The organism is Aureibaculum marinum, from assembly GCF_003813905.1.
Taxonomy (GTDB): domain Bacteria; phylum Bacteroidota; class Bacteroidia; order Flavobacteriales; family Flavobacteriaceae; genus Aureibaculum; species Aureibaculum marinum.
In genome coordinates this window covers 115,343-173,013 of the sequence record NZ_RPFJ01000002.1, presented here as the reverse complement: position 1 = coordinate 173,013, position 57,671 = coordinate 115,343, and the positions used below count along the sequence as shown (strand labels likewise).

Sequence of the window (57,671 nt, the reverse complement as noted above, 5' to 3'; positions counted from 1 at the left end):
AAAACCAACCTTGTAAAACCCATACAGCTTCTGGATCTGCTTTAGCCATAGATTCATAAACGTTGTGGCTTACTTGAGCTAAAAATTCAGGGTCTGTTGATGGCGGATTTACTTCTATAAAACAATCGGCATCATAAAGATGGTCTGTGCCATAAAGTTCTGTTTGTTTTTTGATAAAAGCTGTTCCTATAGTTTGAAATAGAGGATCTGTAGGGTCTAAAAAATAGGTACCTTCAACACCAGCCCATTCATCAATTTGAAAAATATTAGCGTTTGGGTATAATTCTTTCAAGGCTTTAGGTACGTGCCCAGTAAACGATTGCAATACAGGTTTCATACCTAAAGCTCTCATTCGATTAAGTATTTTAACTTGTAATTCTTTTCTTTTTTTGATCCAACTATCTGGTAATGGACCTCCCATACCATCAATATTTCCCATCCAGCCCCAAGGTAAATGAGCAGGCCCCACAAAGAATGAACTAATTTGTTCATCGGTCATTCCTAACTCTTTAAACACTTCTACCCATACCGCTTCTTGTCCAATAATTGCTAGTGGCATGTTAACACCTTTAAGAGCCATATAATCAATCATTTGTTCCCATCGTGACCAATCCCACCAAGGCATTGTATAACCGTAAGTACAGTAGTTAAAAAAATAGCGATAATCAAAAGGTGTTTCTATTCTTGTTTTTTCAACAGGTGGTAGTGGATTGGGTAAGTTAATTTGATTGGAATTAAGTGAAATATCTGATTGGCAATAGTTTTTTAAATACCAATCTAGTCCTGAACTTAAGGCTATACCATTATTTCCAGTTATTTTAATTTTATTTCCTAAGCTTTCTATCTCGAAATAATCTTTATTTGAAGAAGAGCTATCAATAGTAAATTCGAAAGAAGTGTAGTTGTTAGGTAAAAGACGTTCAGTTAAAGCAAGTGCTGCTTTAATTGGTTCTGATTTAGAAACATTTTTTTCGCAATTGGTAAGTGAGAATATTATTATAAAAACTATGTAAAGAAATTTATGTTTTGACATTTTCTGTTTTTATTTTAAATATGAATTATATTTTTTGATATTGAACTAAGAGATAAATTTAGATTAAAAACTTTCCATACTAAATTTGATTTTTCTACAAAAATTTTTCATTCAATTAAATTATGAATGGAAAGTCTAAAGCCTAATTCAAATAATTAGTTGCAAACATAACTTGTAGGTAGATTAATAAATGATAATTGTGTATCAAGTTATGGGAAAATAGTATCATTATGTAGCTTTTGACTCAATAAGGAAAGGGTTTTGGTGTTTTACACACTTCTTTAGATTAGAAAAGATATAAGTAATATGTTAAATTAAATATCAAATTTATATCATCTAAATGTCAGTTTTTGTTTTGTGGTTAATTTATATGTTTTTGATACTATTTTATAGGCGTTGCCTTTTGTGAATATGTAATTTTGATAGTAATATTAATAAGGTTTTTATAGATGAAAAATTACTAAAATTCATCTAGACTAAACTAAAAATTGTATAGGTGAAAAATAAGAATTAGATAGTTTTTTATTTTCTCTCTTTATTAAAAAGGTGTTTTTTTTATAGGCCTTGTTATTTGTAAAAATAAAAGATATAGTCTTTAAATTTAAGTTTTGGAAGTCTGAAAGCGATATTCTAAAATAAAATCTACTTATGAGATTAAAATTTATAGTAATTACGATTTTTATAGTTTCGACAACCTCCATTTTTGCTCAGCAAGAGTGGAAGCATGTATTATCTATTAATGATTTATATGAGCATTACCCAGAAGTTATTGAGAAAATGTTCTTTAATTTTAATTTAGATTATCCAGGCCTCGAAAAGGTAAAAGTTGAGTATGAAAAGAATAATGTGGTTGCCGCTTGTCAAAATTTATTAGAGTATTATAAAAATGGAAATACGGCAAGTTACTTAAGAATTAAGCAGCCTATAACAACGAACCAAAGAGAATCACTGGCGGATAGTATTTTACAGAATATTTTTATAATTCAAGGAGTAAAGGGGCAAGTACCAGTTAAAGAAAATGGACATAGAAATTGGAACTATAGAGGTTCTAATAACGACGTAGAATGGGCATGGCTTTCCAATAGGCATCCTCAAATTGATAGCTTATTTTTAGCTTATAAAAGAACAGGAAACCCTGATTATGCTCAATATATTGATTTGTTTCTTCGCGATTTTATCATTGCAAGTATGCCTTATCCAGCAAAAGCGAGTTCAACTGAAATTTGGCGAGGCTTAGAGGTTTCTTTTAGAGCTAAAGTTTGGCCTAAGATTTTTTATGGATTAATAAATAGTAACTATTTATCACCAGCAACTCAATTGTTAATCCTCTCAAGTTTGCCAGATCATGCTCATTACAATAAAAATTTTCATAAGAAAACAGGAAACTGGCTAAGTATGGAGATTTCTGGCTTAGCAACAGTTGCAGCGACTTTCCCAGAATTTAAGAAATCTAAGGAGTGGTTAGCATATTCCATTACTACAATGGTAAATAGTATGAAAGCACAGGTATATCCAGATGGTGTACAAAAAGAACTCACTTCTCATTATCATAACGTGACGCTTGAAAGTTTTGAAGAATTAAAAAATATATGTGAAAGGTCAGAAATGCCTTTGCCTGAATATTATAATAAAACCTTAGAACAAATGTATGGGTATTCAGCTCATACTATGAGACCTGATGGCTCAGGTCCGTTAAATAACGATTCAGATAGAAATAATATAAGAGGCTTAATCTTAAAAGGTGCAAAAACATTTAATCGAGATGATTGGAAGTTTATTGCAACAAATGGTTTTTCAGGTATGAAGCCAAAAGAACAGCCTTCCTATTTTTATCCTTGGGCAGGTCATTTTGTGTCAAGAAGTGGTTTTGAATCAAGTGCTCATTGGTCTTTTTTTGATATGGGGCCATGGGGAATTGGACACGAACATAGCGATAAATTACATTTATCAATATCGGCTTATGGCCGTGATTTATTGGTGGATGCAGGCAGGTTTGCTTATTCAGGTAAATTGTATAAAAAATTTAGAAACTACGCTATTGGTAGTGCTGGACATAACTTACTATTAATTGATGATAAGGGGCAAAAGCCCGGACCTGCTTCAGTTAAATTTCCAATAGATAATAACAAAGTTAGAATAGAAGAAAAATTTGATTATGCTACAAGTAACTTCAATAGTTTTAATGTAGAAGGAACTGTTGATCATAACCGAACGTTGCTTTATGTAAGAGGAGAATTCTGGATTGTAGTTGATCGAATTAATACTAGCAAGCCAAGGAAAATTAGTGCTTTATGGCATTGGCATCCCAGTTGTATTATTTCTGCTGACGCAGTAATAACAAAAACGAATAATAAACAAGGAAACTTGTTAATTAAGCCCATTACAAATCAATCTTTTCAGTTGAATCTTGTAAAAGGTCAAGAAAATCCAGTACAAGGTTGGTATAGCTCAGAATACAATAAAGTGGAAGCCAGTACTACAAGTATTTATTCAACATATATTAATCAGGACGATACAATTGCATGGATACTTGTTCCAGGGAAACAAACAATTCCTAATCTAAAAGCTAAAGTTTTATCAAAAAATAAAGAAAATATAAAGATTAAAGTTACATCATCAAATAAAACATGGATTTTAAATATTCCATTTTACGATAGTTCAGGTGTAAAAGTAATAGTAAAATAAGAGAGTTAAAATTAATACTAAGATAATAATAAAAAGGAAATTCAGTATGCTAAAAATTAACATAATCATATTAACTATTACATTTTTATGTCTTAATATAACTCTAATGGCTCAAAATGGAATTGGACAAATGAGGGTTAATAAAACAACAGGACAAAACAGTGAATCGTTTAAATCCTTTGCATTTAATGGTATGTGGACATCAAATGTCAATTCTAAAGCTGTTTATTTTGAAGGTAAATTTAAAAGAACATACTCATGTTGGGTTGATAACTATGGAAACATAACCGTTGGTTCTTTTGATCATGAGACAAAAAAAATAGACACACATATTCTAGATAAAAATTTAGAAGATAAAAATCTTATTAATCCTTCTATATTAATTGATAACGATGGAAGATTACTGTTTTTTTACAATAAACGAGAACCTAAGACGTCTTCTGTTAATCCAACAACATGTTTAATTCGTTCGATAAACCCTGAAAATATAAGTCAATGGGGAAAAGTACAATATCTTAATTTAAATGATAAAACCAAAAATGATTTAAAAGTTACTAAAAGTTCTTTTAATTATGTATATCCTATTAAATTGAAGGCTGAAAATGATAAACTTTATCTATTTTGGAATGGACTGAACGGGAAATTAAATTTTTCTACAAGTGTTGATAATGGCTTAACATGGTCTGAAGAAGTTTTTGTGTATGAGCTGAATGCTAATAATAAATTTAGCCAAACACAAATTCAAATCTATTCAAATGGTGGTAGTAAAATTCATTTTGTAATTTCTGATGCCTCCTCAACTAAAATAGGAAATAAAAGTATTTATTATACTTATTATGAAAATGGGGCTTTTTTTAAAGCAAATGATATAAAAATAAAAGACATTGCTGACTTGCCTATAAAAACAAATGAATTAGGAATAATATATCAGTCAACTCTTAGTGATTTAAAGCCGACCATTTGGGATGTAGCTGAAGATAACAATGGAAATCCGGTAATTGCATATTCAAAACATGCTAAAGACGATAAATTTTATTACAACTATGCGAAATGGTCTAATAACAATTGGATCAATAAAGTATTAGTATCTACCGGAAATAGGTTTTCATTACAACAAGTAGATACCAAAGTAGGTGTTCCAAATTACTATGGAGGCATGAGTATTGATCATGAAAATACCAATGAGTTGTATCTCTCTGTAAATCGTGATTCTGTTTTTGAAATTGAAAAATGGACTACCAAAAATAACGGTAAATCTTGGAAAGTTAATCTAATAACAAAGGGGTCCGAAAAAGATAATATACGTCCGTTTGCAGTAAGGAAAGCAGAAAAAGATAATCCTTTACAACTTTTATGGATGCAGAGTTCTAATAAAATTGTTTCTACTAGGTCGTTTTCATCAAATACTTCATGGGCAGAACGTTTTCATAGTTCTATCAAAATGGGTGTGCAGTCCCCTAAAATAACAAATCCGTTAGCTCCAAAACAAATACTTGACATTATGCGTCAAACAACAGATTGGCAATTTGCAAATCCTTATGATCTTAATAGATTAATTGATTGGCATTGGGGAACGTTCTATGTTGGACTTGAAGACTTTTATGAACTGACAAAAGAAGACCGGTACAAACAAGAAATGATTAATATTGGTGAGCATGTAAACTACAAAGTAGATGATAAATTCTTTTATGCAGATATGCTCACAGTAATATCAAACTGGGTATGGTTATACGAATTGGATAGGAAACCAGAAATGATTGATCATAGTAAATGGGTGTTAGATGCTCATTTAGCTACACGTCGTCCATACAAGGCAGATGTGCGTTTTGCAAACAATCCTTATTTTGATGAATGGTGGACTTGGTGTGATGCTTTATTCGTAGCCCCACCCGTTTTTGGTAAAATGTGGCAGGTAACTGGCGAAAAAAAGTATTTAGATTATATGGATAAAATGTTCTGGATTACCACAGACTACTTGTACTCAATAGAAGATTCATTGATGTATAGAGATGACCGTTATTTTGATAAACGTTCAGAAAACGGGAAAAAAATATTTTGGGGTAGAGGTAATGGTTGGGTCATTGCAGGTCTGGCTCGTATATTAGATATTTTACCACAAGATTATCCAAGTAGACCCAAATATGAACAGATGTATAAAGAAATGGCAGCTAAGTTATTAGGGCTTCAAGGGAAAGATCATATGTGGCGTATTAGTCTTTTGGATCCTGAGTATCAGGATAAGGGAGAAACTAGTGGAAGTGCATTTTATGTGTATGCTCTCGCGTGGGGTTTAAATAATGGCCTTTTAGATGTTAAACATAGAGTTGCTGTAGAAAATGGTTGGAAAGCGTTAACTACCAAGGTGAATAAAAATGGTAAGTTAGGTAGCGTTCAGGCCGAAGGTATTGATCCAAGAAAGTTCACAGAAGATGATTGGCAGGTTTACGGTACTGGTGCTTTTTTAATGGCTGGTAAAGAAATGTACATGCTTGAGGTAAAAAAATAAGTGCATTTTTATAGATAATAATTTAAAGACTATCAATATAATAATAGAAGCAAATTAGTATAATTAAATCAATTTTCAATGAAGTATTTTAAAGTTATAATTACAATTACAATTCTCATTTTTAATATATCCTGTGGACAAAAACAAACGCAAGAAAATGAGGTGATTAGAGGTGCAAGTGGAGAAGAAGATAGAGCATATAGTATTCAGCTTATGCAAAAAATTGTAGATCCCATTTTAAAACCGTTAAGTGAACAAAAATTGCATGAAAAGTTGCCTTTAAAAGACTGGGAAATAAATAATGAGAGGTGTGATTATAGAACAACTTATATTCAAGCTGCAGGGCGTACACTTTCAGGTTTGTCTCCATGGTTATCTTTAGGGGCTGATGATTCTGAAGAGGGTAAGCTACGAGGCAAGTATATAGATTTAGCATTGAAAGGGTTAATTAATATTACAAATCCTGATTCTAAGGATTATCAATTTAGTAAAGAAACTGATACTTACGAGCGTATAGTTCATAATGCATATATCGCTTATCCATTATTGATTGCTACAGATCAATTATGGACTCCACTTACCGTAAAGCAAAAGGAAGATGTTATTACCGCTTTAAAAACACATAGAAAGTATAAACCTTTTAATAATAATTGGTTGTTATTTGCTTCTGTTATTGAAGCTGCAATATGGAAACTTACGGATTCTTGTGAAATTGAGAAAATAGAAAATGGAGTTAACAAGCATATGGAATGGTATTTGGGTGATGGTATGTATGGTGATGGGCCTCAGTTTCACTGGGATTACTACAATAGTTTTGTAATTCAGCCTTTATTACTTGAGGTTCTTAAAGTTTGCGAAGAGAAAGACCATAACTTAAAAGAATTATTACCAAAAGTTATTGGTAGAGCCAAGCGGTATGCAGAAATACAAGAACATCTTATTTCACCGGAAGGCACCTATCCTGTAATTGGAAGATCATCAGTCTACAGAATTGCCACTTTTCAGCATTTAGGATATATGGCTTTTAGAAATAGTTTGCCAAATTCAATAGAACCAGGAGCAACAAGGGCAGCTCTAATGGCCATTACAAAAAGATTAATGGAACCTTCTGGTACTTTTGACGAAAATGGATATTTAAATCCAGGAGTTGTAGGAAAACAACTTGAAGCAAGAGATGTTTATACTTTAACAGGAGCTTTATATATGAGTACTTTAGGGTTAACCCATTTAGGATTACCAGCTGATGCTCCATTTTGGACAGAACCAGCAGGTAAGTGGTTTCAACAAAAAGTATGGGATGGTGATGTTATTGGCAAGCAACATGAATATTATGGGCAATAAGTTGTGTTTTTAAAATTGAATAATGTGATTGAATATCACGGTTAATTTAGTTGTAACTAAAACTTTTTTATAAATAAAAGTGAATACAATAATCTTACCCGTTATTATTAGTACATGCTTAAAATAAAAAAATCATTCCTTTTAATTATGAAATTTAAATACTTGTTAATTGCCTTGTGTTTTTTAGATCAATATTGTAATGCACAACAAAAAGATATTTTACTTGATAATTATTACAATAATGAAGTGAATTTACAGACAGGAAAGCCATACCATTATCTTTGGGAGGATGAAAATCCAAGTGGATTTTCAGAATTTGGGAAATTATTTAGAAAGGAAGGATATACACTTTCTTTATTAAAATCGAAACCAACAAATCAAAATTTAAGAGATGCTAAAGTTTATATCATTGTAGATCCTGATACTGAAAATGAGGTTAAACGGCCGAATTTTATGGATGAGAAAACAGCATCTGTTATTGCAAGTTGGGTTAAAAAAGGAGGTAGACTTTTAATATTAGCCAATGATGCAAACAATTGTGATTTAGATAGTTTAAACCTTTTGGCAGGTAAATTTGATTTAAAGTTTAATAAAAATACTTTATATACGGAAAGCCCAAAACCAGGAGAATACCGAAATTTTGAGAGTTGTAGTTTTGTTAACCTTCCCAATCATGATTTGTTTAAGCAAGTAGATAAAATTTTTATAAAGGGATTGAGCTCTATTTCTTGTAAAAACAACTCAAAACCCATCTTAACAGATAAAAATCATACCATTATTGCTGAAGTTACATATGGTAAGGGAAAAGTTATTGCTGTTGGAGACCCTTGGTTATACAATGAATATATTAATCATTATAGTCTTCCAATTGACTTTAATAACCTACAAGCAGCAAAGAATTTAGTAAAAATATTAACACAATAAATACAATTTTAAAACGAGGTAAGATGAGATATATAAAAAGTAAACTCCATAGTTCAGCAGTAGTCTTTACAACAAGTATAATGTTTATTATGCTTTTTCAATCATGTAAAGCTCAAAACAATATTGTGACAGCAGATATTTATAATCCGAACCATATTTTACATTCAATGGAAAAAGTTGCAGATTGGCAACTGTTAAACCCAACTGAAAGAGCTTGGAATTGGTGGAACTATGGCCCTTTTTATGCAGGTGTCATGTCACTTTATCGTAACGGAGGAAATGAAAAATACCTAAAGGCAGTGATGGCTATGGGTGAGAAGGTAAATTGGAAAACCAGACCGCAACCCTACAATGCGAATGTTTTGTGCATAGCTCAATCTTTTTTAGAATTATATGAAATAAAAAAACAAGATTATATCATTGAAAACACTTTATTTACAATTGATGCCACTCTAAACAGAAATTATGTGAAACCAGATGTCACTTTTATTGATAATGATTATTGGTTGGAGTGGTGGTCTTGGTGTGATGCTTTGTTTATGGCTCCGCCAGCATATGCTCATTTGGCATCAATAACGAAGGAGTCTAAATATTTAGATTATATGACTAAGCATTGGAAAATGAGTTCTGAATATCTATATAGCAAACAAGACAGCCTTTTTTTTCGTGATGATCGTTTCTTTACTCAAAAATCAAAAAATGGAGAAAAAATATTTTGGTCAAGAGGTAACGGTTGGGTAGTAGCTGGATTAGCACGAGTGTTAATTCATATGCCTAAGGATTATTCAGAAAGAAAATTCTTCGAACAACAGTTTATTGAAATGAATACACGATTGATTTCTTTGCAAATGGATAATGGTTTTTGGAGTCAAAGTTTATTGGATGCTGAAAATTATCCTCAAAAAGAATCAAGCGGTACGGGTTTTTTCGTTTACAGTATGGCTTGGGGTGTTAATAATGGACTGTTAGATAGAGAAACGTTCTTACCTGTTATAAAAAAAGGATGGAAAGCATTGAGCGAGTCTGTGCATGCTAATGGGAAATTGGGTTACGTTCAAGAAATTGGAGACTCACCAACGGATGTAACTTTTGATGATACTGAATTGTATGGAAGTGGTGCTTATATTTTAGCCGGAAATGAAGTTTATCAATTAATGGGGGGAACTGTCAATAAAAAATAACGCAATTAGTTAAATTTTAGTGTATTGAAATTAAATATTAAGGTTTTTTTTAGTATTATTTGTTTCCAATCTATTTGCGAATGGGAGTTAAGCAAATAGATTGGAAACAAATAATAAACAGGTAAACTTCTTAATTAAATCCTTTACAAATTAGTATTTTCAGTTAGATCATGTGAAAGATCAAGAAAATACTGATAGCTCAAAATACAATAAAGTAGTAGCCGATACAACAAGTATTTATTCAACATTTATCAATCGAGATGATACAATTATATGGATACTTGTTCCAGAAAAACAAGTAATTCCTAATTTAAAAGCTAAAGTTACCTCACTAAATAAAATATGGGTTCTAAATATTCTATATTACGATAGTTCGGATGTAAAATCACTCGAAATAGAATTAAATCGCTAAGGTCAATTAAATAACTAGTTAGGGTGGTAAGTTAATTAAGTTGTTGCGATTTAATGTTTTGTAGAGTTAAAAAATCACTTCTAAAGCTGTTTGTTCTGAATCTGAAATAAACATACTCAAATTGGGTTGAAACTAAGTAAATGTTACCGTTGGTTATCATAATCATGAAATTATGAAAATTACTACACATATTTCGTGTATAACTTTTGAAGTAAACAGAGTAAAGTAAATATATCTGAATATTATATTCTTATTATAAAAAGTAACTGAAAAACAATAAAAATAAGGCTTTAGCCAGGGGATGATACAATTTTACATGTATTTGACACTTAATTGTAATTAAAATGATTGTTCTGAAGGTAGATTTGTTCGAAAGTTATTTAAATACTAAAAGCTTTCAAATTTTTAATATCCAATTGTAATAGAAATAAAGAATTATAAACCTTAATCCCCAATCATATGATAGAATAAAAAATAAAATTTAACTAATGTAAAAACAATGCGAAGAGCATTATAAATAAAATAAGTGATTAACAAAATGCAAATTTTATGAAAAATCAAATAATATATATCCTTTGTTTCTTTTTATACAGTGCAAGTACTTTTGCTCAGCAAAATATTACTGTAAAAGGAAAAGTTATTGACTCAGAAACAGGTTTAACAATTCCAGGTGCAAACATTATTGAAAAAGGGACTAAAAATGGCGTAATGTCCGATTTCGATGGTAATTTTACTATCCAGACAAAAAGTGATGCAACTTTAGTATTCAGTTTTATTGGGTATGCAACTTATGAAGTTCAAGTAAATGGACAAACAAATATTGATGTAACTCTACAAGTAGAAAGCTCGTTATTAGACGAGGTTGTGGTTGTAGGCTACGGTACAGTAAAAAAATCTGACTTAACAGGGTCTGTAACCAGAGCAAATATTGAAAATTTTGCTAATCAGCCAAATACAAGTATTACACAATCTTTGCAAGGAGCTGTTACAGGTTTAAATGTAGGGGCTGTTACGGGAGCAGGAGGGCAGCCTTCTATTTCTATTCGTGGTCGTAATTCATTGTCAGGCAGTACAAGTCCTTTAATTGTATTAGACGGAATTATTTACCGTGGTAGTTTAATAGATATTAATCCTTCCGATGTAGCCTCCGTAGATGTTTTAAGAGATGCTAGTTCTAAAGCTATTTACGGATCTCAAGCAGCAAATGGAGTGGTTATTATTACTACAAAAAATGGGAAAAGAGAAAAAAAACCAAGTTTTAATTTTTCTACATACTACGCTTCTTCATCACCTGCAAAACGTTTACATCCTTTAGATAGAGAAGGGTATATTCAAAAAGCAAAAGATATGTTTTGGGAACAGGCTTATAATGGACCTGATTATACAACACCAAATACTGCTTTTGACCCAACAACTACTTGGGGTGGTGTAGATGGTATTTTAGAAGGTTATAATGATGGAACTGATACCGATTGGATGGATTTAGTTACACAAGATCCTTTTATTTATAATGCTAACATTAGCATGAGTGGCAGTACAGAAAAAACGGCATACTTTTTATCTGGAGGTTTTACTCAAGAAGATGGTTGGGCTAAAAATGATACTTATGATAGGATAAATTTACGTGCCAACTTTGACACTCAAGTTACAGATTGGTTAAGCATAGGCATGCAAACTTTTATGTCTAGCGGAGACTATTCTGGTGCCGCAGCCAATATTAGAAATGCTATAATTTTGTCTCCATTGGTAAAACCTTATAATGAAGATGGTAGCATAAATTACTATCCAGTAGGTAATGACCCTAACCCATTAGCATCTTTAGAAGTTGATAATTTTGACAAACGTTTAAATCTTTTTGGAAATTTCTCAGCAACTGTTGCAATTCCTTATGTTGAGGGGTTAACTTATAAGTTAAGTTATTCAACAAATTACAGAACCCAACGATATGCTAGCTTCAATCCAAATGGACAAAACTTTACAGGATCAGCATCAAAATATAATTCTATGACTCAAGATGAAACTCTTGATAATGTTTTAACATATGTGAAAACTATAAATGATAAACATGATATAAATGTAACGTTACTGTATGGATATGAAGGAAGAGAAGGTGAAGATACAAATGCCTCATCATCAGAATTTTTAAATCAAGCACTAGGTTATAATAGTTTAGAAGCAGGTAATATAGAAAACCAACGTGTAAGTTCAGGAGCATGGGATGAAACCAGTCTTTACCAAATGGGAAGATTATCATATAAGTTTGATGATAAGTATTTAGCAACTTTCACTGTAAGAAGAGATGGCTTTTCTGGATTTGGTACTAATAAAAAGTTTGGAATCTTTCCTTCACTTGCTTTAGGGTGGGTTTTAAGTAAAGAAAAATTTGTGTCTGATATTATTCCAGCTGCTAATTTGTTAAAATTAAGAGCATCTTATGGTGCTAGTGGTAACAGAACTTTGGGAAGGTACGGCACTCTAGCTAGTGTTAGTGGAAGTTACCAATATGTATTTGGTGATGGAGGTTCTGCAGAATATGGTCAGTCAATATCTTCTTTAGCAAATAATGATTTAGGTTGGGAAACAACAACTGGATTAAATTTAGGGATAGACTTTGGATTCTTTAATAATCGAATAAACGGATATATAGAGTATTATTCAAGTAAAACTGAAGATTTATTATTTAATATTAATATACCTAATATTACAGGTTTTGGTTCTATAAGAAGTAATATAGGTGAAGTTGCTAATCATGGACTTGAGATTTCATTAAATACAGTAAATGTTAAAAATGACAACTTTGAATGGAATACTTCATTTGTTTATTCAAGAAATAAAAATGAAGTAGTTACTATTCTAGGTAGAGATGATGATGGAGATGGTATAGAAGATGATCTAATTTCAAATGGAATCTTTATTGGAGAGTCAATAGGAACTATTTATGATTATGTTGTAGATGGTAAGTATCAAATTGGAGATACAGATATTCCTAGTGGATATTATCCTGGTAATTATAGACTTAAAGATTTAGATGGTGAAGAAGGTATTAGTGGAGATGATAGAAAAATTATTGGACATACAGAACCTGCTTACCGTTTTAGTGTTTTTAATGAATTTAAATATAAAAATTGGAGTTTAAGTGCTTTTATTAATTCTGTGCAGGGAGGTAAAGATGGATATTTAGGTAACAATAATGCTAAAAAATCTGAATATGGATGGCAAGCTCATACTATGGCTACTTTTAATACTGTTAAAGAGTTTGATTATTGGACTCCTTCAAATCCAAATGGGGAATATTCAGGATTAAATTATCTAGACCCTATTGATCCTAATATTTATAAAGACAGAAGTTTTGTTCGATTACAAGATGTAAGTCTGTCTTATAATGTTCCTGAAAATATACTAGATAAAATGTCTATTGACAATTTGAAAATATTTGTTTCAGGTAAAAATTTACATACATGGACTAAGTGGAAAGGTATTGATCCTGAAACAGGTGCAGGATTTTCACCTGGATCTTATCCAGTAATGAAGAGTTATACTATAGGATTAAATTTAACCTTTTAAAAGTAAAATGATGAAAATATTAAAATATATATCAATAATTTGTTTGATTTTTGCAATAGGTTCTTGTGATGAAGATCTATTAGATGAGACACCAAAAGACTTTTTAAGTCCTAATAATTCTTTTACGAAACCTCAAGATATTGAATCTGCATTAAATCATCAATATAATAGAATTAGAAGTTATAATGGTGGTAAATACTGGGATTATTCTTATTTACATTATGGAACTGATTTAGCTCAATATTCAAGATCAAAAACTTCTTATTTAGGTGATTATAGTTCGACATTATTACCTACTTCTGGTATCGTTTCTAATTTTTGGAGCAAATATTACAGAATGATTTATAATTCTAATGTGATTTTAAGTAGAATTGAAGATATTGATTATCCTTCTCAAGAAGAGAAAGATATTCATATTGGTGAAGCTAAATTTTTTAGAGGCTATGCGTATCGTTGTTTAGTACATCTTTATGGAGGAGTACCTCTTGTTGATACTGAAACTACCTCTCCACGTAGAGATTTTGTTAGAGCAACAAAAGAAGCTACTCTAGAGTTTGCCATTAATGATTTGGAAGCAGCTGCCGCTGTATTACCTGGAGTTGAAGAAGTTTCTGCTGAAGGTAAGGCAAGTAATGCTGCAGCAAATCATCTATTAGCAGAACTTTATTTAGCTTTAGGAGACCCTGATAAAGCAATTGCTGCGGCTACCGCTGTAATTGACGATCCAAATATTGAACTTATGACAACCCGGTTTGGGTCTCGTATGAATGAAGACGGAGATCCATATTGGGATTTGCATCAAGTAAATAATCAAAATAGAAGTAGTGGAAATAAAGAAGGAATTTTTGTAATTCAAGTTGATAATTCAACTGCAGGAGGTGGAGCAGAAGATAATTATAATTACAATAATTCTAATGCTTTAAGTTTTGAACGTAATTATGGTCCAATTTATTGGCAAATAAAAACTCCTGAACCTGAAAGTGTAAATATTCAATTTGGTCCTTCAACACAAGAAGGTGGTAGACCAGTAGCATTTGTTACTCCAACAGGCCATTTAACTCAAACCATATGGGGAAATGGCAATTGGGATGTAGATCAAAGAAATAATGAAAGAAATATAAAAAGAGATTGGGTTGTAAATAATCCTAGTTCGTCTTGGTATGGAAAAAAAATTAGTGATTTTCCACAATCTTGGTGGGATGGGTTGAGTGAACAGGATACTATGATGTATGTAACTCCATATATAACAAAAGTAACTACTGTTAATGACCATCCTAGTTTTATTCTTTTGAACGAACAAACAGGTGAAGTAAATAGTTTGGCTGGAATAACTTATCACGATTGGTATTTAATGAGAGTAGCAGAAACATATCTTCTTAGAGCAGAAGCTTATTTAATGAAAGGTGAAAATCAACTTGCAGCTAATGATATCAATCAGGTGAGAGAACGTTCTAATGCAATACCAGTAGAAGCAGGTGATGTTGATATTGATTATATATTAGATGAGAGATTGCGTGAGTTGAATTATGAGGAACCAAGAAGAATGACATTGAGCAGACTGGGATTACTCGTAGAACGAACAAGAAAATATAATCCTTATAGTGGTCCTACTATTCAAGATCATAACAATCTGTTCCCTATTCCATATGGAGAAATAGAGAGAAATACATTAGAAGTCTTGGAACAAAATCCAGGGTATTAAAAATTGTTAAATGTGTTATAATTTTAACCACTTAATAGTTATAAAGAATTAGTTTTATTTTAACGTTAATTTGAGTTAGTTTTTGATACCCTATCATAATGATGATTGTTTAAACATCATTTGGTAGGGTATATTTTTAAACAATAAATTTTATTTTATGTATAGCAAAATTAGTTTTCTACTCTTCATTTTTATTATTACAAATATATCAGCTCAAAAGAATTTAGAGATAATTGAAAAACGTATTGAAAAGGAACTAGTTTCTACCTTAAATACTTCTGATATGTATCTTTATCTTATTGATTCTAATAGAGAAGAAGCTATAGTTCAGGAAGCAATAAATACCATTAATGATGAAGGAAGCTGGCCGTCTATTAATTATAAAGACCTTAGTTTAACTGGTTACGAACATAAGTATCACATTCGTAACTTAGTTGTTTCTACTTTGCTTTACAATAAAAAAGAATCAAAATTTTATAAAAATCCTATTTTAAAACGTACAATTAATAAAGGGTTGAGATATTGGATAGAAAAAGATTTTAAAAGTGCTAATTGGTGGCATAATATTGTTCTAGTACCTACCTCATTTACCAATATATTTATTTTAATGAATGATGATGTTGATTCTGATTTGTTTGAAAAAGCTCAACCTATAATAAAAAGAGCAACTAAAACGTCTCATTGGGCTCGTCAAAGTGGAGATAGAGTGAAAATTTGTAGTGCAGAAGCTAAAAACTATTTGCTTACTAAAGATCAAGAGAACTTTGAAAGTACCTTAGCGGAAATTGAAGATCAGATTAGATTGAATACAGGTAAAAGAGGTATTCAAAACGATTATAGTTTTCATCATAGAGTGCATAGAGAAAACAATACAGCTACTTATGGTTTAGGTTTTGCAAATGTATTAGTAGAGTGGGCTTTGTTTGTAAATAAAACTAAATATGCTTTTTCAAATGAAAAAATAAAACTATTAGTTGATTTTTATTTAGATGGAATAGTTAAACAAACAGCCTTTGGTAAATCACCAGAAACTGGTGTTAAAAATAGAGAAATTACCAGAATTCAAGAATATAAATTGTATTCTAGTACACCTTTAGAGTATTTATTGGAAGTAACAAAATATAGAAAAGATGAAATAAAAGAGATTATTAAATTAAGAAAAGGAAAATTACAAAAACCATCACTTTCTTTTAGTAAATTTTTTTGGCAATCTGAGCTGTTTGTAATTCAACGTCCTAATTATTTTTCATCAGTTCGTATGTATTCTATACGTAATCGTAATACTGAATTAGCACATAACAGCGAGGGTATCTTTAATCACCATAGATCTGATGGAAGCAATCATCTTGAAGTAACAGGTGATGAGTATTTTAATATTTGGCCAGTTTATGATTGGCAAAAAATACCAGGAGCAACTATTCTTCAAAAAAAGGCATTACCTAATCAACATCAAGTTCAAAAGGATGGTTTAACTAATTTTGTTGGAGCTACAACAGATGGGGTTTATGGTACAGTAGGATTCGATTTTATTAGTCCGCATGATTTTATAAGAGCTAAAAAGTCTTGGTTCTTTTTTGATGATGAGTATGTTTGTCTTGGAGCAGGAATAGCTTCCAATCATTTTAACAATACAGTGGTTACTACAATAAATCAAAATTTATTGCACGGAGATGTACTTGTTTCTCTAAAAAACAAAACTCAATCTTTAGAAAAAGGAGAGCATAAACTTAGTGATGTCAATTGGGTTTATCATAACGGAATAGGTTATGTTTTTCCAGAACCTATTATGGTAAATTTATCTAATAAAACAGAGAGTGGACGTTGGTCTGATATAAATTTGCAATCAACTTCTCCTAAAGGATTGGTTGAAAAAGATGTTTTTAAATTATGGATTGATCACGGTAAACGACCACAGGGTGAAAATTTATGGTTTTATCCAGGAAAAATGGATACAAAAGAGGTTACTTATCAATATATTGTGGTTCCAAAAACCACACCAGAAAAATTGAATGAACAAAACAACATTAAAATTTTATCTAATAATTCAAAAATTCAAGCGGTAAAACATACTGGTCTTAACATGACTCAAGTTGTGTTTTATAAAGCAGGAAGTGTTAAAATAGACGATGGCATCACTTTAACTTTAGATTCTCCAGGTATAATTATAGTAAAAATGGAAGGCTCAACCTTAAAATCTATCTCAGCATCTGATCCTTCTCGAAATATGAGTAAATTTCATTTAAGTATTACTGGTAGAGAAGCTATAGTGATTGATTTACCACAAGGTGATAATGCAGGAAAAAGTGTTACAAAAAAATATTAAAAAGGTTAAAAACACAACAATCAATTTTTTATTATTCGTAAAAAAATTGATGATTTTTATTTAAATATAAATTACAAGAAATGAATTTGAAAAAAATAATCATAATGTTTGCAATTAGTCAAGTATTTAATTGCAACCTTTTTGCTCAGTTAGATGTTGTAAAAACCAGATTTCAAAAAAGTAATGGTCAGCATAGTGAGTCTTTCAAATCTTTTACTTTCAATGGCTCTTGGTGTTGGTTTTCAGATCCTAGAGCAGTGTATTTCGAGGGTAAGCATAAAAGAACATATTCTGGATGGATTGATAATTATGGTAATATTACAGTAGGATGGTATGATCATGAAACTAAAGAAGTAAACACACATATTGTAAAAAAAAATCTAGAAATTGACGATCATGATAATCCGTCAATCTTATTTGATGATGAAGGAAAACTTTTAGTTTTTTTTAATAGACATGGTTATGGAGATTCACCAACAGCTCCACCATTATTTTTAATAAAGTCTAAATATTCAGAAGATATTTCAGAGTGGAATGATATTAAGTATCTTCATTTAAATGATAAGAAAAATAATCCCACAGGTAAATTATCTATGTCTCATGATTATACAAATCCAATTCGTTTAAAATCAGAGAAAGGTAGAATTTATCTCTTTTGGAGAGGAATTGATGGTAAACCGAGTTTTTCATATAGTGACAATAATGGAGATAATTGGGCTAAAGGGAAAATTTTATTGATGCCTGATCCGATTTACCGTTTTAGGAGGCCATATACAAAAGTATATTCAAATGGAGATCGTAAAATTCATTTTACATTTACTGATGGGCATCCTAGAAATGAAAAAAACAACAGTATTTATTATACCTATTATGAAAATGGAGCCTTTTATAAAGCAAATGGTAAAAAAATTAAAAATATTGCCGATTTACCTTTAAAACCAGAGGAATTAGACATTGTTTATGATGCAAAAAAGGGAGGGGCAAAGGCCTGGAATTGGGATATTGCAGAGGATAAAAAGGGAAACCCTGTAATTGCATATGCTAAATTTCCTACTGATACAGCTCATTATTATTGTTATGCAAAGTGGACTGGAAAAAAATGGGTAAACAGAACATTAATTAAATCAGGGAAATGGTTTCAAAGAACAAAAAAAAATACTATAGAAAGAGAGCCAAATTATTCAGGGGGAATAAGTATTGATCATGAAAATACAAATGAATTGTATCTTTCTGTAAATAGAGATTCTGTATTTGAAATAGAAAAATGGTCTACTAAAAATGATGGAAAGTCATGGAGGGTAGAATTTATAACAAAAGGATCAGAAAAAGATAATATTAGACCTTTTGCTGTGCGTGGTGCAATTAAGGGAAATCCGTTACAAGTACTTTGGATGCAAAATACACAATATCCAATTTACAGTCATGCTTCATGGACACAAACAACTTGGGAAGAAAGATTTCATAGTTCTATAAAAATGGGAATTCAATCTTCAAAAATAACAAATCCTTTAGCTCCTAATCAAATTTTAGATATTATGCGTCAAACAGCTGATTGGCAGTTTGCCAACCCATATAATCTAAAAAGAATTCTCGAATGGCATTGGGGAACATATTTTATTGGCTTACAGGCTTTTTATGATATTACAAAAGAAGATCGATACAAACAAGAAATGATAAATGTAGGAAAGCATGTAAACTATAGATTACTAGATGACTTTTTTTATGCCGATCAATTGGCCATCGCCTCAAATTGGGCTTGGTTATATGAACAAGATAAAAACCCTGAAATGATAAAATACAGTAAATGGGCTATGGATGCACATTTAGCTACACGAAGAGCATATAAAGCCGATGTTCGTTTTGCCAATAACCCTTATTTTGTGGAATGGTGGACTTGGTGTGACGCTCTATTTATGGCTCCGCCATCATTTGCACAGATGACAAAAGCAACAGGTGAAAAAAAGTATTTAAACTATATGGATAAAATGTTTTGGATAACTGCTGATTATTTGTATTCAAAACAAGATTCATTAATGTTTCGAGATGATCGTTATTTTGAAAAAAAGTCTGAAAATGGGAAAAAAATATTTTGGGGAAGAGGAAATGGTTGGGTAATGGGAAGTGTTGCTAGAATATTAGATATGATGCCTAAAGATTTTGAGAATAGATCTAAATATGAAACTCTTTATAAAGAAATGGCAGTTAAATTATTAAATTTACAAGGAGAGGACTGGTTATGGAGGGTGAGTCTTTTGGATCCTGAATATCAAGATGAAGGGGAGGTTAGTGGTAGTGCATTTTTTACCTATGCTTTAGCTTGGGGATTAAATAATGGTTTGTTAGATAATAAATATAAACCTCAAATTGAAAAAGCGTGGATAGCACTTTGTAAAAATGTTAATGAAAATGGAAGGTTAGGTAATGTACAACCTGAAGGGGTTGATCCTCGTAAATTTAAACCTGAAAATTGGCATGTATATGGGACAGGAGCCTTTTTATTAGCAGGTAGTGAAATGTATAAATTAATGTCAGAAAATATAAATTAGTTACAAGATGTACCTTTTTGTTAATTAAGTGCAGACTTGTCGTAAAATATTAATATCTATTAAATCTGTTTTTTTGTACTGAGAATTAATTTTATTGGGAACATAATTCATTAAAAAAAAGTCGAAAATCTATTTTAGATTTTCGACTTTTAATTGTCGGGGTGAGAGGATTCGAACCTCCGATCTCTGGTCCCCCAGACCAGCACTTTAACCGGACTAAGCTACACCCCGGAATGAAGTTATTTGCATTCGTTTCCAAAAACGGAAAGCAAAAATATAAATATTATCCAATATCATCATCGGCATTACCTAAAATTTCAATACCATGTTGTAGAACAATTGAATTCGGTATCGTAATATACTCTCCTTTATCTGTTTTCATAAAAAGAAAAAAACCAGAAATGTCTTCAACAGTACCTACCCAGTCATAATCTTTGTCTATTACTCTAATTCTATGTCCTATTCTAACAGGATGGTTAAAAAATAAAATAACACTTGCGGTAAGGTTAGATAGGATAGACCATTGAGCAAAAAAACCAACACCTAACACCGCTAAAATAGAAGAGATAAAAACTGTAAAGTCTTTAAAGTCAACACCCCATATAATTACAATAAATATAACAAACAGCAGATATAAAATTAAATAGTGTAATTTTAGTATAATTTTTCTTCTGTTTAAATCAATAGACTTTAAAATAGTAAATTTTCTAATAGCCACTTTTATCAATTGACCAACTATTACCAATAAAACAATTAAAATAGCTGTTAAAAGAATTTCATATTTGTAAGCAATAATCATTAGTTTTGTTTTTGTTAACATGCAAATTTAGCAATTTGCATGTTGTAAATTATAAAATAAAACATCTTATGATATCTATCAGTAATAATCAGGATCAATATACTTTAAAGAATGAGTATTTAACTATAAAAGTTAATAAAAAAGGAGCGGAATTATCTAGTTTAAAATCTTTAAAAAGAGAATATATATGGCAAGCAAATCCTGAATTTTGGCCAAGGCAGGCTCCAACTTTATTCCCAATAGTAGGTAGGTTAGTAGATCATGAATATTTGTATGAAGGAAAGTCATATACCTTGAACCAGCATGGTTTTGCAAGAGAAACAGACTTTAATTTAATAGAAAAAACAGAAGATAGTATTGTTTTTGAGCTTGAGGCTACTGAAAAGACCAAAGAAATTTTCCCTTTTGATTTTATACTACAAGTAAAATATACCTTAACTGACATGTTGTTAGTTACCTCATACAAGGTAATTAATCCTTCAAAAACAAAAGATTTATACTTTTCTATTGGAGCTCATCCTGCTTTTAATTGTCCTTTAGAAGTTGGTCATAAACGTAATGAATATCAATTAGTTTTTGATAAAGAATTAGCTCTTGAGTCTGATAACATCATAGACGGTTTACGTAATAATACAACAACAAAAATTTTTGACAAAAAAGGAAAATTATCGTTGCCAGACTCTGTTTTTGACTATGACGCTGTAATATTTAATCCAAATAAGTTTTCTAAAGTAACTTTTGTTCATAAACCTACTCAGAAATCGTATTTAAGTGTTGAGTTTTTGAATTATCCTTATTTGGGTATTTGGTCTTCTCACAGAAATTCGCCATTTGTATGTATAGAGCCTTGGCACGGAATAGCAGATTCAATTAATCATAACAAGAATTTTACGGAAAAGGAAGGTATTATTAAATTACAGCCTGGCAAAATTTTTAGCTGCAATTATTCCATTGAAGTATTAGATATTAATTAATTGGTCAAACTTTTGGATATATATGATACAGAGTCAACTATAAAATTATAAGATGTTATAACTTTTGCTAAAAATGTACAGTACTAGCAGTTACTGTTGTGATTAAAAGTAATAATTAATAGTAATGCCTGTATAAAAGTTGATAGGGTTTCCAGGATAATAATATCTTGGCGATTGACCACCAAAACCGGTTGCATTGATTAAGAGTTGAGAGGCGTATTTTGTGTCAAAAATATTATTTATACCTAAATATGAATTAAATTCGAGTTTACCTTTGGCAAGTGTAAATTTATATCCAAGTTTTGAATTTACTAAATTGTAAATATCTGTAAAAAGTGTATTACTATCATTTATAGGAATTTTTCCAACATGCTGATAGTTAATTGTAGTGTACAACCCTAACTTAGTGTCTAAGCTTACTCCTAAATTTAGTACTTCTGAAGGAACTCCAGTTAGTTTATTGCCCGAATAATTATTCTGAGAATCAATAAATTCTTTAAAAGTAAAATTGTTTAGCGAATAAGATAAATTACTATTAATAGAAAAAGTTTGGGAAATATATCCATTATAAATTAAAGAAAATTCTAATCCGTTATGTATCGTTTTTCCGGCATTAATACCAATGTATTGGTCTTCGGTAGTTCTTCTAGCAACTAATAGATTTTTTATCAGCATTTGATAAAGAGAAAGGTTAAATGTAACCTGTTTTTTTAAAATATTTCCCCTAGTTCCTATTTCAAAGGTTAATCCAGACTCCGGTTTTATCTCGGTGTTTATTGTACCTTCAGGCAACAAGGTTTCTTCAATTGTTGGAGGAGAAAAACCATGGCTTATATTGGAAAAAACACTTATTTTATCAGAAAAAACATAAGAAACTCCTAATTTAGGAGAAATAATACCATCAAATTTATAATTCCCAGATTGATCTAGTTTTGTATTTTTATTAAAATTATCATCAAGATTATATCTAGTTTTATTCAAATTAATACCAAACGAAACCAACATTTTTTTACTTAGATTGCTTTCAGCCTGAACAAATAAATTCAAATATGCTCTATTTTCATTGAAACTTGAAAGCTTTTCTCCTTCTATACTTCCACTACCAATAGGGAAGTCTAAGTATAAATTTTCAAATGTTTTTAAGTGGTGGTTGTCATTAAATAGCTCAGCTCCAAGAGTCCAATTAATTCGGTGTTTTCTAATATTTAATTTTCCTAAAATTCTACTTCTTATTCCAAAAGCGATAGTGTTTTCTTTAAGAATGTTAAACGGTCTTGGTTCTAATGCTTTTCTAAATGAGGTAAAAAAACTTGTTATTTGTTTTAAATTGTTAGTGTAATTATGAGACCAAGAAGTTCCAATAATACCTCTAGTGTAATCTTCAAATCCTTCAGCTCTTTTCCAAGTATATGCTGCAGAACTAGGTGAATTTAAAAAAGTGTTTTCGTCTATAGAACTGGGTATATAAGATTTTAGTTTTACATAGCTACCTAAAATTGAAAGTTCGTTTTTATCGTTTAAAAAATGGTTTGTAATTAAGGTTAGGGTTTGTCTATTGTAGTTGTTGTTGTCACGATACCCATCACTATGAGTATTGCTATAAACACCTCTTAGGCTATTGTTGGTGTTGCCATAATTTATATTAACTGCTGCTTTGTTTAAACCAAATGAACCTAATAAAAGTTCACTTTTTATATGGGTTTCATTTAATGAAGCGTTTTGGGGGGTTAGATGAATTGTGCCTCCTAACCCAGCACCAAAAATACTAGAGGATGCCCCTTTAAGTATTTCTATCCGAGAAACTGTATTCAGTTCAAAATCTTCAATTGTTGTTTCTCCATTTCCTGTGGTTAGTGGAATGTCTTTAAAGTAAGCTCTAATTTTTGAGGTGCCATACAAATCTCTAGAACCAATACCTCTAATAATAATTTTATTTGTGTTTAAAGAGCCACTATACATAAAAACACCAGGCACTTTGTTGAGTATTGGAGCTATGTTAAACGTACTTTCCTTTTCAATATCTTTTGAAGAAATGACATCAATTGTGGATACTGATTTCTTAAGTGAACTGGGTATTTGATTTGAACGAACTACTATTTCGTTTAACTCAGAAGGTTTTATATCTAACTCAATAATTTGATAGTTAGCATTTGTAATTTCAATTTGTTTTTCTTCATATCCAAGTCTTGATACAATATAAATTCCAGTTTTATTAATAGAAAAGATTCCATTTTGGTCAGAAACAAATACATTATGGTTGTTTTTATTTAAAAGGTGTGCATTATCAAGCTCAACCCCACTTTTACTATCAATAATTTTTATTTTATAGGTTTTTTGTCCATAAACAATACAGACGTTTAAAATAAAAATAAACATTACTAAAGTTTTGTTATTTGAGAGTTTTATACTTTTATCCATATCAGTTGAAAAGAACGGTGACTTTTTGAGAGTAAAAGTAAGTTTAAAAATCCTTAAATTTCTATCAATCAGTAGATGTGAAAATTAACTATTACCTAATTTACAAAATTAAGAGAAAAATAGTACCTAATGGAATGCATACTGTTATAGTCTAATAGAAATGAGATTAAAATTTTTTAGCATTTCTTTAACAGTTTTATAAGGTTCATTTTAACTGCATTTGATAATTTTGCTGTAATATGAAGACAAGTCCATTTAAAAATAGTATTACTTACTTGTTTCTAGTCCTTTTTCTTTCAATGAAATTGATAGGACTTCATACCTTGTCTCATTCAGATGATAAAGATCATTCCTTAGATTGTACTATCTGTGATCATATCATTTCTCATAATTTAACTCCTGTAATCACTACAGATATAGATGATTATGAAATTGAAAATGTTGAATTTGTTGTTCAGAAAGAGATAAACAATAATTATTGTTTTATCGCTTCAAGTTCTATTGAGTCTGATCAACTTTTTTCACGGCCTCCGCCTCAATTTATATAAGTATTCCTATACACCTTATTCTTTGTCATATTACCAGTTAATTAGTTGAGTAATTGATTTGCTCTGTAGTTTAAGTCTATTAAAGGATTAATAAGGGTAACTATTTCATCCTTTAGCAATTAAATGCAGTTACTTTTTACTCGTTTTGTAGTATCTAATATCTAGGTAGCCATGTGAATACATGTATAGGTTTTGTTAAAATTAAGGTTCTTATTCAAGAATAATTGTTCAAATCTTATAGTATTTCAGTATGTATTATAAAATGCTTAGCATATGGCTTTGCTTTAGCTTGTATTCAAATGTGTTTGCCCAAGATACCTTTGATATTAAAGGTTATGTGGAAAATGGCAAAACTAGACAACCAATAGAAGGTGCAAATGTTATTGGCGAATCTTTATTTGCAGTTACATCATCAAAAGGTGTATTTACTTTTAGCAATGTAAAAAAGGGTACCTATTCTTTTACCATTTCACATATGAGCTATGAGTCAAAAACTATTCAGATAGTGGTTGGGCCAGAGATGAAAGAATTTACAATTTCATTAGATGAGTCTAGCACAGCTCTTGAAGAAGTTAGTATTATGGCTAAATCTAAGAAAAGAGAAGTTCAAGAATCACCTACAGTTTCTCAAATTGTTTCTAAAGAGTTTTTGGATTTAAACAGAGAAAATAGTTTGATGCAAACCCTTAAAAAGATTCCTGGGGTAAGTACGATTAGTATTGGTTCAGGGCAATCTAAACCTGTTATTAGAGGGCTAGGGTTTAATAGAGTTGTAGTGGTTCAGAATGGAATAAAACATGAAGCTCAACAATGGGGTAATGATCACGGATTGGAAATAGATCAATACGGAATAGAAAACATTCAGATTATTAAAGGACCAGCTTCGTTAGTTTATGGTTCAGATGCTATTGCAGGTGTGGTAGATATTCAACCTAATAAAATACCAATACAAAACTCTTTTAAAGGAGAGGTAAACGTGGTAGGAGAAAGTAATAATGATTTATTAGGAATTTCAGCTGGCGTTCAGGCACGTAAAGAGAAGTGGTTTTATCGTGGGCGTTTGACTTATAGAGACTATGCTGATTATAAAGTGCCTACAGATCAAATAAATTATGAAAATTACATTTTTACATTGCATGAGAATAACTTAAGAAATACCGCAGGAAAAGAAGCTAATGCAAGTTTTAGTATTGGTTACGTTTCAGAGAATGTAACATCAGAAACTTTTATTAGTAATGTAAATGCTAAAAATGGATTTTTTGCAAATGCCCATGGGCTAGAAGTACGTACTTCTAGTATAGACTATGACAGTTCTAATAGAGATATTGACCTTCCTTATCATAAGGTGAATCATTTTAAAATAATGAACAATACATCTATGACCTTGGGCAACCACACCCTTCATTTAGAGTTAGGTTATCAGAATAATCATAGAGAGGAGCATTCGGAACCTGTTCCTCATGGATATATGCCTAAACCTTTTGGTAGTAAAGAGCGAGAGTTTACTAAAAATACTTATGCTCTAAACATTAGAGATGCTTTTAATCCAAACAAGAAACATGATGTTATTACCGGTATTAATATAGAATATCAGGATAATAATATTGGTGGATGGGGTTTTTTAATTCCAGAATATAATCGTTTTACTATAGGAGCATTTGCTTATGACCAAGTTGAGGTATCTCACAATTTACATTTTTTGGCAGGCATTAGATATGATTTTGGACTACTACAAAGTAAATCATATTACGATTGGTTTCAGTCTACCGTTGATAATGAAGATGGTTCAACATCTCAAGTCTATTTGCAAAGAGCCAAAGATAAAACATTGGATTTTGGAAATATTAGTGCTTCAATGGGGCTTAGCTATATCAACAAAAATACCACGTATAAAGTAAATGTGGGAAAAAGTTTTAGAATGCCTTTGGCTAACGAATTGGCTTCTGATGGGGTTAATTATCATATGTATCGTTACGAAAAAGGAAATTTGGATTTAGCCCCAGAAGAGTCGTATCAATTGGATATTGATATAGACCATACAACAAAGAAATTTAGCATTGGTATTAGTCCTTTTGTGAACTTTTTTGAAAACTATATTTATTTAAATCCGACTTCAAATTATTTTGAAACTTTACAAATGTATGAGTATACACAGGCGAAGGTTTTTAGAGTTGGAGGTGAAATAAGGGCTAGAGCTCAAGTGTTTAAAAAGTTAGAATTAGATGCCTCGGCAGAATATGTATACTCAAGACAAACTAGTGGAGCCAAAAAAGATTTTACACTTCCTTTTTCGCCACCATTATCTGGGTTGTTATCGGCAAATTATCAATTTAAAGATATACTCTTTTTTAATAAACCTCAGCTTATTGCTGATTATAGAATTACAGCAGCCCAAAATGAAATTGTACCTCCAGAAGAAAAGACAGAAGGTTACCAATTGTTTAATATGTCTTTTTTGGCAGAGATAAACATCTTTAAAAATGTAGAGCCTGTAAATCTGCGAGTAAAACTTAATAATGTGTTTAATACCAAATATTACGACCATACCAGTTTTTACAGATTAATAGATGTGCCAGAAGCTGGTAGAAACATATCAATATCATTAATAGTACCATTTAATAAATAATAAATAACAATTAATAATTAAAATCAGAAACATGAAAACAAACATTATGAAAACAAATTTTAAATTTTTAGCAATCATTGCTTTTCTAGGAACCTTTTTATACTCTTGTGATAGTGACGATAATCCTGCATTAAATGCTCCCGTAATTTCTAATTTTGAGTATGGTGAAGGAAGTGAACATTCGACTGAGCAATTTGCTTATAAAGGTTCAGATATTCATTTAGAAGCTGAAATTAATGCAGAAGCAACTGTAAGTAGCATCACGCTTTCTATTCATGCTCATGATTTGGAACCTGGAGAAGGTGAAGTGGATTGGGATTTTGAAAAGGTATATACAGATGCAAAATATTTAGCTATAAATCCTACATTCCATGAACATGTAGATGTTCCAACTGATATTCCTGCTGGTGAATATCATATTGAACTAACAGTTACCGATGAATTAGGAAATAGTACAGAGGTAGAAGGTCACATTCAAATAGTAGACCTTATCGCTATCAGTGATTTTTCTATAGATGAAAGTGTAGCTAGAGGAAATGATTTTCATGTAGAATTTATGATAGATGCTGTTGAAGGAATTCACAGTATTACTGTAGATGTACATGCACATGGACTTACAGTAGGTGCTGGAGAAGTAGAATGGGATTATGAAGAAGAGTTTTTAGGTGATTATCATGAACAAACATCTGTAGAGTTTCATGAGCATATTGATGTTCCAGCTACTGCACCTATAGGAGAATATCATGTAATTTTTACGGTTCAAGATGAAGACGGTAATACTAAAGAGTTTGAAACTCATATTGATGTTACTGCATAATTAATACTAATTAAACCGCATGGTAAGTTTATCGTGCCATGCGGTTTTAAATCATATAAAATGAATCTTATACTAAAAAATATTTTTGTTGCATTTTTCATTCTAACAATAATTTCATGTTCAAGTGATGATGACTCAGAAAAAGATTTAGAAAAACCTACCATTACCATTGACTATAATGGAGGCTTTCCAAAAGCTTGTCAACAATTAAAACGTGGGGAAACCTACACCTTTAAAGCAATGGTAACGGACAATGAGGCATTGGCGTCATACAGTTTAGATATTCATCATAATTTTGACCATCATACCCATGATGATCAGGCTGGAGAATGCGATTTAGAAGAGAAAAAAGATGCGGTAAATCCGTTAATATTTATTGAGAATTATACTATTAAAAATGGTTTATCAAGTTATGAAATAGTTATTAATTTAACAATTCCAGAAGATGTAGATACAGGAGATTACCATTGCTCTTATTCTGTAACGGATGAAACAGGTTGGCAATCTAGAACATCTGTAGATATTAAGATTGTTGAGTAATAAAAAAACATAACAATGAATAGAAGAAAATTTTTTAGAAATGGATCTCTAGCTACATTAGGAGCAACTTTGCTAAGTCCTTTTGATGTTTTTGCTAATACTTCCGATACAGAAATAGTAAACAAGAATAAAAAAGCTAAAAATATTATTGTAATTGTCAGTGATGGAATGAGTATTGGTACTTTGAATATGACTGATTTATGCTTGTCTAGAAAAACAGGAGTAGGTACTAATTGGTTACAGTTGTATAAAGACAACAAAGTAAGTAGGGCTTTAATGGATATGGCTTCTGCGAGTTCAATAGTTACTGATTCTGCTGCAGCAAGCTCTTCTTGGGGTGGTGGTGTGCGTATAAATAATGGAGCATTAAATAGTGGTAAAAATGGAGAAAAACATCTTCCTATTTGGCAAAAATTTAAAAGTGTTGGTAAAAAAGCCGGCTGTGTAACAACAGTTCCTATTACACACGCTACACCAGCAGGTTTTTGTGTAAATTCTAAAACCAGAAATGCACAAGAACAAATTGCTGAAATGTATTTAGAACAAAACTTTGATGTAATGATGGGGGGTGGACATAAATATTTTTCTTCACAAAAAAGAAAGGATAAAAAAAATATGTACCAAGCTTTTAGCCAAAAAGGATATCAGGTGGTCAAAACTAGAGACGAAATGCTATCCTCTTCTAGCAATAAACCTATTTTAGGTGTGTTTGCAGAAGACGGACTTCCTTATTCTATTGATAGAGAAAATAATAATGCATTATTAAAAAATGTACCTACCCTTGCTGAAATGACTAAAAAAGCCATCGATGTAATGAAAAATCACCCTAAAGGTTTTGTATTACAGGTAGAAGCAGGAAAAGTAGATTGGGCTGCACATGGTAATGATATCGCTGGCCTTATTTATGATCAAGTAGCTCATGATGAGGCAATAGAAGTGGCTATGGATTTTGCAGAAAAGGATGGGGAGACATTAGTTATTATTACAACAGACCATGGTAATGCAAATCCTGGAGTTATTTACGGAAAAAAGGCGAATGACAATTTTGATTCTATTCAAAAATATAAACATACCAATGAGTGGATTTTAAAAGGCATAGGAAAAGAAACATCTGTATCACAATTAAAAGAAAGAGTACACTACGCTAATAATTTTGCTCTCACTGACGAAGAATCTAAATTATTGTTAAGTTATTATTCAAATCTGCAAACAGAAGATGGACTTTACAATCCAAGGCATCTTCCTTTTAAAGTTTTGGCTGAAATTCAGAAACAGCATAATTCTGTAGGTTGGATTAGTATGCAACATTCTGCAGATTATGTAGAACTAGCTATGTATGGTCCTGGAAGCCATTTGTTAAAACCTTTTATTAAAAATACAGACCTTCATTATTTGATGTTGGAAGCAGCTGAGGTTGAAAATAAGTTTTAATCTAAAGAAAATTTAAATGTTATGAAATTGAATGAATAGTTAATATTAAGAGGTTTAAATAGATAGAATTCTTAGCTATAGCAAAAGGGTTTAATTTCATTAAAAATATAACTTATTTAATAGGGAAATAGGCACTTCTTTTAAGTGTCTAATAGCTAGAATAATGCTCTAATTGAAGAGACTGATTATTCTATTTTTTTACGTGTTTAAAACTATAGTGAAATAATAAATAGTTTTAATGTTGACTGCTAATATGTCTAGAAAGTACTGTAAATATTGATATTTTGTTGATTTTTTTATAATCAATTAAGTTTACAATAAATGTTAAAATTGCTCGTTTTTTTTAGTAGAAAAGAAAAAAAAGATGTTTTTTATCAAAAATTGAAAAACATGATTAACTACAAACTCCCTAAATTATGATTATTAAAAAATTGCAAGAAAAATAGTAAAAATTGAAAAAGAAACAGAGCCGATAATCAACCAAAAACAACAAATAAACTTATCAATTTAGAATTCATTAGTTTGAGTTTAACAACTGAATAGAATAGAGAAAGGAATAAATAGTGGATTTATTCTATAGTGTTCCCAAAAAAAGTCAGTAAAAATTCAATCCAATGTATACTAAATAACGACGAAAATTAGCTAATAATGTTGATGGTAATCCATTAATATTAACTCCAGATTTTAATAAGTTATAAAGTTAAGTCGTCACAGATAGTATGCCTTTTTAGGTTTCTAAACTGTCTATAAGTTCACATCCAATTTTTCGAAAAAATAGTGCCTTTGTTTTTTATACTGAGAATTTTGGCTATGTAAAAATTCAATAAGTTACTAGGTATGTGTACAGCTTATGCTACATCTAAAGTTAGCAGAGGTTATATACATAAAAATAAAATGATATGTACAAGTAGTTGCACTTTAGTTTTTAGTTGTTAACTGCTACTAAAATTTAACTGAATTTAATAAGAATAAATAATAAGAAACTAACATCCCCTATGAAAAGCAATCGTAATAATTACAAGACACAACCAAATGTATTTAGAAATAAAATTAAAAGAATAGAAACATTGTTTTCTTTGCTTTACTATCAATTTACGATGAAATTTAACTATGCCAAAACTTTTGTAGAATTCAAAACAAGAATTTTATCTGAAATAACTGTTTTAAAAATTTATGTAAACAAATTTATTTTTGGTAAAGACATTAATACTGTCGTTAGTTTTATTTAATAAGGTACAACGGATTAAACATATGTTAATTAAATTAATTTATAGATGAAAAAGATGTTTTTATTAAGGTTGTTTCTGCTGTTTAGTTTTTTGACAACTGCTATTCATGCTCAAGTTATACAAGAAGTTATTACTCCTACTCAAATAGACAAATGCGGTGAATCTAGACTGTTTCAATTTAAGATAGGGAATAATACGGGTGCTGATATTAGTTCAACATTATTATTAGATCTTCCTCTTGGAGCCTATTATACACCAGGTTCAATTACAGGAGATATTTTAATACCAACTGTTAATGATATTTCCAATCTAAACAAGCCTATATTTGACATTGACTTAGCTAACGATGAGGTTGTTATTATTGGGTTCAATGCTCATGTAACCTGTGATTTTGATATCACTGGTGTTTTTGATTATGTGTTTAACGGAGAAAGTTTATCAACACCTGTTACTGTCAGTCAGTTAAATACTCCAAATTTATTAATATCAAATGTTACACCTAGTAGTACCGAGCAATATGTTGGAGCTACTTTTACTCGTGAAATAACTATCGAACAAAATTCAGCTGTTAGCAATCAGTTGAGTTCTTTTACTTTTCAAGATGAGCATAATACCAGTGTAAATGTTATTGCCATTGAAGTATTGGATGGTCCTGGGGGGAACGTGATATCAGCAGGAACTTTTGATAGTGCAAATAGCACATTAACTTTTGACGCTGCAGATATTCAGTCTGCTACAGGAGGAAGTGATGGGTACTTTAACAGTGGAGAAACCATATATATTAGAGAAACTATAATTTTTGAGGATTGCGTTGACGGAAATTCTAATCTTAAAGCTTTTTATGGTTGTACTCCACCAGGAGGTAGCTTTGAGGTTTGCCAAGAAGCTACAAGCTCAGCCATAGTAAGTCCACCAGCAGGTACACCTGCTGTAGATTTTAGCTACAACGTGGTGCAAAAACTAGATATTTGCCAAAATATGATTGTGGAGATTACTGTAGAAAATACAGGTAGTGCTCCTGCTTATAATATTGTATTACCTGTTGGTATGGCCAATGATGGTACCAATGCAACACCGAGAGTTAATGACGGATTATTTCCGGATAGATATCAATTTGTTTCAGCTACAATAGGCACAGAAGATGTTACTAATGTTGTTGATAGCCCTTATTTAAATTCTTGGAATTTAATGGTGTCCGAGGTGACCAATGACCCTGATGGTGTTGGTACAGGTTTAGAAGATGTTAATGGTGATGGAACTTTTGAGTTACCCGAGGGCGAATCTTTTACCATTACCGTAGAAGTGGATTATAATGAAGACCAATATTTAGGCTCAGGAGCCTGTGGCAATCCTTTTGGGACCAGTGAAGCCTATACCGGAGGAAACGCAACATGGATTAGCGGTTATTCTTTTGATAATATGTGTGGTAACACTAACTATGTTGCAAAGGCTGGAGTTATGTCTGGTATTTTCAGATTCCGTTCTTTGGCTTTTAATAGTTATATGGATAACCCTAACATTGCTGAAGGCGATATTACCTATTTAAATGCTTCTTATGAAGGTTCAATTGATTTTTACAATAGTGCCTTTTTTGATAATGGCGGTACTTTTGATGTGGAGTTTGAATTACCTCCTGGATTGGTTTTTGTTAATGATGAAACCAATTGGCCAGTAATAGGAAAAGAAAATTCTGGAGATGTAGATTTTTCTACAAATACAACTGTTTCAGGTAATATAGTTGCTATTTCAGGTATAACCGACCCAAGAAAAATATGGAAATTACCAGTTACTGCAGATTGTGCTGCCGCAGCTACAAATGAGCCGTTGAAAGTTAAGTTAATTCTAAATCCGGGCACACCAGGGTGTACTTCTATGGAAATAGGGTGTCTTGAAGCTACTCCTTCTATTAATTTCTTATGTAATCCTTGTGATGGAAATATGGCTCGTGGCAATTTTACCGTAGAACGAACTAGCTTTGGATGGTTGGATGCCGATGACGATCACGTTGCTGATGATAATAGTACAAGAGCAGATGCATCGACACCTAATGTAAATATAAAAGCAGCTCGTAGTTTTGAAGAAGTAACCTTCACCTTAGAGGGTACGGTTCAAAATGCATTAACAGAAGATTATGTTGAATTCCTTTATACGCATTCAGGGAGTACTGGAGCTACCAATACGTCTGTTCCGTATTTTTATCCGCAAACGGCTACAGTAACCAGAACTCCTTTTGGAGGTGGAGCTCCAACAACAGTAACGAATGTTACTGTAACGCAATTGTTTGATTCTGCTTCAGCAATTCATACAATGCAAATCGATTTGGATGCTCTGCAAACAGCTTTAGGAACCTTTACCACAGGAGATAGCATAGAGGTAGTATTGGTTACGAAAACAGGAGAAAACCTTCCTTCTTATTACGAACCTGTAGCAAATGTAAAAGGACAATGGAGAACAGAAGGCTTTGGGCCATGTTTTCTTTTAGATGTTTTCTCTTTAGAAAAAACAGATGTTAAAAATTCTACTTGGTTCGGTCAAACTCAATATGGTTGTAGTTCTTTATATACCAGAATGATTATTGCCTATTCTGATGGAGGAGAATTTGATGCTAAAGATAACTTTCCTAATGAAGTCCACGCGGCTTATATCAATAGCATTTCACAAAAATGGATTGGACGCTGGTCGTTAGAACCAGGAACTGTAAACGTTGTTAAAGAAAACGGTAATGTTGTCCAAGCATTAGATGATTCGGCCATTGATGTTTCTTTTGATGGAACACATACAGTGTTTACCTATGTTAACGATGGAACAATGCCATTGGTAGATGATTATGCAAGATGGTCGGATTATGGTATTCAGATGAGAGTTATTCCAGATTGTGGTGTCCCCGATGGTAAACTGAATACACTGCAAAATATAAGTCAATCTGCAGATTTTATACGCTATTATTATGCAGCCCCTGAAGATCATGATGTTGTTGACCTTGGTTATACCGAAACTTCAGGACATGCAGTTAATTACTTTAATTTATCAAAACAATTTACCGCTTTAACAGGTACTTATCAAGCTACAGGTTTAACAGCGGAGTGGGATGTACGTTACGAAAATACTACGAATTATTCAGGAGCTAATAAAGATATTGAAAATGCATGGTTGTTAATAGAAAGTCCTTCAGGAGGTATAACACCTATATCTATAGAATTATTAGACGCTAGTGGTAACCCAACAGGAACAACATATCCGTTAACTCAAGTAGGGGCTTCAAGTAAATGGTTTGTTGAATTAGGTACAATTACTGGATTTAGCTATAAAGATTATCGAATTGTCAGTACTTTTAATACTTGTGGTACAGATGAATTGTTAGTAACAGTTGGTAATAATTGTTCACGTTATCCTAGCATTATAGGAGATGAGTTGTTTTATGAGTCTGATGGTGGTAATTTTATGTGCGATATCATACAAACAAGCCTTGAATTGGTTAACAAACCAATCGCTTTGGAAAGCGAAATTACTTCGCAACCTTCATCTGATCAAGATTTTTGTAATAGTATTGATATTTCCTACAATGTTAGAAACATTGGAGAGTCTAGAGCTTATAACCATCAAGTGGTTTTAACTCCTCAATCTGGTCTTGACTATGCTAATGGTAGTAGTACTATTAACTATAATGGTACAATTACTTCTATACCAGATCCAACATTAATTTCAGGTAAATATGTTTGGGATTTAGATGTTGTGTTTTCAGAAATTGGTTTTTATGGTGATACATTAGATAACGAATACACACTTAATTTTCAAGTAAAATCAACCTGTGGATTTATATCTAACACTAAATTTGGTATGAGTGCTGAAGCTACTAGCGGTTGTGGAGGCACTGGAAATACTACCTCAGTTTATTCACTCCCTATCAGTTTAGCAGGAGCTCCAAATATTACAAATATTTATAAGTTAAGTACAACCACTGATGATTTGGTGGCGTGTGAAAATAATACTACCGTAAATGTAACATTTCAGAGTATGACAGGAAACTCAGATACACAGGAGATTGAGTTTGTGGATGTTGTGGTTCCTGCAAATATAACCTATGAAGGTGGTTATACTGATTTGTCCAACAACGGCAGTCCAACTTATCTTTATGATGTAGTTGATGGAGCTTATAGAACTATTCGTTTTCAGTTTAATACTTCTAATCCAATAAGTGCAGGAGAAACAGCTCAATTCAGTTTTAACATAGGTATGGAAAATCCATCAGAGTATTCTTGTGGAGATTCTATTGATATTGTTGCCAATTCAATTGTTCATGGAGAAACTCAAACATGTGAAGGGCAAACCTGTGCTATTGAAGCCGTAACAGCATCAAGCATAGAATCTAAGGAGATTATAAAGCAAGATGTTTCTTTAGCTATTGTATCTGCAAATAGTAGGTTAACAACCTCAGGTGAAGAAGTAACCATTGACTACACTATTAACAATACAGGAGCTTTAGATACAGCTCAAGATATTATTGTAAGCTTAGTGTATGATGCTAATGGAGATAATATTTACAACACTGCGGATGGAGATGTTTTAATTACATCAAATACCATTACTGATGCTATTACAGTAGGTGAAACCTTAAACCAATCATTGGTATATACAGTATCAGAAAATCAAGTGTGTAATCTGTTATTGGCAATAACTTCAGAAGACAATCCTTGTATGTGTAATGTTTCTGAATTACTAGTAAATTCAATAAATTTAATTGAAGGTGCAGCAGGTAATAATAAAGAAATTTGTGAAACTGAAACCTTAGAGTTAGGTAGGATAGCTCCAAGTACCAATTATAGTTATAGTTGGACAGCATCTGATTTAAGTATTGTAACTTATTTAGATGACACGAATAGTGCTCAACCTAAATTTAACTACACTGGCCCTGCACTAACAGTTCCAACAACGTTTACTTATACAGTAAATGTTATAAGACCTTCAAGCGGAGGATGTACTTCTTCAGATGAAGTAACTATTACTGTAAATCCTGCGGCTAAAGTGCCTTCTGGTGATGCTATTCAAGAATTTTGTGAGTCTCAAGGAGCTACGGTTGCTGATTTGACAGCTACCAGCAGTACAGGAGAATCTATAATTTGGTATGATGCTGCGATCGGAGGTAATGCTCTTTCTTCTAATACTATTTTACAAGATGGAGAACGTTATTATGCAGAAGCTCAAACCGCATCTCCAGAATCTTGCGTAAGTGCATCAAGATTAGAAGTGGAAGTAGATATATTACCAGAATTATCAGTTTCAACGATTTCAAGTTCTTGTGCCGCAGATAATAATTCTTATACATTAAGTATAGAAGTAACCGGTACGGCACCTTACACTGTATCAGGAACAGGTGCACCAGGAACTTGGGTAGGAAATACATGGACTTCAGAAGCAATATTAGCAGGAGTAGATTATAATATTACTATTAAAGATGCTAATGGTTGTAATCAGGTATCTGTTGAAGATGTTGCTCCGCAATGCTGTGCTTTTGAATTGACTTGTCCTACATTTCCTTCTGAAACCATTTCGTGTTATAGTGATTTGCCAACACAAACTACATATACAGAGCTAGAGTTTGAGGCTTTAGGCAATGGAGATGGTATTATAGGAAATCATTCTTGTGGAGTTATTGAAATTACAGCAACTAATAGTGCAGATACAGAAACTTGTAACCAAGTGGTAACTCGAACTTATACTATAACAGAATATGAAGATACTAATGATAATGGTGTTAGAGATGCTGGAGAAAATACGGTGTTAAATACCCAAGATTGTATTCAAACCATAACCATACAAGATACAACACCTCCAACTTTTGATACTACTCCACCAACAGAAACTATAATAGTTGAATGTACAGAAGATATACCAGAAGCTGCAACAGTAACCGCAACAGATAATTGTGGTAATGCTATGGTTTATGTGGATGAAGAACGCACAAATGAAACATGTATAGGGCAATATACAATAGAACGTAGATGGGTTGCAATAGATGAATGTGGTAATAAAACAGTATCAGATATTCAATTGGTTATAGTAAATAATCAAACGGGGCCATCCTTTAATGAAGATTTACCAGCAGATTTAACTCTTGAATGTGTTGATGATATTCCAGATGCCGCTGTCTTAACAGCTGGACCTTCAGAGTGTTCTTTAGTATTAGATAATGATATAAGAAATTTAGCTAATGATTACTATTTAGATATGAATAAAATAATTAGTGATTATGATTCTAATGAGGATGGTTTTGGAATTATTTTTTCAGATATATTAGTTACTGACTTATTGGAAAGTGGTACACCACAAGATGTAATCGATTATTACCAAGGTATAACAGTAACCCTAACTACAGAAGCTGTTCCAGGAGCAGTTAATCCAAGAGTGAAACATAATAATTTAGGCTTTGCCCTATATAACGGAAAAATAACATTAACATTCTCAGAGCCAGTTATATTTCAAATATCAGGAAATCCAGATCTTACACCAAGAGAAAAATTAACATTTTCTGGAGATGGAAATCAACTATATCAATTTCCTGGTTATTACGGAAATAATATGTTTGAAAATGATAATATTATTTCTACGCTAACTGGGCCTTATATAGTTTACAATTCTGGAGATGATAAAGTTAAAACATCAGGTCAGTTGTTTGGCGGTACGGGCACTTTATTAATAGCACAACAAGAAGAACCAACTGCTAGTATAGCTCAGTTATTTGTATCTGTGTTTATGCCTCAAGAAAGTGATAATTCTGTTTTGTTTGAGGAGGAAATGATAGAAGGAGATTGTTCAAATAACTATGAAATTATAAGAACTTGGACAGCTACTGATGTGTGCGGTAATGAAACTAGCCATACTCAAACTATTACTGTAGACGATACCACTGCACCAACATTTGTAGGTGAATTGCCAAAAGATATCTACGGATTGTGTGGTGCTATACCTGAAGCAGAAACCTTAACAGCAACTGATAATTGTGGTGAAGCATTAGTTACATTCTCAGAATATGAAGAGTCTGGTGCTTGTTCTAATCAATATGATTTAGTAAGAGAATGGGTAGCTACAGACGATTGTGGAAATACTTCAACACATGTTCAGGTTATTCACTTAACATGTAAAATAAACGAATCCGATATTCATAATGCAGTAAATGTTGATGGTAGTGTTTATGATAATTATTTTAAGATAGATGGAATTGATTGTTTTCCAGATAATACTGTAAAAATATTTAATCGTTGGGGAGTTGAAGTCTATTCAGAAACAGGATATAACAATGCAGATAAAGCATTCAGAGGATATTCTAATGGAAGAGCAACATTAAATAAAAATGAAGCATTACCAACAGGTGACTACTACTATATTATACAATATAGATATAGTGCAGATGGAGTTTCTTCTGAAATTTTAGAGCAATCAGGATTCTTATATATAAATAATAATAAGTAATAATATCTAGTAATGATAAATTATATAAATAGTAAAATCATGAGAACGTCTTTGCTTATTGCTTTTTTAGCTTTTGCACAGATAGTTATGGGACAACAAGACTCTCAATACACTCAATATATGTATAATACACAAACGGTAAACCCAGCTTATGCAGGAAGTCGTGGTGTTTTAAATTTAACAGGATTGTATAGAACCCAATGGGTAGGGATTAATGGAGCCCCAGAAACTTCAAATTTTTCATTAAACACACCCGTAGGTAATCGTGTAGGGTTAGGACTTTCATTTTATAAAGATAAAATAGGTATTTCTTTAGAGAATAATATTGCAGCAGATGTTTCATATACATTGCCGCTTAATGATGATGATTTGTTTATGTCGTTTGGTATGAAAGGAGGAGTAAACATTTTAGATGTTGATTTTAGCCAGTTAAACCCAAATGATGTAAATGACCCTTCTTTTAGTCCTTCAAATAATATAGACGGGCAAGTATCTCCAATAATAGGAATAGGGCTTTATTTACGAAATAAAGATAAGTGGTATTTAGGTATTTCAGCTCCTAATTTATTAAATACAGATCATTATGATGATGTTACTATTAGCACTACCAAAGAACGTCTACATTATTATGCAATAGGGGGGTATGTTTTTGACTTAAATTCAAGTTGGAAATTTAAACCTGCCATCTTATTAAAAGGAGTAAAAGGAGCTCCATTGGCTGCGGACTTTTCTGCAAATTTTTTATTTAATGAACGCTTTACGTTAGGTGCAGCTTACCGCTGGGATAGTGCAGTTAGTGGTTTGTTTGGCTTTCAAATAACTAATGGTATTATGCTTGGCTATGCTTACGATTATGATGTAACAGATATAGGAAATTATAGTAATGGGTCACACGAGTTTTTTCTTCGCTTTGAAATAGGAGATGGAAATAATCAGGGTGTAGTAAATCCTAGATTCTTTTAAAATTAACAAATAAATCAATAAAATAAACAATGAGAATGTTGTATAAAATAAAAGCAAATAGCCCTAAGATATTCGTGTTTTTTTTGGTGTTTTTGAGTTTACAGTCTTTTAGTCAAGAGAAAAATATAGAAAAGGCAAATGAAGCTTTTAAAAGTAAGTTTTATATGGAGGCTGTTAAGATTTATGAAAAAGTAGCTGAAAAAGGATATCGATCAGAATCTTTATTACAAAATTTAGCAGATAGTTACTACTTTAATGCAAAGTATAAAGAAGCTGCAAAATGGTATAAGGAGTTGTTTCAGTTCAATGAATCGCAATCATCAACATATATGTTAAGATATGCCCAGTCTTTAAAGGCAATAGGAAATTCTAAGTTGGGTGAAGACTATTATAATAAATACCTTTCACAAGGTAATTTTAAGGCATTGTCAAATATTTCAGCAAAAAAATATTTAGATTTAATAGAAGAAAATTCAGGACGTTATACTTTAAATAAAGTATCTTTTAATACCTCTGGGGTTGATTTTGGAGTTAATTTTTTAAATCCTTCTAAATTGGTATTTGCTTCTACTCGAAATTCTGGAGTATTACGAAATAGAATTAGTGCTTGGGACGGTTTGCCATATTTAGATTTATATGAAGTAAATGTTACTAATGATTCTGTTTTTAGTAAGCCTAAAGCCTTAAGAGGTAGTATTAATCAGAAGTATCATGAGTCTACAGCATGTTTTACAAAAGACGGTAAAACAATGTACTTTACACGTACCAATCCTAAAAAAGATAAAAATGGTGAAGCTCTGTTGCATTTAAAAATTTATAAAGCTGTTTTAGAAGATGGAAAATGGGCAAATGAAGAAGAGTTGTCAATTAATGGAGACGGTTTTAATACGGCTCATCCTGCACTTAATTTAAAAGAAGATAAACTTTATTTTGCATCTGATAGGCCAGGAGGAAAAGGAGCAACTGATTTATATTATGTAACAATAAATCCAGATGGTAGTTTTGGAAGTGTTACTAATTTAGGTGATAAAGTAAATACCTCAGGGCGTGAATCGTTCCCGTTTATAGCTGAAGATGGTGCCCTATATTTTTCTTCTGATGGTCATTTCGGATTAGGTGGATATGATGTGTTTTATTTAAAAATAAATGATGAAGGAGAGTTTTTAGGGAATTTGCTAAATGTAGGAAAACCAATAAACTCCTCTTTTGATGACATTTCATATGTGGTAAAAGATGGCAAGGGATATGTCAGCTCTAATCGTTCAGAAGATATGTCAGGTTATGATGATATCTATCGTTTTGTTGAAAATACCCCAATAAAAGAAGTGTATATTAAAAGCAAATTACATGGAATTGTTAAAGATAAATCTACAGGGTTGCCATTAGAAAAAGCAATTATTCAAGTATTAGATTCAGACAATAACTTAGTGTCTAGTTTAGAAACTAATAATCAAGGAGCATTTGATACTATCGTAGCATATACTCCTGCTTATATTTTAAAAGTTACAAGAGAAGGGTATAGTAGTGCTGATGATTTTTCAAAAGAATTTCAAGAAGATAGAGAGCATAATTTTGAGTTAGATCCAGATGATAAAACAATTACTACTGGAACAAACTTGGCAGAAGTGTTAAATATTCCAATTATTTATTTTGATTTAGATAAATCTAATATTCGTCCAGATGCAGAGGTGGAGCTTCAAAAAATTGTTGAAGCCATGAAAATGTATCCTGAATTAAAAATTGATATTCGTTCTCATACAGATAGTAGGGCTAGTGACGCTTATAATATGGCTTTATCTCAAAGACGTGCAAAATCAACAATGAATTACTTAATAAAAGAAGGTATTTCAAAAAATAGGTTAACAGCTCAAGGATATGGAGAAACACAATTGGTTAATAAATGTTCAAACGGAGTACCTTGTTCAAAATCTGAACATCAAGCCAATAGACGTAGTGAATTTATAATAGTAGAATAAATCAGTATTTATTTCTCTTCTTCTATAAAGTAAAAAATAATCATGCTATAGAAGAAGAGTTGTCTTTTGTAAATGCTCAGTTAATAAAGTATTGATTAAAATGAATAGAAATAAATATTAAACTCTTTAGTTTTAGAGCATAAAAGAATTTACTTACTAGAGATTTAGTATAAAAAAAGCCTAAAAAATCATTGATTTTTTAGGCTTTTTTGTCGGGGTGGCAGGATTCGAACCTGCGACCTCCGCGTCCCAAACGCGGCGCGATAACCGGGCTACGCTACACCCCGAAAAATTTAAAATCTAAAAATACAATTGTTAAAATTGAAATTCAGATTTTACAAATTTTTATAAGAAATACATTCATTAAAAATTTGAGGTTGCAAATATATAGTTTTTATTAATAGTTACAATACAGATTTATTTGTATTTTTAGTTCCTAGTAAAAAAAATTAAAATCTCATTATGAAAAATCACATATCTTTTCTTCTTATTTTTATAACAATAAGCTTTGTTTCTTGTGCCCAACAGGTTGAGTCTGAAGTAAAAGTTGAAAATCCTAAAAACTTAAATTATACTACAGAATTAGTAGTAAAGGACTTAAATATTCCATGGGGAATTACATTTTTACCAGACAGCAGTATTCTTATTACAGAAAAATCTGGAGAACTTATTCTATTTAAAAATAATAAAAAAATAAAGATAACAGGTCTTCCTGAAATTTATAATAGAGGACAAGGCGGATTGTTAGATGTAATTATACATCCAAAATATAAAGAGAATGGATGGATTTATTTTTCTTATGCTTCAGAACAAGGCGAAGGAAATGGAGGTAATACGGCAATAATGAGAGCCAAAATAGACGGCAATAAACTAGTTAATAATCAATTGTTGTATAAAGCAGAACCAAACACTACTAAAGGGCAACATTTTGGTTCTAGATTAGCATTTGATAATGATGATTTTCTTTATTTTTCAGTAGGAGATCGTGGTAATCGTGATGAAAATCCACAAGATATTACTAGAGATGGTGGTAAAATTTACCGTCTTAATGATGATGGTACAATACCAACAGATAATCCTTTTGTAAATGAACCTAATGCTAAAAAAGCTATTTATTCTTTTGGACATCGTAATCCTCAAGGAATGTTTAAACATCCAACAACAGGAGAAATTTGGACACATGAGCATGGTCCACAAGGAGGTGATGAAATTAATATTATTAAAAAAGGATTAAATTATGGTTGGCCTAAAATAAGTTATGGTATAAATTACAGTGGTACTTCTTTTACAGAGCATACTTCGTTACCGGGAATGGAACAGCCATTGTTTTATTGGGTGCCATCTATTGCTCCAAGTGGTTTTGCAATAGTATCTTCTGATAAATATCCTGATTGGAAAGGTAGTTTGTTAGTAGGATCTCTTAAATTTCAATACCTAGAAAGATTAGTTTTAGATAAGGATAAAGTAATTAAAAGAGAAAAATTGTTTGAAGGCTTAGGTCGTGTTAGAAGTGTAAGACAAGGTCCAGATGGTTATATTTACGTAGGTATTGAGAATTTAGGAATCGTAAAAATTGTTTCCAAATTATGATTAGGTTTATATCTTTTTGCTTGTTGTTTTTATCTTCAGTGCTCGTTTTTGGGCAAAGCAAAGAGAAAGGTAAAAATTTTAAAAAAAGTATAGAGCGTGGAGCTCTCGTTTATGAAGATTTTTGCATGAATTGTCATATGCCTGATGGTAAGGGAGTTGAAAATGTAACACCTCCATTGGCTCTATCAGATTATTTAATAAATAATAGAGAAGCAAGTATAAAAGCAGTCAAATTTGGACAATCTGGAGCAATCATAGTAAACGGAATAACTTATAATGGAACAATGGCACCTATGGGGTTGTCTGATAATGAAATTGCTGATGTAATGAATTATATTACCAATAATTTTGGCAATACAAATGATAAAATGTTTACAAAAGAAGAAGTTTTAAAAATTGAGAAGTAAAATCACATGTATTTAGTTAAATTTGCTTGCTTTAAAGGTGTCTTATTAATCAAAAATAAAACTCATGCTCGTAATTGGAATTGCCGGAGGTACGGGAAGCGGTAAAACAACAGTTGTTAATCAGATAATTAACGAAATTCCTAATCAAGATGTAACTGTAATTTCTCAAGATTCATACTATAGAGAAACCGATAGTCTTGCTATAGAAGAACGTACCAAAATAAATTTTGATCATCCTAGAGCAATTGATTTTGATTTATTGGTAAAACATCTTTCTCAACTTAGAAAAGGAAAGACAGTTTTGCAGCCAGTGTATTCTTTTGCAATGCATAATAGAACAAAAGATACTATTAAAACACATCCAAGTAAGGTTTTAATTGTAGAAGGTATTTTAATTCTGACTAATAAAGAATTACGTGATATGATGGATATAAAAGTTTTTGTTCACGCTGATTCTGATGAACGACTTATCCGTAGATTAAAAAGAGATATTGCTGAAAGAGGACGAGATATGGATGAGGTATTACAGCGTTATCAAAATACATTAAAACCAATGCACGAGCAGTTTATAGAGCCAATGAAAGAGTATGCAGATATTATAATACCAAATAATAAATACAATACTGTTGCTATTGATATTGTTCGAACTATTATTAATGAAAGATTATAATACATGACTTTTAACGAGTTTAGAAAAAATAAAATAGTTCGCTTTTTTAGTAATAGATATGTTATTATTTTATTATTATTTTTAATCTGGATGCTATTTTTTGACGAAAATTCTTATTTAAATCATAGAGAATTAAATCAAGAAATAAATAAATTGGAAAAGACAATAGAGTTTTATAAGTCTGAGGCAGAAAAAGATAAAAAATTAATTAAAAATTTACAAGATCCAGATTCTTTAGAAAAGTTTGCTAGAGAAGAATATAATATGAAAAGGAAAGATGAAGATATTTATATTATTGATTTCGATTCTATAAAAGAGTAGATGATGAGTAATTTTTTATTTAATGAATTTGAACAAGTCTCTTCTAAACAATGGAAACAGAAAATTCAATTTGATTTAAAGGGAGAAGATTACAATGACTTATTGGTTTGGGAATCAAATGAGGGGATAAAAGTTAAACCTTTTTATCATTATGATGATGTTCAATTTTTGAATATTAATCCCAAAAATGGATCGTTTTTAATTTGTCAGTCTATTTTTGTTTCTAATGAAAAAACAGCCAACTTTTTGGCTAAAGATGCTTTAAAGAGAGGAGCAAATTCCATTGAATTTGAGGCTAATAAAAAATTTGATGTCGATAAATTACTTCAAGGATTAGTAAAATTTAATACGAATAAAGAGCCTCTTCAGATCCATTATAAACTCAATTTTTTATCGGATGATTTTCTAATAGAATTAATTGATAAAAGCTTAGCGTTTAAAATATTTTTAAATGTTGATATTATTGGAAATCTAGCCAAAACAGGAAATTGGTTTAATAATAGTAAAAAAGATGTTGAAGTACTAGAAACTGTACTAAAAAAAGCAACAGGTAGTACAACAGTACTTTCTGTTAACACTAGTCTTTATCAGAATGCAGGTGCAAACATAGTTCAACAAGTTGCATATGGGTTGGCTCAAGGTAGCGAGTATTTAAATATTATCACAGCTAAAAATATACCATTTATATACAACAGTATTCAGTTTTTATTCACTGTTGGTACCAATTATTTTTTTGAAATTGCTAAACTTAGGGCTTTTAGATATTTATGGCCATTAATTTCTGAGAAGTATAATATAAAAGTAGAAGCCAAATTATTTGTAAAACCTACTTTACGTAATAAAACCATTTACGATTGCAATGTAAATTTATTGCGAACAACTACAGAATGTATGAGTGCTGTGTTGGGAGGAGCAGACTTTGTTTCTAATGTTGCTTATGATAGTGTTTTTCGTAAAAAAAATGAATTTGGAGAGCGTATTGCTAGAAATCAACTCTTAATTTTACAAGAAGAAAGTCATTTTAATGCTGTAAATAATAGTACAGAAGGTTCTTATTATATTGAAACATTAACTAAACAAATAGCAGAAAAAGCGTTAAATTTATTTAAAGATATTGAAAAAAATGGTGGATTTTTAAAGCAATTGAGATTAGGTAAAATTCAGCGTAAAATTGAAGAAAGTGCTACCCAAGAGCAGTTGCAGTTTGATAAAGGAGTAAATACTTTACTTGGTATTAATAAGCAGATTAACCAAACTGATAAAATGAAATCTGAAATAGAACTCTATCCTTTTATGAAAATTAAACCAAGAAAAACGAAAATAAAACCCATAATAGCGAAAAGGTTAGCAGAAAAATTAGAGAAGAAACGCTTAAATAAGGAATAATATATTGCTATTGATTATTATTTTTTGTACTTAACAATTTTATTCCATTTTCTTCAATAGATATTACCTTTTGTTTATAAAGGAATCCTATAGCTTTTTTAAATGCTTTTTTACTAATTCCGAGGCTATCGTAAATTTTATCGGGAGAGCTTTTGTCAGAAATGGGTAAAAAACGATTGTTTTCACTAAGTTTAGTCAATATCAAATTGCAATTGACATCATTAAATTTTCTGTATCCAATAGGTTGTAAAGAAATGTCAATATTTTTGTCTTCACGAATTTTCTTTACATAACCTTTTAGGGCATCTCCTATATTAATATCTGTAAAAACTTCATTTTTATAAACAAGTCCTTTATGTTCATTATTTATAATTACCACATAACCTAAATCGGTTTTCTGATAAACAAGTAATTCAACTTCTTGTCCTTCTTTTACGGTAATATTTATATTTTGTAGTTGTTTTTCTATATAACTACTGGCAAAAAGTCTATTTGTTGATTCATCAACGTCTAAGTAGACTACATACCAGCGTCCTTCTATCATATCTTCTTTTTGCTCACCAAAGGGTACTAACAAATCTTTATCTAACCCCCAATTTAAAAAAGCACCAACTTTTGTTAATGTAACAACTTGAAGCAATGCAAATTGATACCGTTCTAGTTTTGGTTTTTGTGTGGTAGCTATTTTTTTACCTTTATTATCATGATAAATAAATACCTCAATAACACTTTTTAGTTCATACTTTTTAGGACAATATTTAGTTGGTAAAAGAACTTTTTCGTTAGTATTGTCCTTTAGAATAAGTCCATTCTCTGTCTTTTCTAAAATAGTTAGTTTGTTATATTTACCTAAAGTTATCATTCTATCAATAAGATTTAATTTTGCTTTTTCTGATTGAATCTTTCTGAAAATCAGTCCAATTATATTTCCCTTCTAAGATACCTTTAGTTTCCCAATCGCCATACATTGGGTTTGGTAATACAATATATTTAGTACCAAAAGCATTTTTTAAAATATCAACCAATTCATTCCTTTTTTTTGTAGGTTTTTTATCAAATAACGGTGAAAAATCAGAAAGGTTATCACCTATTAGCATTATAATATTATGAGTTTTTTGAACTTGAATTCTCCTAGTTTCTTTACCACTGGTATCTTGTTTTAGTAATAAGTGCTGCTCATCTGCATAAGGAAAGTTTAATTTTTTTAAATTTGAAAGCGTCTCGTTTTTTTGTATTTCTAATCTATTGGTAATGTAAAAAATTTCTATATTTTTACTTTTAGCATAGTTAAAAAACTCAAGTGCACCGGGTACTATTCCAGCTTTTTCTTCTTTACCCCATTCAATCCACCTAGAATCTGTATAGTCTTCATTTAGTTCAATAAGTTTGCCATTGAATGCACTATTGTTAAGTAGCGTTTCGTCAATGTCTGTAACAATAGCTAGGGGTTTTGTAGTGTTAGAAGAGTTAGCAAGAATTGATTCTAATTGAATTTTGGCAATATTATAAGCTTGATAGGTTAAAGCTCTATATTCAGCAGCATGTTGTTGCCATAAGGTTGCTAAAACAGAGTATTCTCTAATTGGTGTTTTGACCTCTTGATTAGTAGTGTTTTTTTTGTAGGTTTGAGTGCTAGTTTGACTAGTTTTACATCCAATAAATAAAGTAAAAGTTAAAAGAAAAAGGGGGAAATAATTTGATTTCATTTTATTATTAATCAATTGAGAGGATAAAGGTAATTAATTTTAATCCATTTGATAATTTTGCTTTGATGTTTTCGATAAATACATGTTGCTTTTTTATAGACCTTTTCAAAAAATACTAGATATAGTTAAAAAGTGATTGTATTTTTTATTTTAACTTGTTAAGATGTTCTTGTACTTCAGAAGAAAACTCATCAATCAAAATCCATTGGTGAGTGCATATGGTTTTATGTTTTTCTTTCCATTGAGCATAGCTTCCAAATTCATCAACTTCTCTAGTACTTAACCATTCTACTTTTTTTCCGAATAAGTAACGTTCAAAATCTTGAACTCCGCAGACGGAACATACCCTCCAAATAGTTTCTGTTGTTATTATTAAACTTAATAATAAAAAGAAAAAGAGTATAACAATATATTTTAATTTGGTGTTCAACTGCTTTTATATTAAAATAAAAACCGAAGAATAATTTTATTACTTCGGTTCAAATAGTGTGTTATTAATGTATAATTTTATTATTCACTTTTACCTGATTTTTCTGTTTGTAAAGCAGCCTCTTTTGAGCTTATTGTAAAAGTGTACTTATTATCCAATAATACTTGCATCAATTCTCTATCTTCACTAACCCAGTAGTATGCAGGTAACATACCTTTACCTTGGTGTACAAATTTGTGAAGTTTTATTTTTTTGCCATTAATATCGGTATTAGTAGTGCCCAAATAATTGATGGTCTGATTTTTCTTTACATATAATTTAGTTTCATCTAATGCATTAAACTTAAATGTTCCTTTTCTATCAAAAGGGAGTCTAGGAATAATTGCCCATATGTTAAATGAAGGTATTGTTCTTGCTGGCAATTTTAGTGTGGCGTTATATTTGGCAAAGTTAAAACGTTGTATGTCAGGGTCAGTTTCCATGTCTTCTACGAAATCACCTTTAAAATGCCAAAAAGAAATGTCTTTTTTATCAGATTTAATTTTTGTACCTGAAAAGTTTACTGGTTCAATTTTAGCACCAATAGTGCCGTGAAAAGAGAAAGATTTGGCAAAAATCATCTTTTCTGTTTCAGTGACAGTGCTTAAATCAAAATTTAAAATTTCACCATCAAATGAGGCTCTTACTTTGGTGTTTAATATGGTGGATGAATCTGACTTATCATCACTTACTATTCTCTGAAAGCTAATATATCCATTAGAGTCAGGTGATGTGTACCAATAGGTTTTTCCAGAATTATTCTGGGAAAATATAAAAGAATTTATAGATAGTAAGGCTATTATTAATAAGGGGAGTTTTTTTATCATAGTATTATAATTTGGCTAAAAATAATAATTGAATTTAACTCTAGGCATATAAAACTATTATTTTTTATTTTTTTTGCCATTATTCTAATTATATTCTTAAATTTTTAATATTAACAGGATAAATTAGAAGCTATTAGTTGTTTCTCTTAGCATTTCGTTCGTTTCTACGTTGCTGTCTTTCTGCTTTTCTTTGAGCTCTTCGTTGTTCTTTTTCTAAGGTAGTATTGTTGTTGTTAAATAGATTTTCAAAAAATAAGTTCAATTTAGAATCTTCTAAGTAATCTTCACAGTTTAGGGCTTCAGATAACTCTGGAGGAAGTGGCGTTAAAGATTCACTATATTTTTGTTGCATTTTTTGTAATGTCTTTCCTACTAAGGGTAATGCTAAACTACCACCGGAACCATTTTTACCCGAATTAAAACTTATTCTTGGAGAAGCCGCTCCTACTCTTGTAACAATGACTAATTTTGGTGTGTATGCAGCAAACCAAGCATCTGCATAATCTTGTGATGTGCCTGTTTTTCCAGCAATAGGAATTGTTATACCGTAGATGTTTTTTAAAGATCTTCCTGTACCTTCTAGTATCGCTTTTTCAAGCATTTTTGTTAATAGAATAGTTGAGTTTTTACTAATAATTCGATTTTTTTCAGAAGGATGTGAAAATTCATTTTTATAAATAATTTTACCGTCTGCAGTTTCAATACTTTTTATAGTTTTTGGTTTTATCTTGTAACCACCATTTGCAAAAGCACTATAGGCCACAGAAAGTTCGTAAATACTTGCATTGGCTGTACCTAAAGCAATAGAAGGTTTTTTTTGTAGAGGTTGTGAAAACCCTAATTTTTTCCATAATGTTTCTAAATTATTGAAAGGAATATTCAAAAATAAATTTACAGTGGGGATATTCATTGATTTTGCCAATGCTGCCGCCATAGAGTAATTACCTCCGGTAGAATTATCATAATTGTTTGGTTGCCAGTTGTCAAAATCAGAAATAATTAGAGGTTTATTATCTAGATAAGAGCATGGAGTTATACCTTGTTCTAAAGCGGCAGTATATAAAATTGGTTTAAATGTTGAGGCGATTTGTCTTTGAGCAAATATTTGATCGTATTGTTGTGTGCTAAAATCTATACCACCTACCCATGATTTTACTGCTCCAGTTTGTGGGTCAATGGCAAGCAAACCTGCATGAAGTAAGGTAAGAGAATGTCTAATACTATCTTTTATAGAAATAGAATCTGTGTACATTCCTTCCCAGTCAAATAATTCTATTTGTTTCCTTTCTTCAAGGTTTGAGGTTGTTTTTAATTGTTTTAATTCTTTTGAAAGTAGGTTATTTAACGTTTTAAGGCTTGTGCCAGATTTATATTGTTTCCGTAATCGCTTTTGCATTACACTTAAATGGTCTTTAAAAGATTTTAAAGCTTCCTGTTGTAATTTTAAATCAAGTGTGGTTTTTATAATTAAGCCATCATTGTCAACGGTTAATTCAGTTCCATTTGCTGTATTGTATTCTTTTAAAATTTTATTTAATTCGTCTTTTACTTCTACTAAAAAATAATTAGCAGGTCCTTGAGATTCTAAATTGGCGTAATCTAATTTTAAAGGAATTTGTTGAAGTGAATCTTTAACTTTTGATGAGATGTAATTGTATTTCTCTAATTGGCTTAGAACTACATTTCTTCTTTTAATAGCATTGTCAGGATGTAATCTTGGGTTGTAATAAGTATTAGCTTTTAGCATGCCTACAAGTATTGCAGCTTCTTCAATTTTTGTTTCGTTAACAGGTTTGTTGAAAAATCTTCTAGAAGCGGCTTCTACACCTAATACATTTTCTCCAAAAGGAACAGTATTTAAATAGAGAGTTAAAATATCTTCTTTTGAATAAATTTGTTCTAATCGATAAGCTAAAAAGGCCTCCTTACTTTTATTTATCAACATACTTAATGGGCCGTGATTTTTACGGCCATACATATTTTTAACCAATTGCTGATTAATAGTACTACCACCTCCAGAGCTTTTATCTTGAAAAAGAATTGTTTTAAAAAGTACCCGAAACAAACTTCTAGAATCTACACCATCATGCTCAAAATACCTAGCGTCTTCAGTGGCTATTAAGGCATTAATTAAATGTTCTGGTAATTGCTCAAACTTAACGTTTGTTCTGTTTTCTGCGAAAAATTTTCCTAAAAGTTCTCCTTCTTCTGATAATACTAAGGTGGCAGTCTGATTTTTAAAAGCTTTTAATTCTTTAACAGAATGGATAGGTCCAAAAACTCCATAGTATACAGAAGTTAAAAATAAAACAACTATAATGATAAAAGTTAATAGTACTAAGATTGAGTATTTTAGTGTTTTTTTTAACATGTTTTGTAGGTGTCTTTTGCACGGTTAAAACGATAAGTAATTGTTATTATTTTTGATAAAAATGCTTGTTATGCACAACTTATGAACAGTTTGTAGAAATAACAAACTTTTATATTTTAGCATTTAAATCTTTCAATCATACATTAGATTGTGTAATTTTGTAAACTATATTTACAATTTAATCAAAAATAGTATAAAATGTTTCATAAATATATAAAATTACTTATTGCAGCCTCTATTATAGTATGGTCAGTTTTCGAATTTGCAGATAAACATATTGGTAATGGGATAGCATTAATATTTTTATCAGGTATATTTATCTTTTTTTATTTTAAAAATGAATTTTTATTATTAGCATTTTTGAGACTTCGCAAACAAGATTTTGCTGGTGCAAAAAAATGGTTAGGGTATATTAAAAATCCATCTGCAGCATTGGTTCGTAAACAAGAAGGTTATTTTAACTTTTTGCATGGTATTTTAGTTTCTCAAACCAATTTAACTCAGGCAGAGAAATATTTTAAGAAGGCTTTAAGTTTAGGGTTATCTATGAGTCATGATGAAGCGATGGCAAAATTGCAGTTGGCTGGTGTTGCAATGACTAAAAGAAGAAAACGTGAAGCTACAATTTTAATAGCTGAAGCTAAAAAATTAGACAAACATGGTGTACTTAACGATCAAATTAAAATGATGAAGCAGCAAATGAAAAAAATATAATATAAAAAGGAAAGAATGATAAAAAAAGTACTAGTAACACCATTTCAAAAATTTGTTCAAATAGAAAGCTTTAGTGGTATTTTGTTGTTGATAGCAACAATTGTAGCCTTGATTTGGGCCAATTCACCATTGTCAATTTATTATACACAGCTTCAGGAATTTAAAATGGGATTTACTTCTGATAGCTTCACTTTAAGCAAACCATTAATATTATGGGTAAATGATGGCTTAATGGCTATTTTTTTCTTTTTAATTGGATTAGAAATTAAAAGAGAATTTCTAATTGGAGGGTTAAATTCAGCTAAAAAAATTGCATTTCCTCTTATTGGTGCTTTGGGAGGAGTAATAATTCCAGTTGCCTTTTATTTAATATTGAATAATAATCCTGATACTGTTAGAGGTTGGGGGGTGCCTATGGCTACTGATATTGCTTTTTCATTAGCTGTTCTTAATGCTTTAGGTAAACGAGTTCCTTTAAGTTTAAAATTATTTTTAACTGCCTTTGCTATTGTAGATGACTTGGCAGCTGTCTTGGTTATTGCTATTTTTTATAGTGCAAATATTAGTTTAGGTTTATTAGGTATTGCCTTAGGATTACTCGCATTTTTATATTTTTTGAGTTACAAAGGATATTATTCTAAGTTTATGTTAGTGAGTTTAGGAATAGTAATTTGGGTATTGTTTTTGAAATCAGGGTTACATCCAACATTAGCCGGCGTATTATTAGCATTTTCTGTCCCAGTAATGCAAAAGATAAAAACAATTACCTTTATAGAAAATCTTGAAAATATAGTTTCAAATATTAGGCAATCTCCCGTTTTGGAAGAACCAATTCTTTCTAAAGAACAGAAAAGTGTAATTCATAATTTAGAGGGCTGGACAAAAAAATATAAGTCACCTTTACAAAATTTAGAACATAAGTTACACGATTGGGTTGGTTATTTAATTATTCCAGTGTTTGCATTGTTTAATGCTGGCGTAGCTATTAGTGGAGATATGAATTTAGAAACTGTGCTAGTTGTTAATATTGTTGTAGCTTTAGTTTTAGGGAAGAGTATTGGAGTTTCAAGTGCGGTATTATTCTTTAAAAAAATTAAGTTAATTCAAGTACCTAGCGATATTACAAACCGCCATATTATTGGAGTTTCTTTCTTGGCTGGTATTGGATTTACTATGGCTATTTTTATTGCAAGTTTGGCTTTTGCAGACACACCACAATATATTGATTCTGCTAAGATTGGTGTTTTATTAGGTTCTTTACTTTCTGCTATTATAGGTTATATAGTTTTAAGAATTAAGTCTAAATAATAGTTTTAATTTATAGAAGAAGAGTCTTTGTTGGAACTTATAAACAAAGTTGTTTCTAGTTGATAATTTTTCTAATTGAAGTTTTGGTAAAACGAGAAGATTGAATTGCTTACGTGGAGAGAGATTTTGTTTTTGGTCTAATAAAAAACTATTAATCACAAAAAAACCTCGATAAAAAAAATCGAGGTTCTATAAAGTATACTATTAAAAAAAGATTATTTCTTCTTTTTGAATTTTTCGTATTTGCTTTTGAACTTGTCAATTCTACCAGCACTATCAACCAATTTAACTTTACCTGTATAGTATGGATGAGAAGTTCTTGAAATCTCTAATTTGATTAAAGGATACTCAACGCCATCAACTTCTAACGTCTCTTTTGATTCAGCTGTAGATTTTGTAAGAAAAACATCGTCATTAGACATGTCTTTAAACGCTACCATTCTATAATTTTCAGGATGAATTCCTTTTTTCATCTTTATATTTTTTTAATTGTTATATATATTAGCCATTTATTTGTAAAATAATCTACTTGGCTATTTTGAGAGTGCAAATTTAATACTATTTTTGAAAATTCAAACATATTATACAGTATTTTATATGAAAAAGCATAAAATAATTTTATCACTAGTTTTAATTGCATTGAGTTTAGCTTCATGTGGCAATTCTTACCAATTAAAATTATCTTCTCCAAAGAGCTTGAAAATAAATGAAAAATTAACTGTTTCAGTTTCTGAAAAAAACAATAAGCAGATTGATTCTGTTAGATATTATATCAATGGAAAACGCTTAATTGGTAATAAAAATGTTGATATTTCTAATAATAAATTAGGTGCAAATGCAATTTCTGCTACTGTTTTTTATCCTGGAGGTCAAAAAAAACTGACCAATACAATTATATTTTTTGCTGATAAATCTCCTGAAATCTATACCTATGAAATTGTAAATCAGTATCCTCATGATGAAAATGCCTTTACTCAAGGATTAGAATACTATAATGGATTTTTATACGAGAGTACCGGACAACGTGGAGAGTCTACACTTAGAAAGGTTAAACTTGAAACAGGTGAAGTTTTACAAAAAATTGATCTGGATGATGCCTATTTCGGTGAAGGAATGACTATTTTTAATGATAAAGTATATATGTTAACTTGGCAAGGAGGAAAAGGTTTTGTTTTTAACTTAGAAACTTTTGAACAAGAAAATGAGTTTCATTATTCTCAAAGTAAAGAAGGTTGGGGGTTAACACACAACAATGAAAAATTAATAAAATCTGACGGTACAGATAAAATTTGGTTTTTAGATCCAGAAACTGGCGTAGAAGAATCGTTCATTGAGGCTTACACTATTGATAGGGCTGTTCCTAAATTAAATGAACTTGAATTTATTGATGGTAAAATTTATGCTAATGTGTGGCAACGTAATAGTATTGTAATTATTAATCCTAAAACAGGTGCGTTAGAAGGTATTGCCGATTTAAGTGGCTTACAAGAAAAAGTTGGACAACAAGGAGATGATAATGTATTAAATGGTATTGCATACGACAAAGAAAATGATCGATTTTTTGTAACTGGGAAAGATTGGAATACTTTATTTGAGATAAAACTCAATAAGAAGCAATAAATAGTATAGCAAAAAGTTATAAGCTTATAAAGCCTCAAAAATGCGATTCTTGTATTCTGTTTTTATCGTTCTTATCATTTTAGCCATGGGGTCTTGTCGCAAAGATTTTGGCACTGTGATAAGTTCTGGAAACCTAGAGTTTTCAGTCGATACACTATTGCTAAATCGGGTTTTTGACCAGATTGGTTCTAGTACAAAAAGTTTTAAAGTGTATAACAGAAGTAATGAAGCCATTACCATACCTAATATTAAATTAGGAAGAGGAGATGACTCTTTTTATCGCTTAAATGTTGATGGTGTTCCAGGGAAATCATTCGAAAATATAGATATATTACCTAATGATAGTATCTATGTTTTTGTTGAGGCTACTGTTGATTTTGATAAAGTAACAGATAATGATTTCTTTTATAGAGATTCTGTTGTTTTTTATTCAGGAATAAAGGAGCAGAATGTTAAATTAGAAGCTTTAGTATTAGATGTTAATTTAATTAGACCTGATAGAGTTCAACAAGCCGATGGAAGTTTTACTTATGAAACTATTATTATAGGAGAAAATACTGAAGGAAATTTATTAGGGTTTAAAGGAACAAATTTAGTTGGTAACACTACTTTTACCAATGAAAAACCGTATCTAATTTATGGATATGTTGGAGTTCCTGAAAATACCACATTGACTATTGAAGAGGGAGCAACCCTATATTTTCATAATAACTCAGGAATTATAGTTGATAAAAATGCGTCTTTAAAAGTAAATGGTACATTTGATAATCATGTTCTCTTTGAAGATGATAGGCTAGAACCTGAATATGAAAATTCTCCAGGGCAATGGGGAACAATCTGGTTAAGAGAAGGTAGTAAAAACAACACTATTAATTACGCCATTATAAAAAATAATGTTATTGGTCTTTTAGTTGACGATAATGTGAATGCCAACCCTACTTTATCTATAAAAAATACGCAAATTTATAATACTTCAAATTATGGACTTTTAGGAAGAAAAACTAATATTCTTGGTGAAAATTTGGTTATTGCCAATAGTGGACAATCAACCTTGGCATGTACTATGGGGGGAATCTATAATTTTACACACAGTACTTTTGCTAATTATTGGAATGCTGGTTTTAGACAATTTCCTAGTGTTTTGATAAATAATCATTATACGTATTATGATGATACTAATACTGAAATAGTTGAAACTCATAATTTGCAAACAGCGAATTTTACCAATTGTATTATTTCTGGAAATCAAGATCTAGAATTCTTACTAGACAAAGTGGAAGGGGCTGACTTCAATTTTAACATTAAAAACAGTATGATAAAATTCAATACTACAAATGTAAATGTATTGGAAAGTCCTATATATGATTTTGATAATACTTCACTTTATCAAAATATAATTCTAAATGGAGAACCTAATTTTATGGATGTAAGTACAAATGAATATATAATTGGAGAAGAGTCAGATGCAAATGGCAACGCAGATATTGATGGTGCATTACAGGTGCCTGTTGATATTCTAAATGTAAATAGAACCGTCTCTCCAGATATTGGGGCATATCAGCATATTGTTTTTGAGGAAGAAGAGAATTCCTAAAAAAAACAGTAGCTAAACTATTAAATTAATTTTTATAAACCTTTCCTTCTTTCATCACAAAACTCACATTTTCCATGGTGTTTATGTTTTGGGTAGGGTCCTCGTCGGTAGCCACAATATCAGCAATAAAACCCGCTTTAATTTGCCCTATTTTACTTGACATTTCTAATAATTTAGCAGCGGTAATAGTGGCAGACTGTATTGTTTCAATAGCTGGCATACCAGCAGCTACCATGTAGCCAAATTCTTTACCATTTTTGCCATGGTCAAATACACCTGCGTCTGTACCAAAAACAATGCCTACTCCTTTTTTGTAGGCTTTACCAAAAGTACTTTGAATTTTAGGACCTATAGCTAAAGCCTTAGGAACTATAACATCTGGAAAATATCCTTTTATTTTAGCCTTTTCTGCAACCGATTTTCCAGCTGTTATAGTGGGTACATAGTACGCATTATATTTTTTCATAAGTTCCATGGTTTCTTCACTCATTAAAGTACCATGCTCTATAGTTTTTACACCACCTAGAATGGCTCGTTGCATTCCTTTATCTCCATGTGCATGTGCCGCAACATGCATTCCATAATCTTTTGCTGTTTCAGTTATGGCCTTAATTTCTTCAACTGTGAATTGTGGGTTTTGACCACTTTTAGCAACACTTAATACGCCTCCTGTAGCCGTAATT

Annotated in this window: 38 protein-coding genes and 2 tRNA genes (2 of these 40 running past the window's edge); 28 read left to right on the top strand and 12 right to left on the bottom strand. The window is 30.9% G+C overall.

Going from position 1 to position 57,671, the window contains the following annotated elements; genetic code table 11:
• A protein-coding gene (locus tag EGM88_RS01525) for an alpha-N-acetylglucosaminidase (RefSeq protein ID WP_123896181.1) crosses the window boundary here: on the bottom strand, positions 1 to 1,033 show its 5' portion. 1,217 nt of this gene lie to the left of the window's left edge; the window shows 1,033 of its 2,250 coding nt (coding positions 1-1,033); it begins with the start codon at positions 1,031 to 1,033; its stop codon lies beyond the left edge, outside the window.
• A gap of 648 nt (positions 1,034 to 1,681) precedes the next feature.
• Here EGM88_RS01525 and EGM88_RS01520 point away from each other — a divergent pair.
• From EGM88_RS01520 to EGM88_RS01480, 10 genes are all read left to right on the top strand, one after another.
• Positions 1,682 to 3,718, top strand: coding sequence for an alginate lyase family protein (locus tag EGM88_RS01520; RefSeq protein WP_123896179.1), 2,037 nt, complete (start codon positions 1,682 to 1,684; stop codon positions 3,716 to 3,718).
• Positions 3,719 to 3,824: 106 nt separating this feature from the next.
• Positions 3,825 to 6,224 (top strand): glycoside hydrolase family 88 protein, encoded by a 2,400-nt coding sequence (locus tag EGM88_RS01515; RefSeq protein WP_162497522.1) that lies wholly within the window; start codon positions 3,825 to 3,827, stop codon positions 6,222 to 6,224.
• Between the two features lie 78 nt (positions 6,225 to 6,302).
• Positions 6,303 to 7,565: a DUF2264 domain-containing protein gene (locus EGM88_RS01510; protein WP_123896175.1), complete on the top strand. Its 1,263-nt coding sequence runs from the start codon at positions 6,303 to 6,305 to the stop codon at positions 7,563 to 7,565.
• A 147-nt stretch (positions 7,566 to 7,712) separates the two neighbouring features.
• On the top strand, positions 7,713 to 8,489 hold the full coding sequence (locus tag EGM88_RS01505; RefSeq protein WP_123896174.1) for a DUF4350 domain-containing protein: 777 nt from the start codon (positions 7,713 to 7,715) through the stop codon (positions 8,487 to 8,489).
• Positions 8,490 to 8,512: 23 nt separating this feature from the next.
• Positions 8,513 to 9,670, top strand: coding sequence for a glycoside hydrolase family 88/105 protein (locus tag EGM88_RS01500; protein WP_123896172.1), 1,158 nt, complete (start codon positions 8,513 to 8,515; stop codon positions 9,668 to 9,670).
• Between the two features lie 172 nt (positions 9,671 to 9,842).
• The gene (locus EGM88_RS15715) at positions 9,843 to 10,082 is read left to right on the top strand and encodes a hypothetical protein (RefSeq protein WP_148084077.1); all 240 of its coding nucleotides are present in this window, start codon (positions 9,843 to 9,845) and stop codon (positions 10,080 to 10,082) included.
• Between the two features lie 549 nt (positions 10,083 to 10,631).
• Positions 10,632 to 13,646 carry a SusC/RagA family TonB-linked outer membrane protein gene (locus EGM88_RS01495; RefSeq protein ID WP_123896170.1) on the top strand — a complete coding sequence of 1,005 codons (3,015 nt, stop codon included), beginning with the start codon at positions 10,632 to 10,634 and terminating at the stop codon, positions 13,644 to 13,646.
• Positions 13,647 to 13,656: 10 nt separating this feature from the next.
• Complete coding sequence (locus tag EGM88_RS01490; RefSeq protein ID WP_162497521.1) at positions 13,657 to 15,348, top strand: RagB/SusD family nutrient uptake outer membrane protein; 1,692 nt, start codon at positions 13,657 to 13,659, stop codon at positions 15,346 to 15,348.
• Between the two features lie 157 nt (positions 15,349 to 15,505).
• Positions 15,506 to 17,671: a polysaccharide lyase family 8 super-sandwich domain-containing protein gene (locus EGM88_RS01485; RefSeq protein ID WP_123896166.1), complete on the top strand. Its 2,166-nt coding sequence runs from the start codon at positions 15,506 to 15,508 to the stop codon at positions 17,669 to 17,671.
• Between the two features lie 80 nt (positions 17,672 to 17,751).
• Positions 17,752 to 20,217, top strand: coding sequence for a glycoside hydrolase family 88 protein (locus tag EGM88_RS01480; protein ID WP_123896164.1), 2,466 nt, complete (start codon positions 17,752 to 17,754; stop codon positions 20,215 to 20,217).
• 156 nt (positions 20,218 to 20,373) lie between these two features.
• Here EGM88_RS01480 and EGM88_RS01475 read toward each other — a convergent pair.
• A tRNA-Pro gene (locus EGM88_RS01475) sits at positions 20,374 to 20,448 on the bottom strand.
• Between the two features lie 52 nt (positions 20,449 to 20,500).
• Positions 20,501 to 21,016: a mechanosensitive ion channel domain-containing protein gene (locus EGM88_RS01470; protein ID WP_123896162.1), complete on the bottom strand. Its 516-nt coding sequence runs from the start codon at positions 21,014 to 21,016 to the stop codon at positions 20,501 to 20,503.
• Between the two features lie 68 nt (positions 21,017 to 21,084).
• On the opposite strand from EGM88_RS01470, the gene EGM88_RS01465 reads away from it, so the two are divergent.
• Positions 21,085 to 21,990, top strand: coding sequence for an aldose 1-epimerase family protein (locus tag EGM88_RS01465; protein WP_123896160.1), 906 nt, complete (start codon positions 21,085 to 21,087; stop codon positions 21,988 to 21,990).
• Between the two features lie 102 nt (positions 21,991 to 22,092).
• Here the strand turns inward: EGM88_RS01465 and EGM88_RS01460 are convergent, their stop codons facing one another.
• Positions 22,093 to 24,366, bottom strand: coding sequence for a TonB-dependent receptor domain-containing protein (locus tag EGM88_RS01460; protein ID WP_123896158.1), 2,274 nt, complete (start codon positions 24,364 to 24,366; stop codon positions 22,093 to 22,095).
• 281 nt (positions 24,367 to 24,647) lie between these two features.
• Between EGM88_RS01460 and EGM88_RS01455 the strand changes: the two genes are divergently transcribed.
• From EGM88_RS01455 to EGM88_RS01420, 8 genes are all read left to right on the top strand, one after another.
• Positions 24,648 to 24,956, top strand: a complete 309-nt coding sequence (locus EGM88_RS01455; protein WP_148084076.1) for a hypothetical protein — start codon at positions 24,648 to 24,650, stop codon at positions 24,954 to 24,956.
• 262 nt (positions 24,957 to 25,218) lie between these two features.
• Positions 25,219 to 27,582 (top strand): TonB-dependent receptor, encoded by a 2,364-nt coding sequence (locus EGM88_RS01450; RefSeq protein WP_123896155.1) that lies wholly within the window; start codon positions 25,219 to 25,221, stop codon positions 27,580 to 27,582.
• 31 nt (positions 27,583 to 27,613) lie between these two features.
• A complete protein-coding gene (locus tag EGM88_RS01445) occupies positions 27,614 to 28,399 on the top strand; it encodes a DUF4625 domain-containing protein (protein WP_123896153.1) in 786 nt (261 codons plus the stop codon).
• A gap of 60 nt (positions 28,400 to 28,459) precedes the next feature.
• Positions 28,460 to 28,939, top strand: coding sequence for a DUF4625 domain-containing protein (locus EGM88_RS01440; protein WP_123896151.1), 480 nt, complete (start codon positions 28,460 to 28,462; stop codon positions 28,937 to 28,939).
• A gap of 15 nt (positions 28,940 to 28,954) precedes the next feature.
• Positions 28,955 to 30,370, top strand: coding sequence for an alkaline phosphatase (locus EGM88_RS01435; protein WP_123896150.1), 1,416 nt, complete (start codon positions 28,955 to 28,957; stop codon positions 30,368 to 30,370).
• A gap of 1,274 nt (positions 30,371 to 31,644) precedes the next feature.
• The gene (locus EGM88_RS01430) at positions 31,645 to 39,066 is read left to right on the top strand and encodes a gliding motility-associated C-terminal domain-containing protein (RefSeq protein WP_123896148.1); all 7,422 of its coding nucleotides are present in this window, start codon (positions 31,645 to 31,647) and stop codon (positions 39,064 to 39,066) included.
• A gap of 39 nt (positions 39,067 to 39,105) precedes the next feature.
• Positions 39,106 to 40,029, top strand: coding sequence for a PorP/SprF family type IX secretion system membrane protein (locus EGM88_RS01425; RefSeq protein WP_123896146.1), 924 nt, complete (start codon positions 39,106 to 39,108; stop codon positions 40,027 to 40,029).
• A 35-nt stretch (positions 40,030 to 40,064) separates the two neighbouring features.
• Positions 40,065 to 42,005: an OmpA family protein gene (locus tag EGM88_RS01420; RefSeq protein ID WP_162497520.1), complete on the top strand. Its 1,941-nt coding sequence runs from the start codon at positions 40,065 to 40,067 to the stop codon at positions 42,003 to 42,005.
• A gap of 212 nt (positions 42,006 to 42,217) precedes the next feature.
• Here the strand turns inward: EGM88_RS01420 and EGM88_RS01415 are convergent.
• Positions 42,218 to 42,292 (bottom strand) — tRNA-Pro (locus EGM88_RS01415).
• Positions 42,293 to 42,467: 175 nt separating this feature from the next.
• Here EGM88_RS01415 and EGM88_RS01410 point away from each other — a divergent pair.
• From EGM88_RS01410 to EGM88_RS01390, 5 genes are all read left to right on the top strand, one after another.
• On the top strand, positions 42,468 to 43,595 hold the full coding sequence (locus EGM88_RS01410) for a PQQ-dependent sugar dehydrogenase (protein ID WP_123896144.1): 1,128 nt from the start codon (positions 42,468 to 42,470) through the stop codon (positions 43,593 to 43,595).
• Positions 43,592 to 44,002 carry a c-type cytochrome gene (locus tag EGM88_RS01405; protein WP_123896142.1) on the top strand — a complete coding sequence of 137 codons (411 nt, stop codon included), beginning with the start codon at positions 43,592 to 43,594 and terminating at the stop codon, positions 44,000 to 44,002. The genes EGM88_RS01410 and EGM88_RS01405 overlap by 4 nt, the downstream gene beginning before the upstream one ends.
• A gap of 64 nt (positions 44,003 to 44,066) precedes the next feature.
• The gene (udk, locus tag EGM88_RS01400) at positions 44,067 to 44,672 is read left to right on the top strand and encodes a uridine kinase (RefSeq protein ID WP_123896140.1); all 606 of its coding nucleotides are present in this window, start codon (positions 44,067 to 44,069) and stop codon (positions 44,670 to 44,672) included.
• Between the two features lie 3 nt (positions 44,673 to 44,675).
• Complete coding sequence (locus EGM88_RS01395) at positions 44,676 to 44,993, top strand: FtsB family cell division protein (protein WP_123896138.1); 318 nt, start codon at positions 44,676 to 44,678, stop codon at positions 44,991 to 44,993.
• Positions 44,994 to 44,996: 3 nt separating this feature from the next.
• A complete protein-coding gene (locus tag EGM88_RS01390; protein WP_123896136.1) occupies positions 44,997 to 46,379 on the top strand; it encodes a methylmalonyl-CoA mutase subunit beta in 1,383 nt (460 codons plus the stop codon).
• Between the two features lie 7 nt (positions 46,380 to 46,386).
• On the opposite strand, the gene EGM88_RS01385 is transcribed toward EGM88_RS01390, so the two are convergent.
• The 5 genes from EGM88_RS01385 to EGM88_RS01365 all read right to left on the bottom strand — a co-directional run bounded on the left by EGM88_RS01385 (position 46,387) and on the right by EGM88_RS01365 (position 51,752).
• Complete coding sequence (locus tag EGM88_RS01385; protein WP_123896134.1) at positions 46,387 to 47,241, bottom strand: CvfB family protein; 855 nt, start codon at positions 47,239 to 47,241, stop codon at positions 46,387 to 46,389.
• 4 nt (positions 47,242 to 47,245) lie between these two features.
• On the bottom strand, positions 47,246 to 48,085 hold the full coding sequence (locus tag EGM88_RS01380; RefSeq protein WP_123896132.1) for a 5'-nucleotidase, lipoprotein e(P4) family: 840 nt from the start codon (positions 48,083 to 48,085) through the stop codon (positions 47,246 to 47,248).
• Between the two features lie 145 nt (positions 48,086 to 48,230).
• Positions 48,231 to 48,515 carry a hypothetical protein gene (locus EGM88_RS01375; protein ID WP_123896130.1) on the bottom strand — a complete coding sequence of 95 codons (285 nt, stop codon included), beginning with the start codon at positions 48,513 to 48,515 and terminating at the stop codon, positions 48,231 to 48,233.
• Between the two features lie 80 nt (positions 48,516 to 48,595).
• Positions 48,596 to 49,381: a hypothetical protein gene (locus tag EGM88_RS01370; protein ID WP_123896128.1), complete on the bottom strand. Its 786-nt coding sequence runs from the start codon at positions 49,379 to 49,381 to the stop codon at positions 48,596 to 48,598.
• 133 nt (positions 49,382 to 49,514) lie between these two features.
• Positions 49,515 to 51,752, bottom strand: a complete 2,238-nt coding sequence (locus EGM88_RS01365; protein WP_123896126.1) for a transglycosylase domain-containing protein — start codon at positions 51,750 to 51,752, stop codon at positions 49,515 to 49,517.
• A gap of 198 nt (positions 51,753 to 51,950) precedes the next feature.
• Here EGM88_RS01365 and EGM88_RS01360 point away from each other — a divergent pair, with 198 nt between their 5' ends.
• Entirely contained in the window at positions 51,951 to 52,466 is a 516-nt protein-coding gene (locus EGM88_RS01360) for a DUF2892 domain-containing protein (RefSeq protein ID WP_123896124.1), read from the top strand.
• 15 nt (positions 52,467 to 52,481) lie between these two features.
• On the top strand, positions 52,482 to 53,774 hold the full coding sequence (nhaA, locus tag EGM88_RS01355) for a Na+/H+ antiporter NhaA (RefSeq protein ID WP_123896122.1): 1,293 nt from the start codon (positions 52,482 to 52,484) through the stop codon (positions 53,772 to 53,774).
• Between the two features lie 215 nt (positions 53,775 to 53,989).
• Here the strand turns inward: nhaA and EGM88_RS01350 are convergent, their stop codons facing one another.
• Positions 53,990 to 54,247, bottom strand: a complete 258-nt coding sequence (locus EGM88_RS01350) for a type B 50S ribosomal protein L31 (protein ID WP_123896120.1) — start codon at positions 54,245 to 54,247, stop codon at positions 53,990 to 53,992.
• A gap of 124 nt (positions 54,248 to 54,371) precedes the next feature.
• Between EGM88_RS01350 and EGM88_RS01345 the strand changes: the two genes are divergently transcribed.
• Together EGM88_RS01345 and EGM88_RS01340 are read left to right on the top strand one after the other, a co-directional pair.
• On the top strand, positions 54,372 to 55,394 hold the full coding sequence (locus EGM88_RS01345) for a glutaminyl-peptide cyclotransferase (RefSeq protein ID WP_123896118.1): 1,023 nt from the start codon (positions 54,372 to 54,374) through the stop codon (positions 55,392 to 55,394).
• 40 nt (positions 55,395 to 55,434) lie between these two features.
• On the top strand, positions 55,435 to 56,988 hold the full coding sequence (locus EGM88_RS01340) for a hypothetical protein (protein ID WP_123896116.1): 1,554 nt from the start codon (positions 55,435 to 55,437) through the stop codon (positions 56,986 to 56,988).
• A gap of 25 nt (positions 56,989 to 57,013) precedes the next feature.
• On the opposite strand, the gene EGM88_RS01335 is transcribed toward EGM88_RS01340, so the two are convergent.
• Positions 57,014 to 57,671, bottom strand: the 3' portion of a protein-coding gene (locus EGM88_RS01335; protein ID WP_123896114.1) for a metal-dependent hydrolase family protein. The gene runs 620 nt beyond the window's last position; the window shows 658 of its 1,278 coding nt (coding positions 621-1,278); its start codon lies beyond the right edge, outside the window; its stop codon occupies positions 57,014 to 57,016.

What these genes read in the sequence shown, in the direction of transcription:
- nhaA (WP_123896122.1), top strand. Translation starts at nt 52,482, where the DNA reads ATGATAAAAAAAGTACTAGTAACACCATTTCAAAAATTTGTTCAAATA.
- EGM88_RS01450 (WP_123896155.1), top strand. Translation starts at nt 25,219, where the DNA reads ATGCTTAGCATATGGCTTTGCTTTAGCTTGTATTCAAATGTGTTTGCC.
- EGM88_RS01490 (WP_162497521.1), top strand. Translation starts at nt 13,657, where the DNA reads ATGAAAATATTAAAATATATATCAATAATTTGTTTGATTTTTGCAATA.
- EGM88_RS01500 (WP_123896172.1), top strand. Translation starts at nt 8,513, where the DNA reads ATGAGATATATAAAAAGTAAACTCCATAGTTCAGCAGTAGTCTTTACA.
- EGM88_RS01495 (WP_123896170.1), top strand. Translation starts at nt 10,632, where the DNA reads ATGAAAAATCAAATAATATATATCCTTTGTTTCTTTTTATACAGTGCA.
- EGM88_RS01365 (WP_123896126.1), bottom strand. Translation starts at nt 51,752, where the DNA reads ATGTTAAAAAAAACACTAAAATACTCAATCTTAGTACTATTAACTTTT.
- EGM88_RS01370 (WP_123896128.1), bottom strand. Translation starts at nt 49,381, where the DNA reads ATGATAAAAAAACTCCCCTTATTAATAATAGCCTTACTATCTATAAAT.
- EGM88_RS01420 (WP_162497520.1), top strand. Translation starts at nt 40,065, where the DNA reads ATGTTGTATAAAATAAAAGCAAATAGCCCTAAGATATTCGTGTTTTTT.
- EGM88_RS01460 (WP_123896158.1), bottom strand. Translation starts at nt 24,366, where the DNA reads ATGTTTATTTTTATTTTAAACGTCTGTATTGTTTATGGACAAAAAACC.
- EGM88_RS01410 (WP_123896144.1), top strand. Translation starts at nt 42,468, where the DNA reads ATGAAAAATCACATATCTTTTCTTCTTATTTTTATAACAATAAGCTTT.
- udk (WP_123896140.1), top strand. Translation starts at nt 44,067, where the DNA reads ATGCTCGTAATTGGAATTGCCGGAGGTACGGGAAGCGGTAAAACAACA.
- EGM88_RS01510 (WP_123896175.1), top strand. Translation starts at nt 6,303, where the DNA reads ATGAAGTATTTTAAAGTTATAATTACAATTACAATTCTCATTTTTAAT.
- EGM88_RS01385 (WP_123896134.1), bottom strand. Translation starts at nt 47,241, where the DNA reads ATGATAACTTTAGGTAAATATAACAAACTAACTATTTTAGAAAAGACA.
- EGM88_RS01425 (WP_123896146.1), top strand. Translation starts at nt 39,106, where the DNA reads ATGAGAACGTCTTTGCTTATTGCTTTTTTAGCTTTTGCACAGATAGTT.
- EGM88_RS01520 (WP_123896179.1), top strand. Translation starts at nt 1,682, where the DNA reads ATGAGATTAAAATTTATAGTAATTACGATTTTTATAGTTTCGACAACC.
- EGM88_RS01345 (WP_123896118.1), top strand. Translation starts at nt 54,372, where the DNA reads ATGAAAAAGCATAAAATAATTTTATCACTAGTTTTAATTGCATTGAGT.
- EGM88_RS01480 (WP_123896164.1), top strand. Translation starts at nt 17,752, where the DNA reads ATGAATTTGAAAAAAATAATCATAATGTTTGCAATTAGTCAAGTATTT.
- EGM88_RS01435 (WP_123896150.1), top strand. Translation starts at nt 28,955, where the DNA reads ATGAATAGAAGAAAATTTTTTAGAAATGGATCTCTAGCTACATTAGGA.
- EGM88_RS01360 (WP_123896124.1), top strand. Translation starts at nt 51,951, where the DNA reads ATGTTTCATAAATATATAAAATTACTTATTGCAGCCTCTATTATAGTA.
- EGM88_RS01485 (WP_123896166.1), top strand. Translation starts at nt 15,506, where the DNA reads ATGTATAGCAAAATTAGTTTTCTACTCTTCATTTTTATTATTACAAAT.
- EGM88_RS01515 (WP_162497522.1), top strand. Translation starts at nt 3,825, where the DNA reads ATGGCTCAAAATGGAATTGGACAAATGAGGGTTAATAAAACAACAGGA.
- EGM88_RS01505 (WP_123896174.1), top strand. Translation starts at nt 7,713, where the DNA reads ATGAAATTTAAATACTTGTTAATTGCCTTGTGTTTTTTAGATCAATAT.
- EGM88_RS01465 (WP_123896160.1), top strand. Translation starts at nt 21,085, where the DNA reads ATGATATCTATCAGTAATAATCAGGATCAATATACTTTAAAGAATGAG.
- EGM88_RS01430 (WP_123896148.1), top strand. Translation starts at nt 31,645, where the DNA reads ATGAAAAAGATGTTTTTATTAAGGTTGTTTCTGCTGTTTAGTTTTTTG.
- EGM88_RS01405 (WP_123896142.1), top strand. Translation starts at nt 43,592, where the DNA reads ATGATTAGGTTTATATCTTTTTGCTTGTTGTTTTTATCTTCAGTGCTC.
- EGM88_RS01470 (WP_123896162.1), bottom strand. Translation starts at nt 21,016, where the DNA reads ATGATTATTGCTTACAAATATGAAATTCTTTTAACAGCTATTTTAATT.
- EGM88_RS01350 (WP_123896120.1), bottom strand. Translation starts at nt 54,247, where the DNA reads ATGAAAAAAGGAATTCATCCTGAAAATTATAGAATGGTAGCGTTTAAA.
- EGM88_RS01455 (WP_148084076.1), top strand. Translation starts at nt 24,648, where the DNA reads ATGAAGACAAGTCCATTTAAAAATAGTATTACTTACTTGTTTCTAGTC.
- EGM88_RS01340 (WP_123896116.1), top strand. Translation starts at nt 55,435, where the DNA reads ATGCGATTCTTGTATTCTGTTTTTATCGTTCTTATCATTTTAGCCATG.
- EGM88_RS01445 (WP_123896153.1), top strand. Translation starts at nt 27,614, where the DNA reads ATGAAAACAAACATTATGAAAACAAATTTTAAATTTTTAGCAATCATT.
- EGM88_RS01440 (WP_123896151.1), top strand. Translation starts at nt 28,460, where the DNA reads ATGAATCTTATACTAAAAAATATTTTTGTTGCATTTTTCATTCTAACA.
- EGM88_RS01380 (WP_123896132.1), bottom strand. Translation starts at nt 48,085, where the DNA reads ATGAAATCAAATTATTTCCCCCTTTTTCTTTTAACTTTTACTTTATTT.
- EGM88_RS01395 (WP_123896138.1), top strand. Translation starts at nt 44,676, where the DNA reads ATGACTTTTAACGAGTTTAGAAAAAATAAAATAGTTCGCTTTTTTAGT.
- EGM88_RS01390 (WP_123896136.1), top strand. Translation starts at nt 44,997, where the DNA reads ATGAGTAATTTTTTATTTAATGAATTTGAACAAGTCTCTTCTAAACAA.